The organism is Bartonella sp. AP20NXHL (assembly GCF_042196165.1).
GTDB lineage: Bacteria > Pseudomonadota > Alphaproteobacteria > Rhizobiales > Rhizobiaceae > Bartonella.
The window spans coordinates 230,686-288,356 of sequence record NZ_JBHIPV010000001.1; the positions used below are offsets into that span (position 1 = coordinate 230,686).

A 57,671-nucleotide genomic window follows, 5' to 3' on the forward strand; every position below is an offset into this window, starting at 1 on the left:
ATATGCATGTTTCTGATCCAGTTCAGAAAGCATGGCTTCAAGAACGCATTGAAGGGCGAGATAAAAAAAATTCTTTCACACAACAAGACAAGAAAGCTATTCTGAATAAGCTTATTCAGGCAGAGGGATTCGAACAGTTTTTAGACACTAAATATAAAGGTACAAAGCGTTTTGGACTCGATGGTGGTGAGGCGCTGATTCCCGCTCTTGAACAAATTATCAAATGTGGTAGTGCTTTGGGGGTGCAGGAAGTTATTTTAGGAATGGCACATCGTGGTCGTTTAAATGTTCTTTCACAAGTTCTTGCCAAACCGCATAGGGCTATCTTTCATGAATTCAAAGGGGGATCTTATAAGCCTGATGATGTGGAGGGATCCGGTGATGTCAAATATCATTTGGGAACTACCGCTGATCTGGACTTTGATGGTAAAAAAGTTCACTTATCGCTGTTGGCTAATCCATCTCATCTTGAGATTGTTGATCCGGTTGTTATGGGGAAAGCACGTGCTAAACAAGATCAACTTATGGGACCTGCGCATACTGATTTACTCCCATTAAGTGAGCGTTCAAAAGTGATGCCATTGCTTATTCATGGTGATGCTGCTTTTGCAGGACAAGGCGTTATCCAAGAAACTTTTGGTCTTTCAGGTCTTAAAGGTTATCGTGTTGCAGGCTCACTTCATGTTATTATCAATAACCAGATTGGTTTTACAACATCTCCACGTTTTTCACGTTCTTCGCCTTATCCATCAGATGTCGCAAAAATGATTGATGCACCAATTTTCCATGTGAATGGTGATGATCCTGAGGCGGTTGTTTTTGTTGCCAAAATAGCAACAGAGTTTCGCCAAATTTTCCATAAACCAGTGGTTATTGATATGTTTTGTTATCGCCGTTATGGGCATAATGAAGGTGATGAACCTTCCTTTACGCAGCCGCTTATGTATAAAGCAATTCGTAATCATAAAACAACACTTCAACTTTATAGTGACCAATTGGTAGCAGAAGGAATGATTTCTTCAGAAGAGATTGAGCAACAAAAAAAATTATGGCGCGATAAGCTTGAAGGTGAACTTGAAGCGAGTGCTTCTTATAAGCCTAATAAGGCTGATTGGCTTGATGGAAGCTGGACGGGACTCAAAGCTTTTAGTAGTTCTGATGAGCAGCATTCTAGAGCAACCGGTGTTGAATTAAAAACTTTAAAGGAAATTGGTCAGAAAATTGTTGAAATTCCGGCGAATTTTCACGTTCACAAAACCATTCAACGTTTTTTAAATAATCGTGCTAAAATTTTTGAAACCGGTGAGGGTGTTGACTGGGCAACCGCTGAAGCTTTAGCTTTTGGTTCACTTTGTTTGGAAGGTGCACCGGTTCGTCTTTCCGGTGAAGATGTTGAGCGGGGAACTTTTTCACAACGTCATTCCGTTCTTTATGACCAAGAAAATGAGACGCGTTATATTCCTTTGAATCATTTACAAAAGGGGCAAGCGCTTTATGACGTTGTTAATTCTATGCTTTCTGAAGAAGCTGTTCTTGGTTTTGAATATGGATATTCTCTTGCTGAACCACGAGGATTAACACTTTGGGAAGCACAATTTGGTGATTTCTCTAATGGTGCACAGGTCATTTTTGATCAATTTATTTCATCTGCAGAGCGTAAGTGGCTTCGTATGTCTGGTCTTGTGTGTTTATTGCCTCATGGTTTTGAAGGGCAAGGGCCGGAGCATTCTTCTGCACGTTTAGAACGATTTCTTCAACTTTGTGCGGAAGATAATATGCAGGTTGCTAATTGTACAACCCCTGCAAATTATTTTCATATTTTGCGTCGACAAATTAAGCGTGATTTCCGTAAGCCATTGATTTTGATGACACCGAAATCACTCTTACGTCATAAGCGAGCGGTTTCTCTTCTCAATGAAATGGGGCCAGAAACAAGTTTCTGTCGTGTGTTGCTTGATGATGCAGAATGTCTCAAAGATTCTGTCATTAAGTTGCAAAAAGATAATAAAATTCGCCGTGTCGTTCTTTGTACTGGTAAGGTTTATTACGACCTTTATGAAGAACGTGAAAAAAAGGGTATTGATGATGTTTATCTCCTTCGTATTGAACAGCTTTATCCTTTCCCTGCAAAAGTTTTGGTAAATGTGTTATCGCGCTTTTTGCAGGCGGAAGTTTTTTGGTGCCAAGAGGAACCAAAAAACATGGGGGCTTGGTCATTTATTGAGCCTTATTTGGAATGGGTTTTGACGCATATTAATGCGCAATATTCACGTGCTCGTTATGCAGGACGTCCTGCGAGTGCGTCACCGGCCTCTGGGTTAATGGTGAAACACCTTGAACAACTGGCTGCGTTTCTTAAAGACGCGTTAGGTTCTTAATTTATTACTACTCTGATGTATGGAAAAATATTATGACTACTGAAATTCGTGTTCCTACTTTGGGCGAATCGGTTACCGAAGCAACGGTTGGCAAATGGTTTAAAAAACTTGGCGAAGCTGTCGCTATGGATGAGCCTTTGGTTGAATTAGAAACTGATAAGGTAACCGTTGAAGTTCCTTCTCCTGTTGCTGGGAAATTATCTGAAATTATTGCAAAAGAAGGCGATACGGTTGAAGTAAATGCTCTTTTAGGAGTGGTGAAAGCTGGAGAAGCTGGTGTCTCCCAATCATTTTCACCTTCTGCTACGCTTGTTCCAGCGGCTTCATCTGAATCGGAGAAGTCTGCTTTGAGCAGTGCAATGCCTCCTTCTCCTTCAGCAGCAAAATTGATGGCTGAAAATAATGTTGCAAAAAGCGATATTTCAGGTTCTGGAAAACGTGGACAAATTCTTAAAGAAGATGTTCTTGGTGGATTAAAACAAAGTACAAATGCCCCTACACCCTCTTCTTCTGCGACGAGTTCTTCGGCAACTCCTGTCCAAGAAACACGTGAAGAGCGGGTTCGTATGACGAAATTGCGTCAAACAATTGCTCGCCGTCTTAAAGATGCACAAAATGTAGCAGCGATGTTAACCACATTTAATGAGGTTGATATGTCAGCTGTGATGGATTTGCGCAAGCGTTATAAGGATCTTTTTGAAAAGAAACATGGTGTTAAACTTGGTTTTATGGGGTTTTTTACCAAGGCTGTTTGTCATGCATTAAAAGAACTTCCTGCTGTTAATGCCGAGATTGATGGGACAGATATTGTTTACAAAAACTATGTCAATGTTGGAATTGCTGTTGGAACGGATAAAGGGCTTGTTGTTCCAGTAGTGCGAGATGCAGATCAAATGTCATTGGCAGAGATTGAAAAAGAGATTGGTCGTTTGGGACGTCTTGCGCGTGATGGAAAATTAGCCGTTTCTGATATGCAGGGCGGAACTTTTACCATTACCAATGGTGGTGTGTATGGATCGTTGATGTCAACACCGATTTTGAATGCACCACAATCTGGTATTTTGGGAATGCATGCGATTAAAGAGCGAGCAATGGTTGTTGAGGGACAAGTTGTGATTCGTCCCATGATGTATTTAGCGCTTTCTTATGATCACCGTATTGTGGATGGGCAAGAAGCTGTGACTTTCCTTGTGCGTGTTAAGGAAAGCTTAGAAGATCCGGAACGCCTTGTTCTTGATTTGTAAAATACAGTTTTCAGGATGAAAGGAGAAACGGATGTCTTATGATGTGGCTGTGATCGGAGCGGGTCCAGGTGGTTATGTAGCAGCAATAAAGGCGGCACAACTGGGACTTAAAGTAGCGATTATTGAAAAGCGTACAACATTAGGAGGAACATGTCTCAACGTTGGTTGTATTCCTTCTAAAGCGTTGTTGCATGCTTCAGAAGTGTTTTCTGAAACCCAGCATGGTTTTGAAACGCTTGGTATTTCTATTGGTAAATCTAAGCTTAACCTTGAACAAATGATGGTTCATAAGAAAGCTGTGGTAACAGCCAATACGAGTGGTGTTTCTTTTTTGATGAAAAAAAATAAAGTTGATACTTTTTTTGGGACAGCCAAAATTTTGAGTGCGGGTCATGTGGAAGTTGTTGCCAGAGATGGTAATAAACAAACAATTGAAACAAAAAATATTATTATTGCTACCGGTTCAGAGAGTTCAGGCATTCCAGGGGTGAATGTTGAAATTGATGAAAAGACTATTGTTTCTTCTACGGGAGCTCTCTCACTTGAAAAAGTACCAGCGCATATGATTGTAGTGGGTGCTGGTGTCATTGGTTCAGAACTTGGATCAGTTTGGAGCCGTTTAGGTGCTAAGGTGACCATTATTGAGTATCTTAATAAAGTTTTGGGCTCAATGGATGGTGAAGTTTCACGGCAATTTCAGAAATTAATGGAAAAACAGGGGATTGAATATAAAACGGGTGCAAAGGTGACAGCTGTTACACAATCTGGCTCAACTGCTCAGGTGAGCTTTGAATCTGTCAAAGGTGGTGAATCTGAAACTTTAGAGGCTGATGTTGTGCTTATTGCTACTGGACGTTCTCCCTATACAGAGGGGCTTGGCTTACAAGAGGCTGGTGTTCAGTTAGATGAACGCGGATTTATTGCAATTGATGCTCATTGGCAGACGAATGTTCCAGGAATTTATGCAATTGGTGATGTCGTAAAAGGACCAATGTTAGCACATAAAGCAGAGGAAGAAGGCGTTGCTGTGGCAGAAATTTTGGCAGGTCAAAAAGGACATGTTAATTTTGATGTTATTCCTAGTGTTGTTTATACACAGCCGGAAATTGCGAGTGTAGGAAGGACAGAAGAAGAGCTAAAAACTGCTGGTATTGAATATAATGTTGGCAAATTTCCTTTTATGGCTAATGGTCGTGCACGTGCAATGCAAAAGAGTGATGGGTTCGTTAAAATCCTTTCTGATAAAAAAACAGATCGGGTATTAGGGGGGCATATTCTTGGATTTGGTGCTGGTGAAATGATCCATGAAATTGCAGTTTTAATGGAATTTGGTGGTTCATCAGAAGATCTGGGACGTTGTTGCCATGCACATCCTACCTTATCAGAAGCCGTGCGTGAGGCAGCTTTGGCAACATTTGCTAAACCACTTCATATTTAAAAAGCTTTTAAAAAGTACATTTTAAAAGGCACATGAGGCGGAAAATATTAGTGAAGCATGCAACAACATTTTAAAACTTTAAAAAGGAATATAACCAATTGTATTAAAATGTTCCATTTGTTGTATGCTTTTCGATAATTACTGTTTTAGATATCTGTTGTGCAGTTTTGATTGATTATTCTGTTGTGCACTATCGTTTAGAGCGGTGGTGTTTAGTCTATGTAAAGTTTTATATATGGGGTAGTTTTTATACTGTTATAAAATATTTAAGATAGGATTCTGAGCCTATCTGCGTGCTTTGTGTTAAGAAAACATCTCTCAAAATGCCCAAATCTACTTCGCAATGGTGCTCGTGAATGGTATAGCTGTAAAGTTTCTCTTGAAATATATGAAATTCATTCAAACTGTTATAAGACCTATTGTGCACCATCATCTTTATGTTTAGTAAAAGTACACGCTGACATTGATAATACACTTTTTCAGTTCTCAATATTGCTAAAGCTCTTTATTATTTGAGAGTTTTCATAAGAGAATTTTTATTCTGTTCTTTTATCATTTTACCTCACACGCTCGCTTTGTTTGTGATGTGCAGACAAAAGATTTTAATTGCTTCAATGTGAGAGAGCTTGTGATAAGAAAATCTTACAGTATTCAGCGTTATAAATCAAGTTGAAAATGATATTTTATTGTTATAAATCAATGTGTTATATATGATGATGAATCATATGAAGAGAGAAGCCGAGAGGAATTCACCCAAAGAAATTGAATTGTTTAATGATTGGTGTGGGTTAAGGATCTTTGTCATTTAAGATGAAGAGGGGAGGGATTGGATATTCTACAAAATACCGCTCTTCTTTAAAAAAGCGGTATTTTTATATCTTTTGTTTATGACACTATCTTTTTGATGATAATGACAAGTCATACAGTGTGATTAAGTTAGTTTTTTCTTCTCTGCTTTTCTTGATCATTGCTTGCTATGTCTTAAAAAGATGATATGTCTCTTCTTTAAGGTTGTTAAGAAATCGTAATGTTGCCAAAATATAACGAATAGCTAAAATTTTTTTGAAAACCATAATTACACGAGAATATTAAGTTTGTTTTCATTGGGCAGTTTTGTGATAACTTAAAAAATCAAGCATATGCTTTCTATAGGTATTAAAATTGTAATTTTTTATCTTCTTGTTGTTCTCTTATAAAAGTGGGAAGCCCCATATGATCAAGATATTTAAGGAAAGGGTGGGGTGGTAATTCTTCTACATTGACCATAGTTTTAACATCCCATTCGCCTGTGGCAATAAGAAGAGCTGTTGCGGCTGCTGGTACGCCAGCTGTATAGGAAATGCCTTGTGCCCCAGTTTCATGAAAAGCTTGTTTGTGATCGGCTATATTATAGATAAAAATTTCTCTCGAGTTTCCATCTTTTTCGCCTTTAATAAGATCTCCGATACAGGTTTTTCCTGTGTAGTCTGGGGCGAGAGAGGAAGGGTCGGGTAAGACGGCCTTCACGACTTTCAAGGGCACGACTTCTTGACCTTCTGCCGTTTTAATTGGTTGTTCGGATAAGAGTCCGAGGTTTTTTAGAACCGTAAAAACAGTGATATAACGATCACTAAATCCCATCCAGAAACGGACATTTTCTACATCAAGATTTTTGGAAAGTGAATGAATTTCATCATGTCCTGTCATATAGGCTTTTTGTTTTCCCACAACGGGAAGATCCCATTCATGGCTGATTTCAAACATTTTATTGGAAGTCCATTTTTTATTTTGCCATGACCATACTTGTCCTGTAAATTCACGGAAGTTAATTTCTGGATCAAAATTTGTAGCAAACCAACGCCCATGATTTCCGGCATTAATATCAATAATATCAATATCTGTGATTTTATCAAAATAATCATCGCGCGCTAATGCAGCATAAGCGTTCACTACACCTGGGTCAAAACCTGCTCCTAAAATAGCGGTTATACCAGCTTTTTCACATTCTTGACGTCGAGGCCATTCATAATTGCCATACCAAGGAGGTGTTTCACAAATTTTCAATGGGTCTTCATGAATTGCGGTATCGATATAAGCGCATTTGGTTTCAATACAAGCTGAAAGAACAGACATATTAAGAAAGGCAGAACCAACATTAATGACAATTTCGCATTTGGTCTTTTGGATGAGCTTTATAGTTTCTTCTACATTCATGGCATTGAGCGAATGGCTTTTGAGAACACCCTGTTCTTTCATTGTGTTTTTTTCTTTAATAGAAGCAATGATGGCCTCACATTTTTTGAGTGTTCGTGAAGCAATATGAATTTCACCAAGAATATCGTTGTTTTGAGCGCATTTATGCGCAACAACTTGTGCAACACCTCCGGCACCAATAATGAGAACATTTTTTTTCATTGTAGGTCCATCTCCTTTTTAATACTGTTGTATGACGTTTTTTATGGTTTATCTTTATGAAAGGCTTTCCTGATAGTCGTTATAGCTGAATTGGCGTTGAAGTGTTAATGTACCATCGCACTCTTTGAGAACAATAGCAGGCATTGTAACGCCATTAAACCAGTTTTTTTTGACCATTGTATAACCTGCTGCATCCTGAAAAGACAGTCTATCGCCTATTTTAAGAGGTTTTTGAAATTGAAATGTTCCAAAAATATCGCCGGCAAGACAAGACTTTCCACAAATCATAATTTCGTGTGGACCTTGATTGGGTTCTAATTTGGCATTCTCACGATAAATTAAAAGATCAAGCATATGAGCTTCAATAGAGCTATCAACGATGGCAAGTTTTTTTTCATTATACAATGTGTCAAGAACGCTTACTTCCAGTGTGGTGCTTTTGGTAATAGCAGCTTCTCCTGGTTCTAGAAAAAGAGTGACACCATGAGTTTTAGAAAATTGTTTTAAGCGTTTTGCGAAAGCTTCTAGAGGATAATTTTCAGCCGTAAAATGGATTCCGCCGCCAAGGCTTATCCAGTCAACAGCAGAAAAAAGTTCTGCAAATTTTTCTTCCATATATCCAAGCATTTGGTTAAAAAGATTAAAGTCAGCATTTTCACAATTGTTATGGATCATCAATCCGTTGATAAGAGGCAGAACTTCTTTGATAGCGCTTTGGTTTGTTTCTCCTAAGCGGCTAAAAGGGCGAGAGGGGTTGGCAAGATCAAAATTTGATGCGCTCATTCCTGGGTTTAACCTTAAACCTCTTTGAATGGTTTTTGTTGCATCAGAAAAGCGTTGAAGCTGTTGGATGGAATTAAAGATGATTTTATCTGCATAACCACAGGCTTCATCAATTTCATCATCTGCCCAAGCCACTGAATAAGCATGGGTTTCTTTGCCAAATTTTTCTCTTCCTAAACGCAGTTCATAAAGGGATGATGATGTGGTTCCATCCATGAACTCAGACATTAAATCAAAAACACTCCATGTGGCAAAACATTTCAAAGCAAGTAAAATTTTAGCTCCGGACATTTCCCGTAAACGAGAAATTGTTTGCATGTTTTTGATGAGTTTCGATTTGTCTATAAGATAGTAGGGGGTTTTTATCATTATTTATTCATTCTTTTTTGTAGGATCTTATTGCCAAGATCAACGTTTAGTACAAAGAGTAACAGAATGTCTCAAGAAAAAAGAATCTTAAGAAAAGAATCTGTTTCTGTCCAGCAAGAGAAAGGCTTTCTGTAATTACTGTTGTTTATTATGTTGAGTTTTTTGTTATGAGTATGAAAAAAAAATTATATTATGCTTTAGCTTTTGTATTTGTTAGCAGTTTTTTCATTATAATAACCACTCTTGTTAATTGGGGGCAAAATAGGAGTGATGCTAAAGCCAAACTGGTTACTCAGACCTCTCTCCAAGATAGTTCGGTGCCTTTGATTTTTACGGGGCGTAGAGAACTTAATGGTTTTAAAGGTTATCGTCATTATCGGCGTGGTTATCGTAAATACAGTGATAATTGGTGGTACCCTGAAGTGGCATTTATTACATCACCGCACTTAAGCACAAAAGGCGCATCATTAAAAGTTGTACCAGATGCTAAAAAAGTGTTTTTAACTTCTTCTTCGGAAAAATTAGAAAAAAAAGAGCCATGGATGCTTAAACAACATATTGAATCTTGCCTTGCGCGTTATCGCTCTTATAATAAAAATGATAATAGTTTTCAGCCTTTTCATGGGGGGCGTAAGCAGTGTTTATCACGCTTTTTTAAAGGATAGAAATTATTAAATAAAATTTTAATTGCTTCTTGTCGTGGGCGTTATTGTTCTTAAAATAAAGAGAAGACTTGTGTGGTGCGCAGTATTTTCATGCCAGCATTGTTTTTTTTAAAATTTTAAATGCTTTTAAGTTTTATTAAATCTTATTATCATTAAGTGTGGAATGGGGGGTGAGAATATAAGTTTTTGTCGATGACAAAATATTAAGGCAAAATGGAGTTTAAAGAATGACAACACGGGAAGCAATGTTGGTATTGCTCGTTTTGCTTCCCTTTGGTGGAAGTGCTGTCATTGGCTTTTTTCGTTCGACAGCAAAAAATAATGAAGCCTGGTTTGCTGGGATTGTCGCGCTTTTCTGTCTTATTTTTACAATAATGCTTTATCCGGAAGTTCGCGGAAACCACATAGTGCGTTTAGATATTTCTTGGCTTCCAGAATGGGGAAGCGATTTGATTCTTCGTATAGATGGTTTATCGTGGCTTTTTTGCTTGCTCATTACAGGGATTGGGCTGCTTGTTGTCATTTATTCACGTTATTACATGGATCCAGCGGATTCTGTACCTCGTTTTTTTTCCTTTTTTTTGGCTTTTATGGGATCAATGATAGGAATAGTTTTATCAGGTAATCTCGTCTTTTTGGTTGTTTTCTGGGAACTCACCAGTATTTTTTCTTTTTTGTTGATCGGCTATTGGTACCATAATGCAAGTGCGCGTGAGGGTGCGCGTATGGCTCTAACGATCACAGGTTTTGGCGGCTTTGCCCTTTTTATTGGAGTTTTATTGATTGGGTATACTGTTGGCAGTTTTGATTTGGATAAGGTGCTACAGTCTGGAGATATGATCCGGTCAAGTTCTCTTTATAGTCCTATCCTTATTTGTATTTTATTGGGAGGGTTAACAAAAAGCGCGCAATTTCCCTTTCATTTTTGGCTACCCAACGCGATGGCTGCTCCAACCCCCGTATCGGCTTATTTGCATTCGGCAACAATGGTAAAAGCGGGATTGTTTTTGCTTGTTCGTTTATGGCCTGTGCTCTCTGGAACAGAATCTTGGTTTTGGCTGGTTGGCTTTTCAGGACTCTCGACATTGCTGCTAGGTGCCTATTTTTCCATGTTTCAGCAAGACTTAAAAGGACTGCTTGCTTACTCGACTATTAGTCATCTTGGATTAATTACAACGCTTTTAAGTCTTGGTAGTCCACTTGCATGTGTTGCGGCGATCTTTCATATGGCCAATCATGCTACTTTTAAGGCTTCTTTATTTATGGCTGCTGGCATTATTGATCATGAGACAGGAACACGTGATATGCGTAAACTGTCAGGGCTTTATCGTTCTATGCCTATTACAGCAACTCTTGCTTTAGTTGCGAGTGCAGCGATGGCTGGGGTTCCTTTGTTGAATGGTTTTTTATCGAAAGAGATGTTTTTTGCTGAAGCTGTTGAAACGCATATGGAATCATGGCTCGATTGGATTGCGCCTTATGTGGCAACGCTAGCTAGTCTGTTTAGTGTGACTTATTCTATACGCTTTATTCACGGTGTTTTTTTAGGACCAAAGCCTGACAATTTACCCAAGACTCCCCATGAACCACCGCATTTTATGCGTTTACCAATGGAGCTTTTGGTGTTTATTTGTTTAGCGGTTGGTATTTTCCCTAATTTAACAATAGGACCTATTTTAGATAATGCGGTCGTGTCTGTTTTAGGACCAATGACAATTCCTTATAGTTTGGCTGTTTGGCATGGGTTTAACACTCCATTAGTGATGAGTTTTGTTGCATTATTAGGGGGCGGATTGCTCTATGCTGTCGGGCATCGTTATTTTTTATCCTGTGATGATGGGGCTCCTTTTTTCCGTCACTTAAAAGGACCGCGTATTTTTGAACGCATTCTCGTAATTATTTCTTGGAAATGGGCCCGTGCGGTGGAATCTGCTTTGTCAACACGCCGTTTGCAGATCCAGTTGCATTGGATTTTTTGGGTCTGTTTTGCATTTGTTGGTCTTTTACTTTGGTGCGATGGTTTCATTCCAGTGGGGACATTACCGCTTTTTCCACTTGATATTCCTTTTCTCGCTCTTTGGCTGGTTGGCGGATTATGTGCGCTTTTAGTTGCTTGGCGAGCAAAGTTTCATCGTCTTGCTTCACTTATGCTTTTAGGGGGAGCTGGTTTGATGACTTGTGCAACCTTTTTATGGCTTTCTGCTCCTGATTTAGCAATAACACAATTGGTTGTTGAGGTTGTTACAGTCGTTTTATTATTGCTTGGTTTACGGTGGTTGCCTAAACGTTTGCATGATCCTGGGCCAGCTGCTGTTCATTTTTGGATTCGTTTGCGTCGTTTCCGTGATTTCATCATATCCCTTGTAGGAGGTGCTGGTGTAGCATGGCTTTCTTTTGCAGTGATGACACGTCCTCAAGGTACAACGATTTCTGATTTTTTTCTAACGCATGCTTACTCAGATGCTGGTGGTCGCAATGTTGTGAATGTGTTGTTGGTTGATTTCCGTGGTTTTGATACCATGGGAGAAATTGTGGTTTTGGGTGTTGTTTCCCTTACTGTTTTTGCCCTCTTACGACGTTTTCGTCCTGCGCCTGAGAGTATTGATGCGCCTTTTCAACAACGTATCCAGAAAGCCTTTGATATAGCACAGCCTAATCGAAATGTGGGAGATACAGTATTAAATTATTTAGCTGTTCCTGCTGTTATTATGGGTTGGCTCTTTCCGATTATTATTGCTTTTGCTATTTATTTATTCATGCGAGGGCATGATCTGCCAGGAGGTGGATTTGTCGGTGGTATTACTTTGGCGATAGGGTTTATTTTACAATATCTTGCACGCGATATTCGGTGGGTGGAAACGCATTTGAGAGTTTTACCTTTGCGTTGGATAGGCTTTGGCTTATTGTTGTCAGTTGTAACGGGGATGGGCTCTTGGTTTTTTGGATATCCTTTTTTAACATCCTTTTTTCGATATATTCATCTTCCGTTAATTGGGAAAGTTCCCATGACATCTGCTTTTTTGTTTGATTTTGGTGTACTTTCTCTTGTGTTGGGAGCAACTGTTCTCATTTTAATTGCACTTGCACACCAGTCAATTCGGAGTTACCGAATCGGTAAGAAACCTATTTTAAAAGAGAAGGAAAATTAATGGAAATTGTTCTTTCTTTGGGTATCGGTGTTTTTGTCGGATCAGGTATTTGGCTTGTTTTACGTCCACGTACTTTTCAAGTCATTCTTGGTTTGTCCTTGATCTCTTATGGTGTTAATCTTTTTATATTTTCAATGAGTAGACCGCGTAGTAATGCTGCTCCAATTGTTGATCCTACCACTGTTATTAATCCAGCTAATTATGTCGATCCTCTCCCACAAGCCTTGGTGTTAACTGCGATTGTGATTGGTTTTGCAACAACAGCTTTATTTTTAGTTATCTTGTTGGTTTCACGTGGTTTAACGGGTTCTGATCACGTTGATGGACGTGAGGTGCAATAATGGAAGTAGGGGTGCATCATCTCCTTATTTTGCCTATTCTTTTGCCGTTAATCACTGGAGCACTTCTTCTTTTTTATGATGAACGTCGTGCAAAACTTAAATCATTCATCAGTCTTTCTTCTGCGGGACTGTTGGTCGTTACTGCCATTTTATTGATTATACGTACTCTTGAAATAGCACCGGCTTGCGATGTTTATCGACTTGGTAATTGGCCGTCTTCTTTTGGAATTGTTTTAGTCCTTGATCGCTTAAGCGCTATGATGCTTTTACTTTCCAGCTTGTTGGTGACTAGCGTGTTGGTTTTTGCGCGGGCTCATTGGTACAAAGCTGGTTCTCATTTTCAGTCACTAATGCAATTTTTTATGGTGGGAATAAATGGTGCTTTTTTGACCGGCGATTTATTTAATTTATTTGTGTTTTTTGAAGTTATGTTAACGGCTTCCTATGGGCTTGCTTTGCATGGTTCTGGTCAGACACGCGTGCGCGCAGGGTTGCATTATGTCGTGGTTAATCTTGTTGCTTCATTATTTTTTTTAGTGGGTATAGCGCTCATTTATGGAGTCGTTGGTACTCTTAATATGGCCGATTTGGCTGTTAAAATAAAATATATATCTTCTACAGATATTGTTTTGTTCGAAATAGGTGTTGCACTTTTAGGTATTGCTTTTTTGCTTAAAGCGGGTATGTGGCCGCTTAATTTTTGGTTGGTGCCAACTTACAGTGCAGTAGCAGCACCCGTTGGAGCTTCTTTTGCACTTTTGAGCAAGGTGGGTATTTATATTATTTTACGTTTAACGTTGCTATGGTTTAGTCCTGAAAGTGAATATTTTAACCATTTTGGTCATACGGTTTTGTTTTATGGTGGGCTTGCCACTATGATTGTTGGTTTTATTGGGGTATTGGCGAGTCAAGTTTTGGTGCGTTTGGCAGCTTATAGTGTCCTTGTCTCTTCTGGTACATTGTTGGCCGCGATCGGCATCGGCAATGCAGCACTGACAGCAGGTGCACTTTTTTATATTGTTTCTTCAACTTTAGCACTGGGAGCTTTTTTTCTTTTGGTAGAGTTGGTTGAGCGCTGTCAAGATGTGGCTGCTAATGTTCTTGCTGTCACAATGGAGGTTTATGGCGACGATGAAGAGGAGGAAGAAGATGAAGTTGGCACATATTTCCCTGTAACCTTGGCAATTCTTGGGGCTTGTTTTGGTATCTGTGCCATTTTGATTATTGGATTGCCACCTTTTTCTGGTTTTGTTGCTAAACTTATGATGTTCATGGCAATTTTAAACCATAGTAGAGAGGATTTTTTTGCCTCTCTTCCGGTTTACCAAGATTGGCTTTTTGTAGTTTTTGTCACCCTCTCTGGCTTTGCAGCTTTGATTGCACTGACACGAACGGGTATCCGAACTTTTTGGATTTCTCTTGAAGGTCGCGTTCCCCGTGTGCAGGTGATAGAATTTGCACCTATTGCCGTTCTTCTTGCCTTGTGTTTTCTTATAACAATTGTAGCCAGTCCTGTTAGTCATTATATGTCTGAAACCGCTAAGACTTTGTATGAACCTCAAAACTATATTGGGAGCGTTTTAACGGATTTTTCTCTCGAAAATAGGGAGATGAGTAAATGAATCGTTTTTATACTTCCCCTTTTTTCAGTGGTGGCATTGTCCTTATGTGGCTTATTTTAAATGGTTTTAGTTTAGGGCAATTGCTTTTAGGGATTTTAACCGCTTTGTTTTGTGGTTGGATGATACGGCTTCTGGAGCCAGAGAAGGCTGTTATTAAAAGCTGGAGTGCGGTTTTTCGTCTCGTTTTTCGAGTATTTATAGATTCTATATTCTCAAATGTTTCGGTGGCTTGGTTTGTTTTAACAAAAAGGTCTCGAGAGCAGAAATCTGGTTTTATTGTAGTACCTCTTCTGCTTCATAATCGCACTGCTTTGGCTATTTTAGCGTGCATCCTTTCGGCAACCCCTGGAACTGCTTGGGTTGCCTATAATAGTAAAAAGGGTGAACTTTTGCTTCATGTCTTAAATTTAAAAAATGGATATGATTACAAACAGTTGATCAAACAACGGTATGAGCAATTGCTTTTGGAGATTTTTTTATGAGTATGGTGATTCTTTATTGGGGGCTTTTCTTTTCACAGTTTTTTTTAAGTTTAGCGGTGATTTTCGCGCTGTTTCGGTTGATTCGTGGTCCACGGGCACAGGATAGAATTGTTGGTTTGGATGCCCTTTATATAACCACTATTCTTTTGTTTCTTACATTCGATATTCGTTCTGGAACAACCATTTATTTTGTCGCAGCTCTCATTATTGGGTTGTTGGGTCCTGTCTCGAGTATTGCTTTGGCGAAATTTCTCATGCGAGGGGAGATTATTGAATGAAAGATGATGTATCGCTTGTGGTTGCTATTGCTATCACGATTTTCTTAATATTAGGGTCGGGACTGACATTGATCGCAACAATAGGTTTGGTGCGTTTTTCCAATTTTTATAAGCGTTTGCATATGCTTTCAGTATGTACGAGTTGGGGCGTTGGTAGTATTCTTATTTCTTCATTTCTTTATTCAATATTTGTGGACCATTATTTTGTTTTTCATGAAGCGTTGCTGATGTTTTTTTTGTTTTTAACAGCGCCGATAGCTTCTATGTTGCTTTCACATACAGCAGCTTATCGACATCATTCAGAAGAACAGTCAGAAAAACCGCTGGCTCTTTTATTACACCAGACGGAGGAAAAGTTACCCACATCAGAAGGAACATCAAGAGATGAGAGCCAGCGCGGTTCTTGAAATGTAAGAACCTTCCTTATTCTGTGCTTTTTTCTTCTACACAGTGGATGGGCTTTTCTTCTTTTGGATCATTAATAAGATCGTAAAATATGGCTTCATTTTTGGTTATCCACCAAATGTATTGACCACCCACATATTTTCCTCCAGAAGCGGCAATTACATTAGAACCAACGATGCGCTTACCGTTCCATTTTAAATCAACAAGCGCAATATTGCCAGCATTATGATAAGTTGCTTCAACATGCTCTTTGCTTGTTCCCATATCGCATTGATAGGAGACGGTCTCTGTTGTTGGTTCTGGATCATCTGGTACTTTAATGACTAAAGAACTTGCTAATGCATTAATTGAACCGAGGAGGAACACACTTAAAGTAATGAAAAATTGTTTAGTAAAAGAAATTTTTTTCATAATATTTCCCGTGTTATTTAAAATAATAATGTTGACTCATCTTTACAGAGGATAGGTTTTTTTTCTTCTGGATCCTGAGCAAGGTCATAAAGCGTGACTTCTTTGTTCTTCTCCCACCAGATATACTGAGCTCCTGCAAATTTTGCTCCTGTCGCAGCGATGACATTAGCGGCAATGACACGATCACCGTTCCATTTGAAATCAACCAACGAAATATTATCAGCATTAAGATAGACTGCCTCAACGCGCTCTTTACCTGTTTCAGTATCACACTGATAGGTAATGATCTCTGTTTTGGGCTCTGGATTGTCTGGTACTTCAATGATTAAAGAACCAGCTAAGCTATTGTTTGAGCTGAAGAGTGATAAACTTAAAGCGGTGAAAAATCCTAAAATGTGCAAAGTTTTTTTCATGATGCTTCCCTATATTCCTAATATTGTGCACAAAGAATAATTTGACTGATACGATGGTGTCTACGGCAGGATTCGAACCTGCGACCCCAGGATTCATACCACTTCGATTTTCACCGCCAGCCTTATCGGCTGTTTGTGGTCTGGACTGTCTCTTCACCTTGAAGCTTTTGCTCTTTAGGTGCTGCCCGTTCAGTCTCTACACCTTTCTCTCATTTTAAGAGAGACTTGGCTCGGGATTGGCATATAGTCGCCCATGAAGCTTTCCCCGAATTTGAGCAGATTCACTTTGAGGATTTCTCCTCAAAGTGCCCAATTTCTTTAGGAATCCTGTGCTCTATCCTACTGAGCTACGCAGACATCATCATATTTAATCTTTAATAGAAGTATAAAAACGAATCAATTATATTCAATATGAATTAACGAATTTCTGTTAATTTTTGTTCCAAAAAAGATAAAACTGCATCTGGTGAAACATTTTTTGCAATAAATGATTGGCCAAGTCCGCGCGTTAAGATGAAGGTCAAATTATTTTGTAAAACTTTTTTATCTTGGGCAATGAGAGTCATTAAAGTTTCAGCATCTGGTAGACACCCTGGGATATCCTTTAATTGTGTAGGTAATCCTATTGCTTTAAGGTGTGCTTCAACGCGTTGTGTAAGCGTGGGGCTTATTAAATTTAATTGAGCAGAAAATTGATGCGCTAGAATCATTCCAATTGCTACAGCTTCACCGTGAATTAAACGCTTTGAGTCATAAGCGGTTGCTGTTTCAAGCATGTGTCCAAATGTATGGCCGAGATTTAAGAGTGCGCGCTCTCCTGTTTCGTGTTCGTCACGTGCTACAATGGCAGCTTTAAATTGGCATGAGCGGACAATGGCTTCTGTTCGCATAGGGCCATTAGAAAAGACTTCTTGTCCATTTTTTTCAAGCCATTCAAAAAAATCAGGCTGGTTAATGAGTCCATATTTGACCATTTCCGCGTAACCAGCACGAAATTCACGCAGTGATAGGGTATCAAGGACACAGGTGTCAGCAATAACGCATTGCGGTTGAAAAAAAGCACCAATAAGATTTTTGCCATATCGGCTGTTGATGCCCGTTTTTCCACCAACAGAGGAATCAATTTGTGCAAGAAGCGTTGTGGGCATTTGAATGAAGTTCATACCACGGCGGATTATACTTGCCGCAAATCCTGCTAGATCGCCAATGACACCACCGCCAAAAGCAATAACACAGTCGCCTCTTTCTAAACGCGCAGCAAGAATTTGATCGATGACAACTTGCAGGGTTGAAAATGATTTTGATTGTTCTCCCGCTTCTACAATAATAGGGACAGTATGAATTTTATTTTTTGTTAATTCTGCTTGCAATATCTCCAAATGAAGGGAAGCAACATTTGTATCTGTAACAAGTGCAAAGCGCGTTGGATAAGGATCTTTTTTGTTAAGAGCATGTTTAATCTGTGAAGCAGCTTGTGTAATCAGACCCGGACCAATGATGATATCGTAACAGTGTTTGTCCAGTTTAACAGTGACGGTTTTGGTTTGCATGCTGGTTATCCCTATTGTTAATTTCTGTGTATAGGTAGTGCTGTACGGATCGTATAACATTTTGTGCTACGGTATGACGGCTTTCTTTATGACTGTTAATTGTTAAGTTTGCCTTTTCATAGATAGGATAACGCTGTTCCATGAGTTTTTGCATGGTTTCTTTAGGATTGGCTGTTTTAAGCAGGGGACGTGTCGGGTGCTTTGAGACACGTTGCATGAGGATATCAAGATCGACTTTTAGCCATATAGATATACCATTTTTTTGAATGGCTTTTCGGATATTTTCATTTATGTAGGCACCACCACCTGTTGCTAAAATAAGGGGACTTTTTTTCATGAGGTTTAGAATAACACGCTGTTCAAGAGCACGAAATTCGGATTCACCATAAATTTCAAAGAGTTCCGTGATTGTCATTTGTGCAGCTTTTTCAATTTCTTGGTCAGAATCATAAAAGGGTAAACGAAGCATGGTGGCGACGCGTTTTCCGATCACTGATTTGCCTGCCCCCATAAGGCCAACAAGGACAAGTGCTCTTTTATCAAGGGACGATAAGAGCTGATTCTTTATTTGTGTTATGGGGATTCGTTTTGGTCGATTGCTTTTCATAACTTTATTTCGGCATTTATCCATCTTAAAGTCAATTCCTGTTAATCTTTGTGAGGCATTATACGAGATAGAATATTTTTGGGTAGGTTATTGTCTTATGCCAACATTGACTAGATTTTTGATGATTCTTTTCATTTTGTTTTCTGTTTTTTTCATTATAATGGGTGCTCTTGTGGTTTGGGTTGAACCAGTAACTGTGGATATGTACATTGATGTTCCCTTGGATTCATGGAATCTTTCTACGGAAGTGAATCAATGAAATGAAAAGTGGTGCTGTGATAGATCATTTTCTTGAGATGATGAGCGCGGAGAGAGGGGCTTCACCTCATACACTTGCGGCTTATCAGCATGATTTGCAGTGGGCACAAGACGAATTGTCTTCACACTCTGTTTCGCTTTTTTCAGCACAAAAAGAAGATTTAATTACCCTTTTGTCGCTTATGCATACTTTTGGTTTTGCGGCATCATCGCAAGCGCGCCGTTTATCGACTTTGCGTCAGTTTTATCAATTTCTTTATGCTGAAGGGTTGAGAGCAGATGATCCCTCTCATGATATTGATGCACCTCGTCAGGGGCGTCCTTTGCCCAAAATCATGAGTGAAGATGCAGTGATAAAATTGCTTGATTTGGCACAGTTAGAAGTCAATCAAGCAGATTATGGGTCCAAAGAGTATTTCCGTGCACTGCGTCTTCAGCTATTGATTGAAATGCTGTATGCAACGGGATTACGCATCAGTGAGTTGGTGAGTCTGCCGGTTCAGTCTGTTCGAAGGAAGGAGTACAGCGTTTTGGTTCGTGGTAAGGGCAAAAAAGAACGAATGGTGCTGTTATCAAAAAAAGCATGCCAAGTTCTTTCACAGTGGTTAAACTTGCGTGATCAGGGAAAGGGTGCTACGAGTTCTTATCTTTTTCCCGCGCATTCCGAGACAGGATATATTGCTCGTCAAGTCGTTGCGCGGGAGTTGAAAAATCTCGCTAGAAGAGCAGGAATAGAAAGTGATAGCTTTTCTCCCCATGTGTTGCGTCATGCTTTTGCTAGTCATCTTTTGCAAAATGGTGCTGATTTGCGTGCCGTTCAACATTTGTTAGGTCACTCTGATATTGCTACTACTCAGATTTATACCCATGTGTTGGAAGAGGGACTTTATCGTTTAGTCAATGAGCATCATCCACTTGCCGATGAGCAAAAGGCTCGTTAAAGAAAAGGTGATGTTTTTGAAAAAGACTTTATAAAGCAAATTATAAGTGTATAAGTGACACTGAATGAGTTGACACAAATGTATAATTATCTTGATTTTGAAAAACCAGTTGCTGATCTTGATGGGAAAATTCTTGAATTAAAAAAAATTTCTCAGGAAAAAGGCAGTCTTGATATGAGCGATGAGATTGCTCGCCTTGAAACGCGTTCCCAAACAGCCTTGCGCGATATTTATAAAAAATTATCGCCGTGGCAAAAAACGCAAGTCGCTCGTCATCCTAATCGTCCCCATTTTATGGACTATTCTAAACGCCTATTGAGTGACGTTACGCCTTTGGCCGGAGATCGCAAGTTTGCTGAAGATGAGGCTATTCAAGCGGGGTTTGCACGCTTTAAAGGTGAGGCCGTTGCTTATATCGGTCAAGAGAAAGGTTATGACACGCAAACACGTTTGCGCTATAATTTTGGTTCTGCACGTCCAGAAGGCTATCGTAAAGCTGTACGTATTATGGAAATGGCTGATCGTTTTGGTTTGCCACTTCTCACTTTTGTTGATACGGCAGGCGCTTATCCTGGTGTGAGTGCTGAAGAACGGGGGCAGGCAGAAGCAATTGCCCAATCAACAGCTACAACTTTGCGTTTGAAAGTTCCTGTAGTTTCCGTTGTTATTGGAGAAGGCGGTTCTGGAGGGGCGATAGCAATCGCGGCTGCCAATAAAGTTTATATGTTGGAGCACGCAATTTATTCTGTTATTTCACCAGAAGGAGCAGCTTCTATTTTATGGCGTGATCCAGCTCGTGCGAAAGATGCTGCAATGAATATGCGTATTACCGCTCAAGATTTGTATCGCTTAAAGATTATTGATGGCATTATTTCGGAACCTTTAGGGGGAGCACATCGTGGCAAAGAGATTGCCATTGATGCAACGGGTGATGTTATTTCAGAGGCTTTAAAAGCTATGGCTGGAAAAGATGGTGAAGTTCTTAAACAAGAGCGAAGAGAAAAATACCTTCAAATTGGTCGATCTCTAACATAGGTCATTTTTTGTGAGGGGATTGATTGGAGTTTTATTCGATGACATTTAGCAGATTCCTCGCTGTGTGCATGTTGTTTGTAATGGGAATATTGACAGCATGTGAAGGAAGATTACCAGCTTCTATTCGTGCTAAGGTTGAGCAGCCGTTGCCGCAAGAAATCCAGAATAGAATGGCTTTGTACGATATTGATCCTTATGCACCAATTGTAATGCGATTTTTCAAGGAAGAAAATCTTGCTGAAGTTTGGAAACAATCTCGTTCAGGACCTTTTATCTTGGTTGCTCGCTATGGTATTTGCAAATGGTCTGGTAAGCTTGGACCTAAATATAAAGAAGGGGATCTTCAGACACCAGAGGGTTTTTATACTATTAGCGCAAACCAAATGAATCCTTATTCAAAATATTATCTTTCTTTTAATATAGGATTTCCTAACCTTTATGATCAAGAAAATGGTCGCACAGGAAGCAATCTTATGGTGCATGGTTCTTGCTTTTCCGCAGGTTGTTATTCTATGAGTGATAAGAACATGGCTCAGATTTATGCGTTTGCACGGGATGCTTTTAAAGGAGGACAAAGAGAGTTTCAGTTACAGGCTTTTCCTTTCCGCATGACCGAGGATAATATGTCACGTCATAGCAAGGATCCTCATTATCAATTCTGGGTTATGCTTAAGAAAGGTTATGATTTTTTTGAAAAAAATCGTCAACCTCCAACTGTTGAGGTTTATGGAAAACGTTACGTTTTTAATCGCGATATTGATAAAACTTCAGTTTCTCGAATGCCGTGAGTGTTATTGTATTCTATTGCACTGTAACACTATCACTTAATAATGGCGATACAAGATATGCAAAAACTTTGCACATAAGGTGTTTAAGTGAGTAGTCAATATTTTAAAGCGCAGAGTTTTTTCATAGAGCCTTATGTAAGTAAATCAGATGAAGTGGGAAGCCAAGAGGAATTTTCTCAAAGAAGTTGGATTGTTTGCACATCGGCACTGGTGTCAATCTTCGTTTTTAGTGAAGAGTAAGTTAACATGGAATGTGCCTCTCTTTTTATTTCTTTCAAAGAGTTTTATTCTTTTATGCTGTAAAATATTGTCTTGTCGTGCTGTTATATAAGATACATTCACATATTTTAAAATGCGATATTGCCTCTGTCTGATTTTGGTTTTTTCTTAACAGGGATTTTGATTTCAATTAGCTTGAATAAATATAGAGTTGAGCAGAATATTTTAGAACCAAGAATTTGGCCAATCTGTCTGTGAAATGAATCACATGAAGTGGTTTGCAGATGAAGCGCATTTAGAGAGAAAACAATCTGTTTACAGATTGATGGATATTGAAAATTTTTATCATAACAATTTGATTTATAATGATAGTTTATAATTTTTCAGTTTGAATTAGGGACTAAATATCATAAGATCCTTTTATCTTAAAATTTGTTTATGGTGAATCAATCGAAACCATTTTTTGCACGCCATAAAATTGGATTGGCATGTGAATAAAATTTTTAAAGAAAGGAGTACAGATAGTTCTCATGAGTACTCTAAAGTGCCAAGTTTTTTCAAAACATTTTTAACTGGCAAAAGTATGAGGCGATCAGTTTACATATTTATAGAGTAAAGATGGAGAATGGGCCTTATACATTTCATGGAGAATTTTGTATTATATTATTTATGGGTAGCGTCTTGAAATAGGAATAATGCGTATTGAGAGACGATGTTTTTAAACGAGTGCGTGAATTCGTGATACAATGGTATTCTATTTTGTGTGAGGGCGACGATTTTACAGATAAGGGTAATATGTTAGCGCTGGAGTGTTTTAATAGATAGTCATTTTCCGGCATGTGATTTTGTAAGAGAGCTAAAAAGTTTCAATTGTGGTAGTCTATGGGGATTTTGCCGCTCAGTGAAAAGGTACGAATAATTTTATGAGAGGCATTATTGTGCAGAAAGCATTGTTAAAAATGTGTATTTTCTTATTTTTTATTCCATTATGTTAATAAACTTGAATAGAAATATTTATGAAAGTTTTTTATAAATTTATAACATTTTGATTATAAAGATAATTTAGTGTTATTCAAGTTAAATTAGAACCCTGAATACCGTAAGATTCCACATTTCAAAGCTGTTGCATGTTGAATAAATTAAAACCATTTGCTTGCACATTACAAGCGAGGATTGCTGCGTGGGTGAAATTGTACAAGAAAGACTAAAATGCTTTTTACAAACTGTTTCAAGTGCCAAAAGCTTTTTGTTTTAACATTGGGAATTAGCAAAGTGTGTAATGATGTGCCGGTTTGCTCCTTTAAAAACATAAAGATGGTGGTGTCAATGAATTTAATGCTATATCATTGAAGAGGAGAAAAAATTAAAATTTTATTCCTGGAATGACCAGAGGATTTTCTAAGAGAGCTGTTTTGTCTGCAGTATCTATTGCTGGTTTATTAAAAAAAGCATTGAGGAGTTTTTGTATAGCTTCTTTTTCAACACCATCGGCAATGATGACGAAACGTGTTTGTTTTATTCCTTTTGGCCATGCTGGCAATCTTATGGGAGGGTGAAAAAATGTTTGTACGCCATGTAATACGAGTGGGCGATAAGGGTCATCACGCAATGCGATAATTGCTTTAATACGTAATAATTTTGTACCATAACGCTCTTGTAGGAGATCTAAAAAGGCTTCAATTGTGCCGTAATCAACAGGACCCTCACAGTTTAGTGAAAAGGTACGAATGGTTTTATGGGGGGTATGATCATGCGGGGTAGTCGTAAGATTTTGTTTAAGTTTTGTATTTTCTACTTTTTCAGCCCATAATGTGTTATTTATTAATAGATTTGAACAGAAATCTTCAGAATGGGCGTCAATGATTTGTGCTGTAGGATTCATTGTTTTAAGTGTGCTAAGGAGTGTATCTGAAAGCGTTTGTGGGTCTCTAAGATCTGTTTTGGTGAGAATGATTTTATCAGCAAATATTAATTGTTTATATATTTCAGGATAGCGCTCACATATGGAAAGCGGGCTTAATGTATCAAATGTTGCAAGAACAGCATTTATGGACAATGTTTGAATAAACAACGGGTGGCTTAAAAGTATTTGTAAAATAGGGGCGGGATCAGCCATCCCTGTGGTTTCAATGATAATATGATGGAGTTGTTTGATCTGTCCTGTCTGAACGCGATTTATTAAATCAATTAATGTGTCGATGAGATCACTGCGTAAATTGCAGCATAAGCAGCCATTGGCAAGCTCAATAATTCCTTCTGTCGTTTTTTCAACCAGAAGGTGGTCAATACTGATTTCGCCGAATTCATTGATGATAACAGCACATTCTGTTAAAAGAGGGTCTTGTAGCATACGGTTGAGCAAAGTTGTTTTGCCAGAGCCTAAAAAACCTGTAATAAGCGTGAGGGGGATGCGCTTTATTTTCATGTTAATCATCAATCATAGTTTTGTTTTTAAAAAATATATCTCAGTATGTCTAACCAATTTATAATGGTGTCCGTGAGGGATATAATGGTTAATCCCCCATGAAATCCATTGTACCACTATCTTTACGCTTATAAAGGTAGGTGCACGTGGGTATATCATACACTTTTTAGCGTCAATGTTACGATAATTCTTAGTTCTTGAAAGGACTTATAGGAAGAATTTTTATTCTTTGTTTTAATTATTTTATCTACATGTTCATCCACCTTGTGGTGGCAAGAAACTGGTTTTTATTGCTTCAACAAATACAGATTTGAAATGAGAGAATCTTACAATACTTGTGGTTCTGACATAAGGTACAAAATAATTAATTATCATTATAAATCAAAGTATTATAATTAATTTTAGATTATGATTTATGACTTTTTATAGAATGGTTTGCGTGCCTTTTATACGGAATATAGGGTTTTCTTAGTGGTTTTACTGTCATTTTAGGTGTTTGTGGCGTACGAATGAGATGTACTGATAAAGGATGAGAAAAAGAAGGTGGAGCAGTGATAAAAGGTGAGGTGAGAATAATATTTCCTTGATCATCATATGAATTTGCATGCATTTTTATGGCTTCAGGTGTGCATGTTTGTTGTCTCATATTGTTGGCTTGTGTTATGTTGCTCCCATAAGGTTTTAATGTTGCTAGTGTTAATTGGGGGTTTCCTTGGTGCAAAAATCCTGTTTCAAGAAGTTGTGCAGCTTTTTCTTCTCTTTCACTTATGTTGTTAGCACCTAGAATGACAGCAATAATTGTACGTTTATTGCGGGTGGCTGAGGCAACAAGATTAAAACCAGAGGCACAAATAAAGCCTGTTTTCATACCGTCTATCCCATAAAAACGGCCAATGAGGTTGTTTGAGTTATGTTGGATTTTTCGATTATTACCAAAATCAATGGCTGGAATAGAAAAATAATGAGCATATTGTGGAAATTCTCGACGTATTTGAACGGCTAAAAGAGCAATATCGCGTGCCGTGGAGTAGTTTTGAGGATCTGGTAAACCACTTGCGTTCGCAAAATGGGTGCCAAACATGCCTAAACGTTTAGCTTCGCTATTCATTTTACGTACAAAATCTTTCTGTGAACCCGCAATAGCTTCACTCATGGCAATGGCTAAATCATTGGTAGATTTAACCATGGTAATACTTAAGGCTGTATCAAGTGTGAGTACAGAACCAGCTTTATAGCCTGAACGATATGAGGGAGCTTTTGCGGCGTATTCGCTGATGGTGATATGTTTGTTTGGTGAAACTTCCCCTCGGCTCATGGCACGAAAAATAACATAAGCGGTCATTAATTTTGTCAAGGAAGCAGGATACCAACGCTCAAAAGCTTGATTATGTTTTAAGATACGCCTCGTTGTAACATCAACAGAAATAAAAGGCTGCGCTAGAGCAACAGCGCTGGATAAACTCAAAATCACAGAAAAAAATAAATTATAGAAGAGACGTTGCATTAATTTAAATCTAGTTCCCTCTTATTCGTTATTTAGAATTGTTTTAATGTAGCACACAAAGCTTTTAAGTCTAGGATAGGGAGGAAAGATGGTTAATTGCTGTATCCGTTGTGTATGTGGGATAAAAAACAACACTCATTTTTATTTTCCCCTTGAATTTGGTTTGATGACTTAAGTATCTCAAGAAATACTTTTTAAATAATGAAGATTGTACAAGATTTCAGATTCTTGGGGGATTGATGTTTCTTAGGAAGGAACGAATCTGCATAATCATACATTTTTCTTGCTTTCCTATTAGGACAGCCCTTGGTATTTGAGACGGTTCGTAAAAAGTATTTTAATCTTTTCTTGTATCGTTTTATTCACACGAGATATCCCCGTTTGTAATGTGCAAGAAAATAATTCTAATTGATTCAACCTAGAGTATATTTGAAATGAGAAAATCTTACGGTATTCAGGGTTCTCATTCAAGTTGAATAACGCTAAAATATCCTTATAAATCAATGATGTGTATGTTATTTAAATGATTTTAAAGAGAGGAAGAATTCTTTTTCAAAAAAATTTACACATTGATTATTTCTTATCATGTACATGTGTTTTATAATTTTGAATTAGAAAGTTTGAAGTATCTTTCTTATATTTTTGTTTCCTATACTCCGCTCAATATACAAAGTGATGCATTATTCTTATCAATCAGTGCATTGTTTCATGATGATTTAGTTTTTGAAGTTTCTGAACAGCGTATGGTGGCATAGGAGGAGGGGTAGGATCTTGAGCTGCTAAGAGAAGCAGTTCATCACACGCTTTTTCAGTTTTTTGGACAAGTTGATCTAGAAAATCACGTTTGCTTAAACCAGCCTCTATCGGGGGAAGAATACGGACACGAATTGTTCCAGGATAGCGGCGAAAATTATTGCGTGGCCAATATAAACCCGCATTATGTGCAATAGGAACAACTTGAAGTCCTAATTCATTATAGAGCGCGACAATTCCTGACTTATAATCTGGTTCTTGACCGGGTTGTCGGCGTGTTCCTTCGGGAAAAATCAAGATTTGGCGCCCTTGTTTTACTTTCTCTTTTGCTTTTTGTATAATCATTTTTAAGGCTTTGATGGGTGTTGTGCGGTTAATGGGGATAATTTGCGTTTTTGCCATATACCAGCCAAACAATGGAATCCACATCAATTCACGTTTTAAAATGAGAGTGGGATCATCAAAATAGGGAACAAGACTGAAAGTTTCCCAAGCCGATTGATGCTTTGGAGCAATGATGTAGGGTCCTTTGGGAAGATTTTCTAAACCTTCAATCTCATAACTTGTGCCTGCGATGTATTTTTGCAAAAAGAGAGTAACGCGCGCCCATGTTTTAGGGACAATCCATGCCTTTTTGCGGGGCATTAAAAAATAAACGGGAGCGTAAAGAATCATTTGTATGAAAGTTGTTGTATAAAAAGCGAACGTAAAAAGAATAGAACGAAGGATAAGCACTACATTTTCCATTTTATATCTATAAGAAGACTTCGTATATAATATAATTCACATGAGAAAACATCTTCTTTATATTTTTTCAAGCATCTATTTTTCGGTAACTCATTTTCCGATATTTAAAAACAGAAGGAAAGAGGTTGATGGAATTACAAAAAGATAAACTTTTTATTCCACGGATTTTATCTATTGCGGGAACAGATCCTTCTGGTGGCGCTGGAATGCAGGCGGATTTGAAGGTTTTTTCAGCTATGAAAACTTATGGTATGAGTGTGGTTACAGCTGTTGTTGCACAAAATACTCAGGGTGTGCGTTCTTTTCAGGCATTAGATGCTTCTTTTGTTGCAGATCAAATTGATTCTGTTTTTGAGGATATCCATGTTGATGCCGTTAAAATTGGTATGGTTGCAAATGCTCAGATTGCACAGGTTATTGCAGAACGTCTTGCTTATCATAAAGCGCGTTTCATTGTTTTTGATCCGGTTATGGTTGCAAAAAGTGGTGATGTTCTTTTAAAGTCTGATGCAATTGAAATTATGCGTGATGTTCTTGTGCCGATGTCAACTTTGATCACGCCAAATTTGCCTGAAGCTGCATTGTTATTGGGATGTGAAGTGCAATGGTCTTTAGAGACTATGTATCAATATGCTCCACGACTCTTGGCGCTAGGGTGTCGTGCAGTTTTGTTAAAAGGGGGACATTTGAATACGCTTACCAGAAATAGTACAGAAAATTACGATTGTTCTAGTCCAGATCTTTATTGTGATTGTGAAAACCTTGTTATACTTGAAGCCTCTCGTCTTTCAACCACTCATGATCATGGGACAGGGTGTACCATTTCTGCTGCCATTGCAGCTCTGTTACCTACCCAACCTTTGGATTGCGCTGTTAAACAAGCAAAAGATTATTTGCATGGCGCTTTAACTGCCTCAGATGCTTTAAAAGTAGGGAAAGGGCGAGGGCCGCTTCATCACTTTTATGCATTATGGAAAGATTAATACAACGATTGATAGTGAAAAATCTTCACTTTATGAATTTGTTTCGTCATTATATGCTGTTTTGGACTTATGACTGATAAGTGTTAGCGCATTGTAGCTTAACAGTTATTTTGTATTAAGAAGGATGAGAAAAAAATGTTATAATTTGTTTCTTTTATATATTTTTTACGATTAATCTATCCTGTTTCAGAGGCAATTTTGAGTATAAAAAAAGAGAGAGAAAGGAATTGTAAAATCAGGATTTGATAGAAAAAAGGATAGAGGGAAAGACCAATATTAAAGCTGGCTGATCCCACTATATTTGCTGTTTCTTATATTGGTGGCAAAACAGGATGAGCCAAAATCGTTATCAAAATTATTGAAGATATCTAACATTTACAGAGTTTTTTGTCGGCATGGATAGGGTTTTCTAAATAGAAATTGATACTTTCTGATGGAATTATCAATGATCTTTCAGGTGATGTGGTAAATTTTTTTCGGATATTACAACGTCATTATCCTTTTTATGGAACTGCTTTATGGAATTATTGGCGTTTCAGATGAGTAGCCATGAGGAGTTTCAATATTTAATACAGCAAGATCTAGAAACTTTCACGCATTTAGAGCGGGTTTTAAGGTTTTTATATTTATAGTGATTAAATTTTAGCGAGAAGATAGTCGATCGTACAATCGGAGTTTCAATAGACCTGTAGCGTATGGTTTAATCTTTTCAAAATTGAATTTTTATTATGTTGTTTAGCAGATGTTACCATTAAACATTTAAAATGGTCTGATTTTATTGTGCGCTATGACGGTTTCAACACCTTATGTTACCTTATCTTGATTAAAGTTATGTTCCTCATGTAAAATAGAATGCACTTATATTGTTAATTCACATGTTTATTTTAAAGAGATTTCTCTCAAGGTGTGTAACATCCATTTTATAATAATGTTCGTGAATGGTCTAAAGCCTCTATGAAGTGTATAAAACTATTATGCTTCCCATTTTTACGTTTTCAAGGTGAAAGGGGTCCTCCCCCTATACTATTTTAGCTCCCAATGTTGCGATAATCTTTGGTATTTCAGAGCGTTCAGAAGAAGAGTTTTTATTCCTTTCTTCAAGTGAATTTTATCGATACGTCAATTTTGCCTGTTATGCGTGAGCAGATGATTGTGAGTGATTTTAATGTATAGAGATTTGAAATGAGATAGTCCTATGATATTTGAGACGCTTGCTCAATATGAATAATGATAAATTATCTTTATAAATCAAGTTATTAATTTATTTTTGTGTTGAAGATTATTCTGGATAAGAATTTGTTCAAGCAAGAGGATTACCAAATGATGTCCACGCTGTTTGCACAAGTACAAGGGAAAATTTCTTTTGTCTTTCAAATGATGTGCCAGAAATCCCAAAAACTTAATTCACTCTACATAATAGGTGAAAATAGTTTATTTCGTGTAAAAATAATACAATTAGCGTGAGAGATTTCTCATCATCAACTGTGATATAAAAAAGAAACAATACACATAAAGGACCTTTAAATGATCTTTGAAAGTTTTTTTAAGCTCCTTTGGTTATTTTATAAAGCGAAAATTTTTTCTATTAATTAACTAACAGACTAACCATCTAACAAACTATGATGCAACTGTCGTTCTAAATATTTGCTTTCGAGTTCTTCATAATTATCAGTAACAAACAGTAGATTATTGATCATATAAAAAATTTACACTTATTCAACTTAGATTTGTGATAGATATCTTTATTTAAGACAAAGTAAGAAAATAAGAAAATTTGAGTGAGTCATTTAAAACAATTATATTTGTAATGATTTTAGCTTTTCACTATCAGTAGTAAAGGGAATTGGCCAAGCTTCCTTGGTTGTATCGATTGCTTGATCATATTTGAGCTCTGCTGAAAATAATAAATTCTTTTAGTTGATGAGCAAAAAAGAATTCATCACTCAATGATCATGTGTTTATTGGAATAAATTTTAAATTCACCAAAGTTTGTAAAGCCCAATTTTTTATAAATGCCAATTCCCTCGTGAGAGGCTTGCATACCAATAACATGACATTTCTTTCTTTTTAAATGCTCAATAGCAATTTTTGTCATGAATGACCCAACACCTCTTTTCTGAAAATCTGGATTGGTGACAATATCATACACTCCACCAACTCCATCTGCTTTAATACAAAAACATATTGCTACAGGATTATTATTTATATAACCAACGAACATCTCTACATCAGAGTCTTTATTTATAACAACGGCCTATTGTTTCATAAAATATAACTGCTTCTTCATCAAAAGGCTCGAAGACTGATGCCATAACATTTCCATAATCTCTAAAATCTTGAAGTGATTCAACTTCCTTGATTTTGAAGTTATCCGGCATAGAAGTAACATGTGAGTCTATATTTTGCGCTAAAGCTGCCATGCCTACCTCTATTTTAACATGCTCTAAGCCAATAGATAAGAGAACTTCATTCACTTTATAATGAGACGAATGAGGTCCACCCCACCAAGCTAAAGGTAGTTTCTGCGCATTAAAGGAAGCGATTATAGATTTTGCCTGCTCTACAGGTATAGTTTCTTGTAAATTTTTAGCAGAGATAATATTGAATGTATCTGAAGCAAATGTTGAATTAATAGAAGATACGCCATTTGAAAAATCAACAACCTTCATTTTAGGGCACAATTTTGGTAAAAAATGTACTTTTGAACAAAAATTATTCTCTAATGATAAGTCAATTTTTGATTTGTTTAACATTTGTTTTTCTTGTTATTGTTCATCATTTCTAATTAATCTTTTATACGGGGGCTGTAAAAAAATCCGTCTAAGTTAAAAATTATTATCTTAGATCTAAGCCCCAATCCAATAGATGCTTCACAAGAAATTACGAATCTTAGAAAAACTTTGAAAAAAGTAAATTGATACAAAACCGAGTGGAAAAATATACAAAACCTGCTGGCAAGATACATACAGCTACAACAACCGATGACAAGCTATAACTCCACACAAGAACGAATAAATACAAAATTCAATGGAGCGGGCGATGGGATTCGAACCCACGACCCCAACCTTGGCAAGGTTGTGCTCTACCCCTGAGCTACACCCGCTTACCGATTCGATATATGTCTTGTCTGTATGGCGTAGGCTTCTACGAATTGCAACAAAAAAATATCATTTTAGTTTGATTTATTTTGTCCATGTTTAAATAAAATGAAATAAAGATTGATTTTAGAAAATTCTTCAGTAATAAATTATTCCTTTTTTAATTTTTGCATGGAGAGGGGTGGAATATAATGTTGAAGAGAATAAATATATTAGGGATTATCATTGCAACTGTTTTTATGATGAACAGTGTTGCAAAGGCCGATGACCAAGTTAAACACGTTAAAGTTGCAATAACGCAAATTATGGTTCATCCTGCTGCGGATGCTGTTCGTAAAGGTGTAGAAGATGTGCTTGCAGCAAATGGTTATAAGCAAGGTGAAAATTTTCAACTTACCTTTTTATCAGCGCAGGGTAATATTTCAACAGCAACGCAAATTGCACGTAAATTTGTTGGTGATAAACCAGATGTTATTGTAGCAATTACCACGCCTTCAGCACAAACGATGCTTGCGGCAACAAAAACAATTCCTATCGTCTTTGCAGCGATTTCTGATCCTATCGGAGCTAAAATCGTTTCTTCACTTACCAAACCTGGCGGTAATATGACGGGGAGTTCTGATCGTATAGATGTTGCAGAAAGTGTTAGACTTTTACAAGAAGTAAAACCAGATTTGAAAAAAATTGGTTATCTTTATAATGCTTCTGAGGCAAATTCTGTTTCGACACTTAAAACGTTAAAGGATGTAGCAAAAAAAGCTGGAATTGAAATTATTCCCTCATCGGCACCAAAGCCTTCAGATGTGCAGGCAGCAACACGCGCTTTAATCGGTAAGGTCGATATTATTTTTGTTCCTGCTGATAATACGATTTTATCTGTTTTAGAAGGTGCAATAAAGGTCTCAGAGGAAGCCAATATGCCTGTATTTACTGTTGATGCTAATACTATCGGGCGCGGGCCTTTTATGACGCAAGGTGTGAATTTCTATGATGTAGGGGTTGATGCTGGAAAATTGGTCGTGCGTATTCTAAAGGGTGAAAAACCTGGTGATATTGATGTTGTACAGGCAGCTAATAATAACATTCGAATTGATTTGAAAGCAGCCCAAAAAGCAGGGATTGTTATTCCGCAGGCAGTTATTGACCGTGCAACAAAAGTGATTCAATAACTTTTATTGATCAAAGTGTTGATCCTATAAAAATACGTTAAGTTTTCATGGAGATTGTTTTTACATGAATATATTTGCGTTTTCTGGTGCTGTGGAATTAGGCCTTATTTATGCGTTTGTTGCTATAGGGGTTTATCTTTCATTTCGGGTTTTAGATTTTCCTGATTTAACAGTTGATGGATCGTTTCTTCTTGGTTCCTGTGTCTGTGGTGTTTTGATTCTCTTGGGTTTCAATGCATGGACAGCTATGGCATGTGCTTTTTGTGCAGGTATGGTGGCTGGTTTATTAACGGCTATGTTGAATTTGCGTTTTGGCATTTTGAATCTTTTAGCTTCTATTTTAACAATGTCGGCACTTTATACGGTTAATCTTCGTATTATGGGAATTATGGGAGGGTCTAATGTTAATTTAGCTCTTGCTGATACTGCGTTAACGCCCTTTTATAATCTGTTTGGTTTGTCTGATATTTTTGTGCGTCCTCTTTTCGTTGGTATTGTGTTGCTCGTTATGGCGTTTTTGATTTGGCGCTTTTTGGAAAGTGAAATTGGTCTTGCTATGCGTGCAATGGGAGCTAATCCACGCATGGCGACGGCGCAAGGTGTTCATACATCAGCATTGATATATTTTGGAATGGGGCTTTCCAATGCGTGTGTGGCACTTGGTGGTTCTCTTTATATTCAAACTGCGATTGCAACAGATATTACCGGTGGAATTGGAACAATTGTTTTTGGATTGGCAGCCGTGATTATCGGTGAAACTCTCTTTCGTACGCGCAATATTTTTTGGATTATAATCAGCTGTATTGTAGGGTCTGTGCTTTATCGTGTGGCGGTGCAATTTGCATTTGAAGCAAATGGAATTGGTATTGATACGTCGACAGATCTTCAGTTGATTACTTCACTGTTGGTTATTTTAACCCTTATTGTGCCACGCTATTGGAGGAGGCGTAAACGTGATTGAATTTTTTCATGTTGGGGTCACATTTAAACCGCAAACACCTTTGGAAAAACAGGCTTTAATTGATATTAACCTGAAAATTGATCAGGGTAGTTTTGTTACGGTTATTGGTTCAAATGGTGCTGGTAAATCAACTTTGCTCAGTGTTTTAGCGGGTGCAACGCTTCCTTCAACAGGGAAAGTGGTTATCAATGGACAAAATGTTTCTAGGCAATCAGTCAGTGAACGCGCTGGAAAAATTGCTTGTGTTTTTCAAGATTCGTTAGAGGGAAGTTGTGGTTCTTTAACAATTGAAGAAAATTTGGCTCTTGCTGCTCTTCGAGGAAGTCGTCGTGGTTTGCGTGCGGCTTTAAATTATGAGAAACGGCAATTTTTTCGAGAGAAAATTGCTCAATTAGGCATTGGTCTTGAAGCATATATTCATAATCCTATGGATAGTTTATCAGGTGGGCAACGCCAAGCAGTTTGTCTTGTGATGGCAACGTTAGCACATGCGGATGTTTTATTGCTTGATGAACATACCTCAGCACTTGATCCTGGAATGGCTGATTTTGTGATGCGGTTGACTGAAAAAATCGTTGAAGAGAAAAAATTAACGACTATCATGGTGACTCATTCTATGCGTCAGGCTCTTGATTATGGCGATCGCACCTTGATGTTGCATAGTGGAAAAGTGATTTTGGATGTCTGTCATGAAGAGCGTAAGGGCTTGAATGTCAATGATTTAATTGGCATGTTTCAGAAAGTTCGCGGGGAAGTTCTTGATGATGATGAACTGTTAATGGATTAATAATGTGGCTCAGAAAAAAGCACATGAAGTTGATCAGTTTTTAACGCGTTTTTCACGTGCTTTTCCTATTGTTCTCATTTATGGGCCAGATCGTGGTCTTGTTTGTGAGCGTGCACAATGTTTTGCAAAACTTACACAGGTAGCAATAGAAGATCCATTTTCGACAATTCGTTTGGATGCTGCTGAAATTGATAAAGATCCTGCGCGTTTGGAAAATGAAGCGCGTACGTTATCGCTTTTTGGGGGAGATCGTTTGATATGGATCTCTAATGCGGCTAATCAAAAAGGTTTTCTTGCTGCCTTAAAACTTTTAATTGAGAAGCCACCAGAAGCTTGTTTTATACTCATTGAATCAGGGGATTTAAAAAAAGGAACAGGGTTGCGCAATGCTGTTGAAACGGCATCAAAAGCGATGGCTTTGCCCTGTTTTGCCGATGATATGCGTTCTCTTGACGGTTTGATTGATGAGGTTTTAAGGCAGTTTAAGAAGACTCTTTCTTTAGATGCACGTAGATGGTTGCATGAATGTTTAGGGGCGGATCGCCTTGTATCACGAGGTGAATTAGAAAAGCTTTGTCTTTACGCTGCAAATGCTCACGTTACTCTTGAAGATGTGAAAGCTGTTGTAAGCGATGTCAGTGCTCTTTCTCAAGATGAAGTCATTGATGCTCTTTTATTGGGCGATATATCAGGCTTTGAAGCGCATTTTAACCGACATGCAGCAGTGCATGGGGCACTTTTTTTAATTTTGAGTACAGCTCAAAGGCATTTTCAGCAATTACAGCTATTGCGTTATCAGGTAGAGGTTGAAGGAAAATCGCCTTTTACGGTGGTTTCTGAAGCTCGTCCTCCCATTTTTTTTCAACGGAAAAAGATCGTTGAACAAGCTTTAAAATATTGGAAGTTAGAACAAATTTCTTATGCAATGGAAAGAATTCAGAGTGCTGTTTTAGACAGTCGTAAAAATCCACTTTTGGGCGAAGCTATCATTCGTCAAGTTTTGTTAGGGCTTACAATTATTGCACGACGCCAGATGGCAGCTTAACAGCCTAGAAATATAATGATTTTTTATTTTTGGTATACCACAGAGGCATTTTCAGCAATTAAAACTGTTATGCTATCAAGTAGAGGTTGGTGGAACTTGTATTTTTGAGGATGCATTTTAGGAGCTTGAAAGCTTGATAGAAATTTTTCTTCAAAAGAAATAGTTTATTTTCAAAAGGCCATTTTGAAACAGTTTTATTATTTTGTTGTATCGTAAAGTACTGTTTTTTAGAGTAGTGATACGAGGCTCATATCAAATTTTATGTATTCGATGTTTTTTTGTGTGGGTATTTGGTGAATATTAGGTTGGTTCATAGAGTCTTAATGGAGTAACACCCCCATGTAAAACAGAGTATCTCAAACAACAGAAGACACTTGTATGGTAGATTCATACGCTTTCTTAGAAATATTTTTTAATGCGCGTCATATCTATTTCGAGGCGGTGTTTATGAATGGTGTAGAAGTAAAGTTCCTTGTGAAGAATATAAAACCCATAGAGCAACTCTATCTTTACGCTTAATAAAAGTGCAAGTCGACACTCATTATATACTTTGCTAGCCTCTAATGTTGCTACAGTTTTTAGCATTAGAAAGCGTTTTTCATCATTTTTTCTCACATGTCTTCTTGTGACGTGTAGAAAAGAGATTTTAATTGATAAGAGGGTTTGTGATGGAAGAATTTTACAGTATTCGAAGTTATGATTCAAATTGAAAAAAATTATTATTTTTATAAATCAATATACTATAGATTAATTGAATCACATAAAATAGTGAGCCAGAGGAATCTTTTAGACAAGAAAATGAACGGTGTGCAGATCTGTATGAATTAAGAATCTTCGTGGGATGAGGAGAAGGTCAAAATAGATTATGATGAAAACGACAGCACCTATGGGGAAACTTTTATGTTTGATACAGAGATGATTATCTTAGCAATGAATGTGTCTCATAAACAAAGCTAGCCATTGTTTATTATTAATAATTTATTATTTTTTATATTGAATCAATCAGAACAATGTCTTTTACACGTCATAAGTGGGGGCGTGTGGATAAAAACTGTGCAAGAAAGCACTAAAAATGCCTCTTATGAATGCTCTCAAATTCCAAGGTTTTTTGCAACATTGGGGGTAGGAAAATATAATAATAGTGTTTTATTAAGTGTAAAGAGGGTCGTGCTTAATGGATTTATAGTTATAACATTTACGAACATTGTCGTGAGATAGGCTGGGGAGCGAGATGCCTTTTTAAAACAAACGCATGAATTTGTAATCCAAATCTATTCTATTTAGGGCGTTCTATTTTACGCGAGGGGTGTGATTCCATTAAAGGGATGTTCAGTGTTTTTGTTATCCAAACTTTTTCTTTATTGAGAGGGCGTGTTTTTCTCATATTTATTTGATTTATGGTATCCGGAATCGGGAGAGGAAAATGTTTTTAATGGTATCTTTTGGTATGCGTTGTTTTACGGTGTTTTCAATATTCGCGAAACTTATGTTGATGTTGTAGGTGGAGTCGTAATACGTTTTTATATAGGTCTAATGTACAAATTAATGAACGTATCGGGATAATTGGAGAAGAGTTAGTGTCTGCTTACGCTTTTGATGTGTTTTTTTGTGAGTAAATTAGTAAGATAAAGTAAACTGATGGGATTTATGTAGAGTCGTTGTTATCCTAATTGAGAGTGCATTTTATTTTGTTTCGGTGATGCGCTTTGATCAGTAATTAAGAGGGAGTTTTAGAGCGTGATGTTAGATTTCTCGTCATTTATTTTTTATGTGTTTTCTAGGTAAATTGATCTGTTGTCAGCTTGCGCAGGTGATAATTGGTAAGCTGCGTTATTCTTTATTCCCTAGTTGTCATTTTTTAATGTTTTACGCATAACTCTTGAACAAACAAACAAGAAAATTATGATTTTACAATTGTCTTTATTGCCATTTGCAAAGAATCTTTGAAGGTGAAAGATGCTCCATATTCAGTTTGAAAAAATAGCACTCATTGGGATCGGTCTGATTGGGTCTTCTTTAGCAAGAGTGATTAAAAAGAAAAATCTTGCGGCTCAGATTTCTATTGCAACACGTCGTCCAGAAACCCTGAAAAGAGCGCGTGAATTGGAGCTTGGGGATTTTTATACGACAGATAATGCAAAAGCAGTTGAAGGAGCAGATTTGGTTATACTTTCTGTTCCTGTTGGGGCTAGTGCAGAAGTGGCAAAAACTATTCGTGATCATTTAAAACTTGGAGCGATTGTGAGTGATGTTGGTTCTACGAAAGCGTTGGTTATTGCGGAAATGGCACCTTTATTGCCAAAAACGGTTCATTTTATTCCAGGGCATCCAATTGCTGGAACGGAATATTCAGGACCGGATGCTGGTTTTGCTGATTTATTTATGAATCGTTGGTGTATTTTAACGCCTTTTGCGGATAGCGATGCTGCTGCTGTCGCACAATTAACAGCGTTTTGGGAAGCTTGTGGTGCGCGTGTCGAAAAGATGGAACCTAAGCATCATGATCTTGTTTTGGCTATTGTTTCACATTTACCCCATTTGATTGCGTATAATACTGTTGGGACAGCGAGTGATTTAGAAAAAGTAACAAATTCGGAAGTGATTGCTTATTCCGCTTCCGGTTTTCGTGATTTTACGCGTTTAGCATCTTCTGATCCCGTTATGTGGCGAGATATTTGTTTGCATAATAAGGATGCTATTTTAGAAATGTTGAGCCGTTTTAGTGAGGGGCTTGCTTTTTTAGAACGGGCAATTCATTTAGGAGATGGTGAGACACTGTTTAACTTTTTTACACGTACGCGTGCTGTACGTCGCAATATTATTGATGCTGGACAGGAAATTGATGCTCCTGATTTTGGACGTCAGAGTGTTTCTAAAAAAGGGTGAATAAAAGCAAGGGGGTTTTGTTGAATTTCGTTGGTTTTTTCTAGAAATCGATAAGAAGTTTTTTCTTTATTCAGTCATAGATTGCAATAAAAAGGAGGGGCGATTGCTCCGATACAGATAATCATGACTTCAAAAGGTTTTATGTGTGCACGATCATCTTGCTTAGCTCTCTATAGGGCATATGATGTACAGAAGAGGTTACTGATCTGTAGAAGTAACAAAAAAATGAGGTCGTTGTAGAACTTCATAGAGTGGGTTATTGTTTTTGTTTTGGTATAAAGTCGGGCTTGACCGTATTGATTATTGACCTTTATATTGCAGCATTGCAAAATGTTTATTTGCAGAGTTTTGATGATTTTTATAAAACTTGAAATAGACTGAGGAAGAGTTTTACCAGAAAGTATTGAGTTTTGTTAAAAAATATCTTTTGGTATAGCTATCGTATTTTGGGTGACGCAGTAAGTCATTATTGGCGTGATAATGGGAGTGCTTTTGCAAGCCATGTTGCGCTATCGGGGCTTTTAGCATTTTTCCCTTTTTTTATTTTTGGAACATCGTTTGCTCGTTTTCTAGGGGCTTTTACCTATACACCGCAAAAAATTAAAGCACTGGTGCAGTTATTGCCTGATGTTATTGCAGAGCCTTTATCTCAGGAAATTGTCAATGTTTTAACCATTCATCGAGGAGGTGTGTTGACGCTTTCTGTCATTGGAGCGGCTTATTTTGCTTCTAATGGGATAGAGGCTTTGCGTACGGCTTTAAATAAAGCTTACCGTGTTACTGATCGACGGAGTTTGTTATTTTGTCGTTTTCAAAGCCTGTTTTTTGTAATCCTTGGAGCTGTTGGTCTTGTTGTGATTAGTTTTTTATTGATTCTGGCGCCTTTGTTGATCAAAATTATGCAAAATCATTCTTTTTTTATGACTGAATATATTGCTGTTATTCGTGTATGGCGTTATACAGTTGCAATCGTTATTTTGTTTATCAGTCTTTTGATTGTTCATAAATGGCTTCCAGCAGGGCGGCGGAAAATTATAGATATTTTACCAGGAATAGTGGTGACAATGTTTATATGGTTTATGGCTTCTATCGCTTTTGCGCAATATTTAACGATGTTTGATTATATTTCTACCTATGCAGGGTTGGCATCTATTATGGTTGCTATTATTTTTCTCTACATATTGAGTGCAATTTTTATTTTGGGAGGAGAAATAAACGCGGCGATAATGTTTTATCGCAAGGATTTGCAACATTCAGATGAATGAAAGAGCTTATTATTGCTTGAAAGCCAAGGTATGAATATCCCAATAAAGCCTGCTATCACTTTGTTGATTGATGCGGATGCTTGTCCTGTAAAAGATGAAGTTTATCGTGTGATGAATCGTTATCAGCTTAAGACATTTGTTGTGGCAAATCGTTCTTTGTCCCTTCCAGATGAAGTACTCATTGAAAGAGTGGTCGTTTCTGGTGAATTCAATGGTGCTGATGATTGGATTGTAGAACATGTGCATGAGGCAAGTATCGTTATTACCAGTGATATTCCTTTAGCAGCACGGGTTGTGCAAGCTGGGGGTTTTTGTCTTTCGCCAACGGGGCGTATTTTTGATGTAAATTCAATTGGTCAGGCTTTGGCGATGCGCAATTTGATGGAAGATTTGCGTGGACAGGGCAGTATAATAGGTGGTCCCCGTCCTTTTTCTCGTAAAGACCGTTCTGCTTTTTTGTCAGCACTGGATCTTGTTATACAACGTTTAAAAAGACGCGGTTATTAAAGTTATAGGGCTTCTTTAATGACTGCTTTTATAAGTGCTTTGGCATCGTCATTGGCCCATGGAGCTGCACCATTGAAAGAAGCAATGAGATATCCCTCTTTATCAATGAGCAATGTAATGGGGAGTCCTAAAGCGAGCCCCTGTTTTCTAACATTGTTGAAAATATCCATTGTTTCATCGCGATAGTAAAGCAAATTATCTGAATGAATATTCTGTAAAAATTGCTGAATTTTTTCAGGAGAAGCAGTTTTATCGATATTAATAGCTATGACATCAAAGTTTTCTCCACCTAATTCACGTTTTAATTGCGCAAGTTCAGGCATTTCTGTGCGGCAAGGTGCACACCAAATAGCCCATAGATTGACCAGCATTGGTTTTCCAGTAAATTCGCTGAGTGTGTGCTCTTTTCCTAGAATATCCTTGAAAGAGAGTTTATTCATATCTGAGGGCGTATCAGCAAATCGTATGTGGCTAAAAAAGCCTTTTGCTGCTTTTCGTATCGCCATCATTTTTTCTGCTCGTGCTTTATTAATGTTTATTTCTTGTGCTTGTGCTGCTGAAATGAAATTGAAAAGAAAAAACTCTCTTTTGGTATCGTAGTTTATGGTTGCGTATAAACTCAATGCAATGATAAAGAATGCAAGGGAAAGTTGCCTTTTTTTATTGTTTTTTTTGCTGATGAAAATTTGAAAAATCATAATTTTGTCCTTTGGATGGGTGTTTTCAGAATATGACAGATGAGAAGTTAAAGAACCAAATGTGGGGTGGTCGGTTTGCGGCAGGCCCTGCTGCAATTATGGAAGAAATTAATGCTTCTATTGATTTTGATCAAAAACTTTATCGACAAGATATTGAAGGTTCTCTTTCTCATGCAGCTATGTTAGCGCAAACGAAAATCATTTCACAATCAGATTATGAAAAAATTGTTCATGGTTTGAAACTTATTCGCCAAGAAATTGAAGACGGTAAATTTGTTTTTTCACGAAAGCTTGAAGATATTCATATGAATATTGAAGCGCGGCTGAGCGAATTGATAGGTCCTGTAGCTGGGCGTTTGCATACGGCGCGTTCACGCAATGATCAAGTTGCTGTTGATTTTCGCTTGTGGGTACGTGAAGCAACGCAAAAGATAGCACAAGCTTTAAAAGGATTGATAGAGCAATTACTTATTCGCGCAGAACAACATGTTGATACCTTTATGCCAGGCTTTACGCATTTACAATTGGCTCAACCCGTAACATTGGGTCATTATATGATGGCTTATGTTGAAATGTTTGGTCGAGATTTATCGCGGATGCGTGATGCTCTTGAGCGAATGAATGAATCGCCTTTAGGAGCGGCTGCTTTAGCGGGGACAGGCTTTCCAATTGACCGTTTTATGACAGCAAAAGCGCTAGGCTTTCGCGAACCTACACGCAATTCAATTGATAGTGTTTCAGATCGTGACTTTGCATTGGAATTTTTAAGCGCTGGCGCTCTTTGTGCAACACATCTTTCACGTTTAGCAGAAGAAATAATTCTTTGGTCAAGTGAACAGTTTTGTTTTATTCATTTATCAGATGCTTTTTCAACGGGTTCGTCTATTATGCCACAAAAGAGAAATCCTGATGCGGCAGAGTTAGTACGAGCGAAAGCAGGTCGATTGAATGGTGCGCTTATGGGATTGTTAACGGTGATGAAAGGATTACCGCTTGCTTATTCAAAGGATATGCAAGAAGATAAAGAATATGTGTTTGATGGGGCTTTGAGTTTGGAATTATCACTAGCAGCAATGACAGGGATGATTGCTGATTTGAAAGTGAATAAAAAAGCCATGAAACAAGCAGCGGATTTAGGGTATGCAACAGCTACAGATTTTGCTGATTGGCTTGTACGCGAATCAGAGATTCCTTTTCGCGAAGCACATCACATCACAGGGTGTGCTGTGGCATTGGCAGAAAAAAAACAGTGTCGCCTCCATGATTTATCATTAGATGAACTTCAAGCAATTTGTCCTGATATCAATGCGACACTTTTTGATGTTTTGACCGTTGAAAAATCTGTTGAAAGTCGCAAAAGCTTTGGGGGAACAGCGCCTTCAGAGGTTTTTCGGCAAATTGCGTATTGGAAAAAGCGTCTCGTGAGCGCTTGAGTGATTGTATTTTAAAGGTAAAAAAGAGATCGAGATGAGGAAAGAGGACAGATGAAAATTATATTAAAGGGGGTGATGATTGTCCTTTTTGGGGGCTTGGGTATCGTTGGGTGTGGGCGTAAAGGGTCATTAGAGTTACCTCCTTCAACAGGAGTGAATTCTTCACAAGGAACTTTTGTTCCTCAAGGCAAAACAGATAAACCTTTTATTCTTGATAGGTTGATACAATAGGGATTTTTATGCGTTTTTTTTCTTATCATCAGGGTGTGCTCCACGCTGAAGGTCTTTCGCTTTTGGAACTTGCGCGGAAAGTTGAAACACCTTTTTATTGTTATTCAGCTAGCGCAATCGTTGCACATTTTAAAGATTATCAGAATGCATTTCATAATATGCCGAGTTTAATTGCTTATGCGGTTAAAGCGAATTCCAATCAAGCGGTTTTACAACTTTTAGCTAACAATGGAGCGGGAGCTGATGTGGTCTCAGAAGGGGAATTACGGCGTGCACTTGCTGTTGGTATTCCTGCGCAGAATATTGTTTATTCTGGTGTTGGTAAAACAGTGAAAGAAATAGATTTTGCTCTTGCACAAGATATTTATTGTTTTAACGTTGAATCAGAGCCAGAACTTGAACAATTATCGGCGCGGGCTGCTGCGCTTTCAAAAACGGCTCGTATTTCTTTACGTATTAATCCTGATGTGGATGCTAAGACTCACAAGAAAATTACAACAGGTAAGTCTGAGAATAAATTTGGTATTCCACTGTCTTTGGCGGGTGATGCATATAAAAAAGCAGCCCAATTGCCCGGTCTTCATGTGTGTGGTGTTGATCTCCATATTGGCAGTCAAATTTGTGATTTAAAACCGTTTGAAGATGCATTTGTTATTGTTGCAGATTTTGTGCGTCAATTACGGAATAATGGTTATGCGATAACCCATATCGATATTGGGGGCGGGCTTGGTATTTCTTATGGTTATGAGCAGCATCCAGTACCTTCTCCTTTTGAGTATGCAGCACTGGTAAAGAAACATATTGCGCCTTTAGGGATCAATATTATCTTAGAACCTGGGCGTAGTATTGTTGGTGAGGCTGGTGTGTTGGTGACATCGGTTGTGTATTTAAAAAAGGGGGAAGGACGAAATTTTGTTATTGTTGATGCGGCGATGAATGATTTCATGCGTCCAACGCTTTATGATGCGTGGCAAAATGTAATGCCAGTGAAAAAAACACCAGTAGATGCCCCTCTGATTAATGCTGATATTGTTGGTCCTATTTGTGAAACTGGTGATTATTTAGGCTTGGAACGTTCTTTACCAGTGTTGAAAGCGGGTGATGTTTTGATGTTAACAGGAGCAGGGGCTTATGGCGCAGTGATGGCAAGCACTTATAATAGTCGACTTTTGGTGCCGGAAGTTTTGGTTCAGGATACACGTTATGCAGTCATTCGTCCACGCCTTGATTATGCACAATTGATAGGATGTGATCATATTCCAGATTGGATTGAGCCCAAATTAGATTGAGCATTATTAAATATTTTGGGTCTTATTTTTACTAAACTTTGATGAAACAATTTATTTTCTAGAAATTGTTTTGTATGGGGTTTATGATCTTAATGCACCACGATAAAAGGGGATAAATGCTTGTTTATGAAAAATAAAAACATCAAAGGTTTTGCAATGAAGCTTTTGTGTGTGCGCATTTTGATGTGGGGGATCCTTTCATTTGAACGGATGTGGGTACGGTTGTTGCCATTTTTCCTCGTTCTTAGTCTCTTTTGTTCGTTTAGCTGGTTGGGACTTTTTGGCATTTTGGGCTATTGGTCACATTTGCTCTTACTTGGGGTTATACTTGTTTGTGCTGGGGCAAGTTTGTTTTTTCTTATTCGTTTTCGGTTTCCCACAATGCGGGAAGTAAATTGCCGCCTTGAACGCGTCAATGATCTTAGACACCAGCCTTTGAATATTCAGACAGATCGTTTATGTTCTGAAAATGATGAAGATTTTAGTGCTGTTATTTGGCGTGAACATCAACGCCGAATGGCAAAGCAATTATACCATTTAAAAACTGGATTTATCTCTCTTAATAGTGCGGATTATGATCCTTTGGCTTTGAGGGCTTTGTGTGCTCTTCTTTTTGTGTGCGCTTTTAGTTTTTCTTTTGGTTCACAAGGGGGGCGTTTGGCTGATGCCTTTGATTTTCGTCCTGTCGTTGATGAAAAACTCATGCGGATTGATGCTTGGGTAACACCCCCAGCTTATACCGGTGTGGCACCGATTTATTTGACAAAAGATGAGAAAACACAACTAGAAATCCCTGAAGGGAGTAATGTTGTTGTGCGTGTTGTCAATGGAGCTGGTATTACAGTAAAAGCAAAGTCTGTAGAAGATGGGAGGGAAGTTTCGTTTTCAGAGAAAACGGAACAAACAGCTTTGAATGATCCAATCGTTCATTTTGAAACACATTTAAAGCATTCAATAAATTTATTTGTATCATCACGTCGTAAAAAACAGCAGTGGCATTTGCAGATAATTAAGGACAAGCTTCCGACAATTCATTGGCTGGAAAAACCAGGGAGGATTTTAACGGGATCGTTGGAGTTACGATATGTGGTGGATGATGATTATGGTGTGACAAAGGCTTTTGTTGAAATAGAGCCTTTTCTTCCTCAGAATAAAAGTGCTTCTTCTCTTTATAATGCTCCGGAAATAGAGCTTCTTCTTCCGCGTGGTGGAAAGGGGAAAATGCGAATGGTGCAGGATATATCAGCGCATCCATGGGCAGGTTCGCAAGTCAAAATTACTTTGGTGGCAGAAGATGGTGCGGAGCAGAAAGGGCGTAGCAAAACTTTTGTTATGATATTACCACAGCGTGTTTTTTCGAATCCTGTTGCACGCGCAGTGGTTGAATTGCGTCGTCTATTAGCTCTTGATGCTTCTGTGAAAGAGCGTGTATTGGATATGCTTTCTGCTTTGCTTGTGCATCCAGAAAAGGGGTTGCAAAATGCATCGCATTTTATTGTTCTACAAAGTGCGTGGACAAGACTTTCTTTAGCACAAACAGACGAGGATTTGCGCGATGTGGTGGATTATTTATGGCAAATTGCTTTGGGTATTGAAGATAATCAGCTTGAATCCGTGCAAAAAAAGTTAAAACAAGCACAAGCTGCTTTACGTGATGCACTGCGTTACGGTGCTTCAGCGGCAGAAATTGAACGGCTTATGGCAGATTTACGTCAAGCTATGGATGAGTATATTCGTGCTTTGGCTGAAAAAGCACCGGATAGTCAAGTTTCTAAAAATTCTAAAAGCTCAAAAAGTCCTAATCTTTCTGAATCTACATTACAAGAAAAACTAAATTTAATTGAGGAAATGGCTAAAACGGGCTCTTCTTTAGCAGCTGAACAACTCTTGGCGGAAGTTGAACAGACGCTTGATCATTTGCATGTGCAAAAAGGCAATCAAAATGAGGGAGAAAAAAGCCAATCTGCACAAATGAAAGAAAAGATGGACCAGCTTGGAGATTTAATGCGTCGTCAGCAAGAAATTCTCAATGAAACACATCAGTTAGAGATGGAACAAAAACGCGGAGAAGATGTGCCAGAAACACAAAAAAAATCTTTAAAAAAACGTCAAGCTGAATTGCAGTCTGAATTATCAACATTAGAAAAAGAATTATTAGAACAAGGATTTGAAACAGGGGGCGCGTTGAAAAGGGCAGAAGAAAAAATGAATTCTGCGGAAAATGCTCTTGATAATGGAAATCATCAGGTATCTATACAAAATCAGTCTGATGCTTTGGAATCTTTGAGGCAAGGTGCACAAAATGTTTTGAAAAAAATGCGCGAAACACTCAAAGAAACGGGAGATGATCAAAATGCTGATTCTGGTCCTAAAGATCCGTTAGGACGTCCACTTTCTTCAAAAACAGATGAAGAACAAGAAGGCGAGGCACGACCACAAGAAAGTGATCAAATGCGTACACGGCAGATTTTGGATGAAATTCGCAAACGTCTTGGTAAAGAGCATCTTTCAGAAGAAGAAAAAAACTATCTTGAAAGATTGCTTCATTTTAATTAACCAATGTTGGCTTTTTTCTTAATTGATGTCAAAAACAGTGTATGAAGAACCTCTATGGAGTTCATCTCCCAAAAAATGATTAAAGTGCTTGTAAGGCAATAATTATCCTGCTGTACTGATTTTTTGATCATTTAAGTTTAAAATATGAAATATTAAAATGTTCGCTATTGCGGAAAAAGAGCAGAAGTCCATATAAGTTTGGTATATGAAAATCTGTAATGTTTGAAATTTGTTTCTACATGGTATGTTGAGTTGGATATCGTTACGCTGAAAGATTTTTATGCTTCTGCACTTGGGCTGCGTGTGCAAAAGACGCTGTGTGACCAATTGAATTTATGGTGGCCTGATCTTACGGATAAACGGATTATGGGGTTGGGTTATGCGCTTCCTTATCTTTCTACATTGCGTGAACGTGCCCAACAATGTTTTGCTTTTATGCCAGCTTCTCAGGGTGCTTCGCCTTGGCCTTGTGCTGAGCAAGTTGCTACAGCGCTTGTTTTTGAAGAAGATTTGCCACTTCCTGATGCGTCAGTTGACTGTATTTTATTGGTACATGCATTAGAATATACAGAAAATTCGTTTGAAACGTTGAATGAAATATGGCGTGTTTTAGCACCCAATGGCCACTTGATCGTTATTGTACCTAATCGCTCTGGCTTTTGGGCGCGCAATATTACTACGCCCTTTGGTTATGGCGAACCCTATAGTCGGCAACAAATTACTCGTTTGTTTGAAAAAACAAATTTTGTTTCTGGGCCAATACAAGAAATTGTACATTATATGCCCTCTACGGGTTATGTTTCGCGGTTGTTCTCATTTTTTTATGAGCCATTTGCACGCTATCTTTTGCCTTATTTTGGTGGACTCTTAATGTGTCAGGCACAAAAACGTGTTTATCAGGGTTTGCTCGTACAGCGTCGTCAGTCGCGACGTATTTTTATTCCTGCGTTATCACCACAAGTGCGAAATATTTTAATTTATAAAGATAATTAATCATTTTGCCATTGGCATAAGAACCGCAAATATAGAAGGATTCTCTTATTTCAATTTTTTGCATTTACAATTAAAAAATATTCTTTTGTACATTATATGTGGAATTGGCATGTGAATAAAAAATCTCAAGTATCTATATACCGAACCATATTTCATGAATAGTGGAAACATTTTAAGAGAAAAAATGCTGGTATCTTCGTAAGCATAAAAATAGCAGAGTCCAAGGGATCTTGCATAATATGGTTCATGGTGGTTAAAAACTGTACAAGGAAGGATTAAAATGCTTCTTATGAACCATCTCTCAAGTGTCAAGGGCTCCTCTGCAACATTGAAATCTAACAAAGTGTGTGATGGTGCCGGCTTGTTCTTTTATAAGGGTAAAGATGGTGGTGCTCAGTGGCTTTATCGTTAGGATAAACATTTAGCGTTATATCATTAATTATACAACCTCTTAAGAGGAGATAAAATCATAAAGAATGGAGGAAAACTATAAAGATAAAAAACATCTCTCAATTTAGGCTAGTGAATATGAGATAAAGCATTGCGTGGAGCGGTTTTTCTGAAAAAAATAATCATAAATAGCACTCATCTAAAGATGATAGTTATGATCAAGAATGTTGCTAAAAGATATCACGATTATTTATATGCGGAACATATTAAAAATTTTAGAAAGAACAAAAGCATGTGAAACAGAAGTTACAAAGTATATCGTGAGGTTTGAAAGCATTTTTGTTTCTGGTTATCATGTTGAATATTTCGTTTTTTATTCATAATGTTATATATTTTGTTATAAGAGTACAGATAAGAGTAAGTTTTATGTAATAGCATTTGAATTATACGCGAAGTTTTTTTCATCTCTTTCTGTTTTCATTTAGGATATTAAAATTATTTTTGAAACAGTAAATCTCGAATTAAAGATTTAAACGGTAACCATTTTGATCTGTCATGAGAATTTGTGCATTGGAGGGATCGTTTTCGATTTTTTGTCGCAAACGATAGATATGGGTTTCTAGAGTATGGGTGACAATATTTTCATTATATCCCCAAACTTGTTCTAACAATGTTTCACGGCTGACAATTTTATCATTGGCATAATAGAGACATTTAAGGATCGCTGCTTCTTTTTCTGTGAGACAGATTTTATTGTTGCATTGATCAAGAAGAAGTTTTTGTCTTAGTTTAAAAGTATAGGGACCAATATGAAAGGTTGCGTCTTCATTTTGTTCATATTGGCGCAACTGTGCTCGAATTCTCGCTAATAACACCGCAAAGCGAAAGGGTTTTGTCACATAATCATTGGCGCCTGTTTCAAGATCTAAAATATTATCGCAGTCTGTATCATAATTCGTTATCATGATAATGGGGGCACGAAATCCTTGGGAGCGTAATTGTTTAACTGCTTTGCAACCATCAAGATCAGGAAGTTGAAGTCCCAAAATAGTGAGATCAATATTTTCTTCTTGGATTATTTTCATTCCCGCTTCTGCTGTTTTTGCTTGGAAAATTTTAAACTCTTGATGCATTTGCAATTGTTCTACTAAAATGGGGCGTAGATCATCATCTTCAACGATTAAAAGAGTATAGTGGTTCATGTTGTTCCTTATAGGCATGTTGATGCACTGATTGGTATAGTTTCATGAAAAATGAGATTTCATGCAAGAAAAATTAAAAGAGAAAAATTAAAAAAGAGCGTTTCTAAAAAATAAACTTTTATAATTTCTAATGGTTGCTTGCTGAAAAGAAGGTATTCCGTCTGCAGAGTATTTTACGTATTGGTTGGAAGCGTTTTTTATGTTCTAGAACGTGTTTTAGCTATTGAGTGTCATCATCTTTACGCTTTATGGAGAAACAAGCTAGCACTATCATTCACTTTGCCAGCTCGTGGGTGTTGCGGATAGTCCTTGGCACTTGAGACGATTCATAGGAGGAATTTTTAGTCCTTTCTTTCACGGTTTTTATCCATATGGGACTTTCTCCGCTTGTAATGTGCAAGCAAATAGCTTTTGATTGATTCAATATAAACAGGTTGGGAATGAGAGAATCCTGCGGCATGAGGCGCACTCGTCCAACATGCAAAACAATGAACACGCAATATGATGCGTTTTTTAAGCGTGAAGAGAATTGTGCAACACCTAGCACATATGCACTGTTTAGGAGAACTTCACGATCGTTTTTATTGTTTTTATCCACGTTCAGTTTTGTTTTTTTGTTGCATTTGTGTGTGAAGGGGGCTGTGTGTTATGTTCGTGGTGGTGCTTATTATAATCGTTGAGCAAGCTTTGCCTTTAGCAATGCCGAAAAGATGCATCATAAAGAGGCTTTTTGTGTAATTTGGAAGGAGACTGTATTGAGAAAGAGTGCAGGATAAAAAATATCATATTTATGCATTTAGCATAAGAATACCTCAACAGAAGGATGTGTTGAGCTTATTCTTCTGCGCTATGAAGCATCTTTTTATATGAGTTAATGAATAAAAAATTATTGTTTTAAGATAAAAGCATTTCCTCCTTAAGGTTGCCCATCAAACAGACTTCTTTCCATTCATCTTCTGTTACGGGTTGCACTGATAAGCGACTGGCTTTGACCAGCACCATATTTGCTAGTTTGGGATTGGCTTTAATTTGTTTTAATGAAACAGGTGTTGGCATGTCACAAAGTGCACGGATGTCCACACATTCCCAGCGTGGATCAGAGCTTGTAGAATCAGGGTGCGCTTCAGCACATATTTCTACAATTCCTACAATTTCTAAACCTTTATTTGAATGATAAAAAAAACCTTTATCGCCATATTTCATAGCGCGCATATTATTACGGGCTTGATAATTGCGTACACCATCCCATTGTTCGCCATTAACTCCTTTTTTCTTTTGCATCTCCCATGACCATTTATGGGGTTCAGATTTAAAAAGCCAATAAGCCATGAGTTCTCCTTTTTCATAGACTGTTATGTATTTTTATAAGTATCTTTGTAATACCATCAACGATGATTTTTAAAATGGGGTAAAGAACGGCTATTATCTGTGTTTTCTTGTTTCAAAATAGAGAGACGCGCTCCATTGATATTTCATGTTGTATAAAGGTATTTTGCTCTTTTCTTATCTTTTCAGCTATGGTTTGAAATGCGGTCACTATAAGAGTTTTTGGGAAAAAATGAAGAAAATTGGTTCTAAAAAGCTTTAAGATTACAATGATAATGAAACGAATGAATGGTCAAAGATGAAGAGGTCAACGAATGGCATTCATATCTATGCTTCGTGGGAGAGAGTAGAGCTTATTATGCTGTAAAATACCGTCATTTGAAATGTAATGATATAAGGCAGTTTTTTGAAACATGAAGGTTTTCAGAATATGTGGTGAATATTTAGGTTTACGTGTCGAGCTTTGGGTTAAGTGAATTGTGTGAATGGGAAGCAGGTTGGAATCTGCTCGATAGAGAATTCGGGCTATCTATAAACCGGATTGAGTAGAAATCTTCGTTCTTTAAGGTGTGTGTGGGACGTCAATTTTATTATGCTTTTGTTCCACGGCGTCCCATCCCGATCAAGGGCGCGGCTTTTTCATCTAATGGCCAGCGTGAGCGGGGTGCAATGTCAAGAGAGCTTGTTTCTCCTCGTGCGAGTTTTTGTGCACCGGCAAAAGCAATCATTGCAGCATTATCGGTACACAAGGAAAGAGGAGGGGCTATAAATTCAAAACCATGTTGATGGGCAAGTTCTTGCAACGTAGAGCGAATGGCTTGGTTTGCGGCAACACCGCCTGCGACAACCAAAGCAGGAGAACGCTTTTCTTGATCATGAGAGAGAGGATATTGGTGGGTAAAGTGTTGTAGGGCTAGGTGAATACGATCATGTACTGTATCGGTCACAGCGGCTTGAAAACTTGCGGCAATGTCAGCAATATCATTTTCTGTAAGGGGAGCTATGGCTGTTGCGGCTTGTCGAACAGCAGTTTTGAGTCCTGAAAAAGAAAAGTCTAACCGTTTTTCACCTTTTAAAGGTCGTGGAAGAGGGATGCGATTTTTATCACCAAATAAAGCTGCTTTTTCAAGTGCTGGTCCACCAGGATAAGGAAGACCTAAAAGTTTTGCTGTTTTATCAAATGCTTCTCCTAATGCATCATCAATAGTGGTTCCTAAACGTTGGTAGTTACCTACTCCATGAACAATGATTGTTTGTGTATGACCCCCTGAAACTAAAAGTAATAAATAAGGAAAGCTGACGTTGTGCGTTAACACAGCTGTTAAAGCATGTCCCTCTAAGTGATTTACCGCAATAAATGGCTTGCCAGTGGCAAGAGAGAGTGCTTTTGCGCTCATAACGCCTACTAACAATCCTCCTATCAAACCAGGACCACTGGTGGCTGCAATGCCATCAATATCTTTTAATTTTGTGTTTGCTTCTGTTAGTGCTTGCAGAATTAAATGATCAAGAACTTCAACATGGGCTCGAGCAGCAATTTCAGGAACAACACCGCCGTAAGGTGCATGGTGATCAATTTGACTCCAAACAACATTGGAAAGAATTCGGCTGTTTGATTCATTGTTATATTCAATGACAGCCGCTGCCGTTTCATCACAACTTGTTTCTATTCCCAGCAGACGCATTTTAAACAAAACCTTATATTGAAGCTTCTTTCTTGCGTGCGTACCATGAACAGAAAAAGATGGAAAGTATTTCTCTTAGAATTGTTTTTTCTATTTCTTTGAATTTTATGATATCGTTGATTAAAAAATAAAGCTGTATTTTCGAGTATAAAATGCAAATGTTTTTTTAAAAACTTGTCTATTAAAGGCGATACTTGTAAATATTATTGAGAAAAGCTGCGTTTTTAAAACTTTTTTCATTTTATTATTTTATCATTAAAAAAAGTGTGCACGAAAAGTGACAGAGATGGTCGATTCTTCAAAACCAAAAGTTAAACCACATTATGCTGGTACGCGCCGTAAGAAACCAGTTATTGAACATGAAGCTGTTCCCCATGATTCAGAGGGAAAAATCCACAATTCTGTAGAAGCTCATGCGCGAGAAAAACAGAATATGCAAGGTCAGGATAAAAGTACCTCTAGTACAACTTGGCTTTTCTTGTCCCTTTCTGGGATTTTGGGAGGATTCATTGCTTTGGGAATTTTTATGGGGCTTCAATGGGCTGGTTTTTTTCCTTCTCCTTTTGTGGAAAATTCTGCTGGAGGAGAAAAAGCTTTGCAGATTGCTGAAGCCGCAAAAAGTCAAGGTGAAGACACAAAGGAACAATTGAGGCGGGTCTTTCAAGAAATCGATGCGTTAAAAACAGAGTTGTCTTCTTTTTCATCACAACAGTTTAAAACAACGAAAAATGATGAACTATCGAAAGAAGAAAGCAAAAAAGCTTTTGCGATTTTAGAGGAAAAAGTAAAAGCTCTTGAAGAAATTGTACAAACTTTTGTTAGAAAGTCGAAAGATATAGAGACGGCTTTGTCTGTTGGGCAGAGCAATGCAAATGATCTTGCTGCGTTAAAACAACAGTTAGAAGCACTACAGGAAGAAACTGCTGTTAAAAATAGTAAGAAAAAAGAAATAGATACCGCGCTCTTTACTGCAATTAGTTCATTAAAAAATGCTGTAGAGCGTGGTGGATCTTATAATAATGAACTAAAGCTGTTACAGCAATTATCGCCTTCGATTAATGGACTTGATGTGTTGCAAAAAACAGCTACTGTGGGTCTTCCAAGTTCAGCACAACTTTCAGTTGATTTTGCTCATGTTGCCGATGCAATTGTTGGTACGCAAAATCTTGTTGCGTCAGATGCTGGTTTTTTTGACCGAATTTTAGCGTGGATAAAAGGGCTCATTGTTTCGCGACCGATTGGAAATGTTGAAGGGACAACGCTGGAGGCTATTGCGGCACGCATGGAAGTTGCCATTCAAGCTGGTGATTACGAAAAGGCTTTGAGCGAATGGCAATCATTGCCTCAAAGTGCAAAAGATGTTTCAATGGATTTTGTTAAGCAGCTTGAAAGACATATTGCTATTCAACAGTTGTTGCAGCAATTGTTATTGTCTGTGCAACAAGGATCTTTTAAAGCAACAAAGATGTAAATAGGCCCAAGATGATACGTGTTTTTATTTATATTTTTGTTGTTTGTATCCTCGGTTTAGCTTTCACGTGGGTTGCTAATCACAATGGTATTTTTGTTCTCACATTTTTGCATTTCAGATTTTCTGCTTCATTTCTTACAGTGTTAAGTGTGCTTATTTTGTTTTTTATAACGCTGGTGCTTTTATGGTGGTTATTATCTTTCTTTTTTTCCATACCGAGTGCTCTTTCCAATTATTTTTATAAACGCCACCAAAAGCGTGGTTACGAAGCTCTTTCAAAGGGGATTCTTGCAACTTTTGCTGGTGATAGTATGGTTGCGCAAAAAATGGAAGCACGGGTTGCTAAATATCTTGCAGGAAAACAAGAGCCATTGGTAAAACTCTTACAGGCGCAAACCTTGTCTTTACAAAATGACTCTGTTCGCGCCATCGGTCTTTATGAGGAGATGAGAAAGGAAGATCCGACAAAACTGGTTGGACTTTATGGTTTGTTTCGTGAAGCAATGAAGAGTAAAGCTTATGAGGCAGCGCAACAATATGCCGAAGAGGCACTGACCTTATCGCCAGCACTTTTATGGGCGCATAAGGCGGTGCTTGATCGGTTAAGTGCTGAAGGTAAATGGGATAAGGCACTTACTGTTTTTGAAAGAACGCAAAAAGCTCTCCCGCGTTCTGTTCGCGCGACTCCAGAGCGGCAGCATATACAGGTTTTACTACTAAGTGGGCAGGCACTTTCTTTGTTTGATACACATCCTGTACAAGCACGTGAAGCTATTTTGAAAGCCCATAAATTGGCGCCTGATTTTGTTCCAATAATAGTTATTGCTGCTGATATTCTTTATAAGTTAAATGAAACGCGTAAAGCGGATAAAATGATTATAGCGGCTTGGCAAAAGAATCCTCATCCTGATTTGGGGACGCTTTATCTTGAAAGAGAAGAAGGAGCCATTGGGCGATTGAAAAGGGCTAAGACACTTGCTTCTTATAATAAAGATGCATTTGAGTCGGCTTTCCTTATTGCTAAAGCAGCTTTGGATGCTGGTGAAACAGCATTAGCAAGAGAGAAGGCACAAAAAGCATTACAATGTCATCCACGGGAAAGTGTTTATTTATTGTTGGCAGATATTGAAGAGGCACAGGGAAACAATCAAGGTGCTGTGCGTCAATGGCTTTCTTTAGCACTTCGTGCTGAACGTGATCCAGTATGGATGTGTGATGGGTCCATTTTTTCTTCTTGGTCAGCGGTTTCTCCAATCAGTGGACGTTTGGGCTGTTTTGAATGGAAGGCGCCTCCCTGTATGCCTTCTCTCACATTAGAGGCGGACAATATTGTGCCGAAAAAGCAAGACAAAGAGTATGTTATGGGAAAAAGTGATGATGTTGAAGATAAGAAGCTGGAAAAATTAACACCTATAGATAATTCTCTTTTGCATAATGTGCAGGTGGAGAAACAAGATATAAAAGAACAAGATGTAAAAATGTTCAGTCAAATTCATTTAAATGTTGATGATCCAGGGGTTAAAACAGAAGAAGAAACATCTTTATCGAGGAAAAAGTTTCGTTTATTTTAAATTGCACCAATGTGATAATACGAATGTTTTCTCAGAAGAAACAATTGACCTAGAAGAAAAAATATCGTTAGTCTTTTCCAATAAAATTATTCTCTTATGCTTTAAAAATAAAGTTTTGCTTGGTAGCAGAGGTGATTGGTTAGAAAATGTTTTTAAATCAGAGATGTCTTGATAAAAAACAAAAAAATAACAAACCAAGGATTGCTGTCGTTATTCATCGGCGCTCTACCTATACTGGTCGTTTGGGAAAATTTTTACAACAAAAAGGTTTTGTTCTTGATATTTATCGTCCTATTTTTGGACAAAAACTCCCTGATACATTAGAGCATTATGCCGGTGTTGTTATTTTAGGGGGGCCGATGAGTGTGAATGACAGCGAAGCTTATATTGGTGAGGAAATTGATTGGATTTCGTTATCACTAAAGGAAAATAAGCCTTTTTTGGGTATTTGTCTTGGAGCACAAATGTTAGCGCGAAATCTAGGGGGGCGCGTTGGTACAAGAAGTGATGGGACTGTTGAAGTCGGCTGGTATCCACTAGAAGCAACCCCACAAGGGAAGGAATTGATGAATTGGCCAGAAATGGTCTACCATTTCCATGATGAAGGTATTTATGATTTACCGAAAGAGGCAATGCTTTTGGCAACAGGGAATACATATCCTACACAAGCTTTTCGTTATGGAAACAATGCATGGGGCTTGCAGTTTCATGCTGAGTTTACACGCGCTATGATGCGGCGTTTGGTCGTGCGTTCGGCACATAAATTGACTGAAAAAGGTGCTCAACCTGCTTGTGCACATTTGAAAGGTCGTTTAATCTATGATCGAGCTTTGAGCCAATGGTTTGAAAGCGCATTACACCAGATTTTTTGTACACCGCCCGTACTTGTGTGATTATTGACAACGCATTGATTTATATAGATAATTTACTGTTTTGCATATTGAATGAGAACCCCGAATATCGTAAGGTTTTCTCATTCCAAACCTGTGTATGTTGACTCAATAAAAACCTCTTGCTTGCTGTCACAAGTAGGGCTGGCGTGTGGGCAAAAACTGTATAAGAAAAGACTAAAAATGCTTCTTATGAACTGTCTTAAGTGCCAAGGGCTGTCGCAAAATTGTGGGGGTAGCCAAATATAATGATGGTGCTGGCTTTGCTCCTCAATAAGCGTAAAGATGGGGGTGCTCAATGGTTTTATCGTTAAGAAACACTATTCATTATCATTTTTTTTGTGCTGTAAAACAGTATGGTTTAAGGTAGAGGTAGAAAATCTATGTAAAACTTTACACATGAGGTGTTTTTTGTTAAAGGGTGTAATGGGTTTTTTAAGAAAATCTTGTTTGTTGAGCTTATGAGATACTGTACTTTAGAACGATGTATAGGGACTTCTTGAAGTGACCAGTAGATAAAATCCGGTCGATTAAGAAGTTGGATTGTGTATAAACTGACCGTGGTTGGGAATCTTTATCCTTTTTAGGGTGGGGAGGAAGTTAAGAGATAAAGAAAGTTTGAATATTGTCTAAATCCTTTCAAATACCATCATCACAAAAAAGTTTTTCTTTGAGTTATTTAATTTGTGGGCTCTTTTGTCTTGCTTTGGTATTTATTTATAGCGCGCTCTGGTTTTTTTTTCACGTAAAATAGAAGACTATGTTTCTGATATATTCACAAAAATATCTTCCCATAATATGGCGGCGGTATGTGAGAATGTGCACAAGGATGGTTATCCTTTACGTGTCGGTGTTGTTTGTGACAAGTTTCAATTTTCTTGGCCTTTACATGGGGTTTCTTTATCGACGGGGCGTTTGACAGCTGGTGCACCAATTTATGCACCTCATTTGGTCGAGTTTAATGTTCATTCCCCTGCATTAATTGTTTTTTCTGGAAAAATTTCCATAGTATCCAGTTGGCGCAATTTGATGATTGAAACAGAACCTTATTGGAAAACGGGTAAGACATTGAAGTTTATAGCTGAAGGGCTTGAGATTTCACCTTTTTCTTCTTCCTTTGAAGGTCAAAAGCTTCAAGAAGCGTTAGGAGCACAAACGACAGATAAAAAAACGACACAAGAAAATATTGAAGATCAGGCATCTTTGCAAAATACGCATAACGTGATTATTCAGCCGTTAGAGCCAAAAGAAGCTTTCCCAAAAATAACGGCAGAATTTTTTCGACTTGATCTTAAACATGAAAAGAATGATTTATCGGGACATATAACTTTTGACGGTTTTGATGCTTCTCCCTTTTTAAAATCTTCTTTTGTTGATATTCCTAAAATTGATGGCAATTTGAAATGGATTTTAAATGATGCCTCTCTTCTGTTTGAAAATGAAGGAAAAAATTGGCAACAGCGATTGTATGGAAAAAGTGGACTTTTAAAGCAAGGTGAATTGACTTTTCATACAGGTGGTGCAGTGCGTATTAGTGGACCTTTTTCTTTTGATGATGAAGGATATTTGACAGCAAAATTTGAACTTGTCCTTATTCAGTCTATGAAGCTTCTTGACACTCTGCAGCGCTTATTTCCCACGCAAACCAATAATCTTCAAGCGTTATTTTTTATTTTAGGTGCTTTGCCTAAAAATGCGGACGGCGCTCCCGTTCTTTCCTTGCTCATTAACAATGGGTGGGTAAAATTAGGCTTTTTAAAACTTGGTCGTCTTGCTCCGCTTTAGGTGTTGTACCAAAGCCTTTTTTAATTTTTACCACAAAATTTCGATTTTTTCTGATTTTCATACTTTTTTGCAATTTTAGAGTGTCAAAATCTATTTTAACAAAATGCGTATTTAATGGTAAAAAAAATAGCTATAAAAATAAAAAATTACCACCTACTCCTAATTCGTCCAACCTCTTTTCACTTAGTACAAAATCTTATATCAAACTACATATAGTAACAGTGTTTGTATGGAAAAAGTGGCATTTTAAA

The 57,671-nt window shown here is 37.7% G+C and carries 46 protein-coding genes and 1 tRNA gene (1 of these 47 running past the window's edge); 31 read left to right on the forward strand and 16 right to left on the reverse strand.

The annotated features are described in order from the left end of the window. The 3 genes in view from ACFILL_RS00825 to lpdA are tightly spaced (at most 32 nt apart) and all read left to right on the forward strand, a layout consistent with a single transcriptional unit that may run on beyond the window. Nucleotides 1-2,378: the 3' portion of a 2-oxoglutarate dehydrogenase E1 component gene (locus tag ACFILL_RS00825; RefSeq protein WP_375643035.1), read on the forward strand. Its footprint begins 622 nt before the window's first position; 2,378 of the gene's 3,000 nt are visible here — the last part of the coding sequence; the start codon falls outside the window, past its left edge; its stop codon occupies nt 2,376-2,378. 32 nt (nt 2,379-2,410) lie between these two features. Further along, complete coding sequence (odhB, locus tag ACFILL_RS00830; RefSeq protein ID WP_375643037.1) at nt 2,411-3,622, forward strand: 2-oxoglutarate dehydrogenase complex dihydrolipoyllysine-residue succinyltransferase; 1,212 nt, start codon at nt 2,411-2,413, stop codon at nt 3,620-3,622. Nucleotides 3,623-3,653: 31 nt separating this feature from the next. After that, nucleotides 3,654-5,060, forward strand: a complete 1,407-nt coding sequence (gene lpdA / locus ACFILL_RS00835) for a dihydrolipoyl dehydrogenase (RefSeq protein ID WP_375630654.1) — start codon at nt 3,654-3,656, stop codon at nt 5,058-5,060. Between the two features lie 1,155 nt (nt 5,061-6,215). On the opposite strand, the gene ACFILL_RS00840 is transcribed toward lpdA, so the two are convergent. Beyond that, nucleotides 6,216-7,454 carry a saccharopine dehydrogenase family protein gene (locus ACFILL_RS00840; protein ID WP_273790154.1) on the reverse strand — a complete coding sequence of 413 codons (1,239 nt, stop codon included), beginning with the start codon at nt 7,452-7,454 and terminating at the stop codon, nt 6,216-6,218. 54 nt (nt 7,455-7,508) lie between these two features. Continuing rightward, the gene (locus tag ACFILL_RS00845; protein WP_273790153.1) at nt 7,509-8,606 is read right to left on the reverse strand and encodes a carboxynorspermidine decarboxylase; all 1,098 of its coding nucleotides are present in this window, start codon (nt 8,604-8,606) and stop codon (nt 7,509-7,511) included. Nucleotides 8,607-8,773: 167 nt separating this feature from the next. Here ACFILL_RS00845 and ACFILL_RS00850 point away from each other — a divergent pair, with 167 nt between their 5' ends. The 7 genes from ACFILL_RS00850 (at nt 8,774) to mnhG (ending at nt 15,550) form a co-directional block, all read left to right on the forward strand. Next, on the forward strand, nt 8,774-9,271 hold the full coding sequence (locus tag ACFILL_RS00850; RefSeq protein WP_273790152.1) for a BA14K family protein: 498 nt from the start codon (nt 8,774-8,776) through the stop codon (nt 9,269-9,271). A 227-nt stretch (nt 9,272-9,498) separates the two neighbouring features. Further along, a complete protein-coding gene (locus ACFILL_RS00855) occupies nt 9,499-12,420 on the forward strand; it encodes a monovalent cation/H+ antiporter subunit A (protein WP_273790151.1) in 2,922 nt (973 codons plus the stop codon). Further along, a complete protein-coding gene (locus tag ACFILL_RS00860) occupies nt 12,420-12,761 on the forward strand; it encodes a Na+/H+ antiporter subunit C (protein ID WP_273790150.1) in 342 nt (113 codons plus the stop codon). The genes ACFILL_RS00855 and ACFILL_RS00860 overlap by 1 nt, the downstream gene beginning before the upstream one ends. After that, entirely contained in the window at nt 12,761-14,383 is a 1,623-nt protein-coding gene (locus ACFILL_RS00865) for a monovalent cation/H+ antiporter subunit D (protein ID WP_273790149.1), read from the forward strand. The genes ACFILL_RS00860 and ACFILL_RS00865 overlap by 1 nt, the downstream gene beginning before the upstream one ends. Next, entirely contained in the window at nt 14,380-14,865 is a 486-nt protein-coding gene (locus tag ACFILL_RS00870; protein WP_273790148.1) for a Na+/H+ antiporter subunit E, read from the forward strand. The genes ACFILL_RS00865 and ACFILL_RS00870 overlap by 4 nt, the downstream gene beginning before the upstream one ends. Next, nucleotides 14,862-15,143 carry a K+/H+ antiporter subunit F gene (locus ACFILL_RS00875; RefSeq protein WP_273790147.1) on the forward strand — a complete coding sequence of 94 codons (282 nt, stop codon included), beginning with the start codon at nt 14,862-14,864 and terminating at the stop codon, nt 15,141-15,143. Before ACFILL_RS00870 ends, ACFILL_RS00875 begins: the two co-directional genes overlap by 4 nt. Beyond that, nucleotides 15,140-15,550 carry a monovalent cation/H(+) antiporter subunit G gene (gene mnhG / locus ACFILL_RS00880; RefSeq protein WP_273790146.1) on the forward strand — a complete coding sequence of 137 codons (411 nt, stop codon included), beginning with the start codon at nt 15,140-15,142 and terminating at the stop codon, nt 15,548-15,550. The genes ACFILL_RS00875 and mnhG overlap by 4 nt, the downstream gene beginning before the upstream one ends. A gap of 16 nt (nt 15,551-15,566) precedes the next feature. On the opposite strand, the gene ACFILL_RS00885 is transcribed toward mnhG, so the two are convergent. From ACFILL_RS00885 to ACFILL_RS00900, 4 genes are all read right to left on the reverse strand, one after another. Beyond that, complete coding sequence (locus ACFILL_RS00885; protein WP_273790145.1) at nt 15,567-15,959, reverse strand: MliC family protein; 393 nt, start codon at nt 15,957-15,959, stop codon at nt 15,567-15,569. Nucleotides 15,960-15,976: 17 nt separating this feature from the next. Beyond that, nucleotides 15,977-16,372 carry an MliC family protein gene (locus ACFILL_RS00890; RefSeq protein WP_273790144.1) on the reverse strand — a complete coding sequence of 132 codons (396 nt, stop codon included), beginning with the start codon at nt 16,370-16,372 and terminating at the stop codon, nt 15,977-15,979. A 416-nt stretch (nt 16,373-16,788) separates the two neighbouring features. Beyond that, complete coding sequence (gene aroB / locus ACFILL_RS00895; protein WP_273790143.1) at nt 16,789-17,922, reverse strand: 3-dehydroquinate synthase; 1,134 nt, start codon at nt 17,920-17,922, stop codon at nt 16,789-16,791. Continuing rightward, nucleotides 17,897-18,529 (reverse strand): shikimate kinase, encoded by a 633-nt coding sequence (locus ACFILL_RS00900; RefSeq protein ID WP_375630735.1) that lies wholly within the window; start codon nt 18,527-18,529, stop codon nt 17,897-17,899. The genes aroB and ACFILL_RS00900 overlap by 26 nt, the downstream gene beginning before the upstream one ends. A 260-nt stretch (nt 18,530-18,789) precedes the next feature. On the opposite strand from ACFILL_RS00900, the gene ACFILL_RS00905 reads away from it, so the two are divergent. From ACFILL_RS00905 to ACFILL_RS00915, 3 genes are all read left to right on the forward strand, one after another. Further along, nucleotides 18,790-19,728, forward strand: a complete 939-nt coding sequence (locus tag ACFILL_RS00905) for a site-specific tyrosine recombinase XerD (RefSeq protein WP_273790142.1) — start codon at nt 18,790-18,792, stop codon at nt 19,726-19,728. A 78-nt stretch (nt 19,729-19,806) separates the two neighbouring features. Beyond that, on the forward strand, nt 19,807-20,763 hold the full coding sequence (locus tag ACFILL_RS00910) for an acetyl-CoA carboxylase carboxyltransferase subunit alpha (RefSeq protein ID WP_375630737.1): 957 nt from the start codon (nt 19,807-19,809) through the stop codon (nt 20,761-20,763). 38 nt (nt 20,764-20,801) lie between these two features. Continuing rightward, entirely contained in the window at nt 20,802-21,551 is a 750-nt protein-coding gene (locus ACFILL_RS00915) for a murein L,D-transpeptidase family protein (protein WP_273790140.1), read from the forward strand. A 1,582-nt stretch (nt 21,552-23,133) separates the two neighbouring features. On the opposite strand, the gene ACFILL_RS00920 is transcribed toward ACFILL_RS00915, so the two are convergent. From ACFILL_RS00920 to ACFILL_RS00930, 3 genes are all read right to left on the reverse strand, one after another. Beyond that, nucleotides 23,134-24,195 (reverse strand): CobW family GTP-binding protein, encoded by a 1,062-nt coding sequence (locus ACFILL_RS00920; protein ID WP_375643038.1) that lies wholly within the window; start codon nt 24,193-24,195, stop codon nt 23,134-23,136. A 406-nt stretch (nt 24,196-24,601) separates the two neighbouring features. After that, nucleotides 24,602-25,699: a D-alanyl-D-alanine carboxypeptidase family protein gene (locus ACFILL_RS00925; RefSeq protein WP_375630665.1), complete on the reverse strand. Its 1,098-nt coding sequence runs from the start codon at nt 25,697-25,699 to the stop codon at nt 24,602-24,604. 693 nt (nt 25,700-26,392) lie between these two features. Continuing rightward, nucleotides 26,393-27,199 (reverse strand): 1-acyl-sn-glycerol-3-phosphate acyltransferase, encoded by an 807-nt coding sequence (locus tag ACFILL_RS00930; RefSeq protein ID WP_273790137.1) that lies wholly within the window; start codon nt 27,197-27,199, stop codon nt 26,393-26,395. Nucleotides 27,200-27,327: 128 nt separating this feature from the next. Between ACFILL_RS00930 and thiD the strand changes: the two genes are divergently transcribed. Next, nucleotides 27,328-28,182, forward strand: a complete 855-nt coding sequence (gene thiD / locus ACFILL_RS00935; protein ID WP_375637303.1) for a bifunctional hydroxymethylpyrimidine kinase/phosphomethylpyrimidine kinase — start codon at nt 27,328-27,330, stop codon at nt 28,180-28,182. 1,939 nt (nt 28,183-30,121) lie between these two features. On the opposite strand, the gene ACFILL_RS00940 is transcribed toward thiD, so the two are convergent. The 3 genes from ACFILL_RS00940 to ACFILL_RS00950 all read right to left on the reverse strand — a co-directional run bounded on the left by ACFILL_RS00940 (nt 30,122) and on the right by ACFILL_RS00950 (nt 31,285). After that, entirely contained in the window at nt 30,122-30,403 is a 282-nt protein-coding gene (locus tag ACFILL_RS00940) for a GNAT family N-acetyltransferase (RefSeq protein ID WP_375630669.1), read from the reverse strand. 16 nt (nt 30,404-30,419) lie between these two features. After that, entirely contained in the window at nt 30,420-30,935 is a 516-nt protein-coding gene (locus ACFILL_RS00945; protein ID WP_375643040.1) for a hypothetical protein, read from the reverse strand. 275 nt (nt 30,936-31,210) lie between these two features. Next, a tRNA-Gly gene (locus ACFILL_RS00950) sits at nt 31,211-31,285 on the reverse strand. A gap of 186 nt (nt 31,286-31,471) precedes the next feature. Between ACFILL_RS00950 and ACFILL_RS00955 the strand changes: the two genes are divergently transcribed. The 7 genes from ACFILL_RS00955 (at nt 31,472) to ACFILL_RS00985 (ending at nt 39,900) form a co-directional block, all read left to right on the forward strand. Then, complete coding sequence (locus tag ACFILL_RS00955; protein ID WP_375643041.1) at nt 31,472-32,449, forward strand: ABC transporter substrate-binding protein; 978 nt, start codon at nt 31,472-31,474, stop codon at nt 32,447-32,449. A gap of 64 nt (nt 32,450-32,513) precedes the next feature. Continuing rightward, a complete protein-coding gene (locus ACFILL_RS00960; protein WP_273790095.1) occupies nt 32,514-33,410 on the forward strand; it encodes an ABC transporter permease in 897 nt (298 codons plus the stop codon). Beyond that, nucleotides 33,403-34,197, forward strand: coding sequence for an ABC transporter ATP-binding protein (locus ACFILL_RS00965; RefSeq protein WP_375637313.1), 795 nt, complete (start codon nt 33,403-33,405; stop codon nt 34,195-34,197). The genes ACFILL_RS00960 and ACFILL_RS00965 overlap by 8 nt, the downstream gene beginning before the upstream one ends. 4 nt (nt 34,198-34,201) lie before the next feature. Continuing rightward, entirely contained in the window at nt 34,202-35,242 is a 1,041-nt protein-coding gene (holA, locus tag ACFILL_RS00970; protein ID WP_375643043.1) for a DNA polymerase III subunit delta, read from the forward strand. Between the two features lie 1,956 nt (nt 35,243-37,198). Beyond that, the gene (locus tag ACFILL_RS00975; protein ID WP_375618338.1) at nt 37,199-38,128 is read left to right on the forward strand and encodes a prephenate/arogenate dehydrogenase family protein; all 930 of its coding nucleotides are present in this window, start codon (nt 37,199-37,201) and stop codon (nt 38,126-38,128) included. 410 nt (nt 38,129-38,538) lie between these two features. Beyond that, nucleotides 38,539-39,393, forward strand: a complete 855-nt coding sequence (locus ACFILL_RS00980; protein ID WP_273790091.1) for a YihY/virulence factor BrkB family protein — start codon at nt 38,539-38,541, stop codon at nt 39,391-39,393. 30 nt (nt 39,394-39,423) lie between these two features. After that, complete coding sequence (locus ACFILL_RS00985) at nt 39,424-39,900, forward strand: YaiI/YqxD family protein (protein ID WP_375643064.1); 477 nt, start codon at nt 39,424-39,426, stop codon at nt 39,898-39,900. A gap of 2 nt (nt 39,901-39,902) precedes the next feature. Here ACFILL_RS00985 and ACFILL_RS00990 read toward each other — a convergent pair whose 3' ends face one another. Then, the gene (locus tag ACFILL_RS00990; RefSeq protein ID WP_273790090.1) at nt 39,903-40,598 is read right to left on the reverse strand and encodes a TlpA disulfide reductase family protein; all 696 of its coding nucleotides are present in this window, start codon (nt 40,596-40,598) and stop codon (nt 39,903-39,905) included. 32 nt (nt 40,599-40,630) lie between these two features. Here ACFILL_RS00990 and argH point away from each other — a divergent pair, with 32 nt between their 5' ends. The 6 genes from argH (at nt 40,631) to ACFILL_RS01020 (ending at nt 47,512) form a co-directional block, all read left to right on the forward strand. Then, on the forward strand, nt 40,631-42,031 hold the full coding sequence (gene argH / locus ACFILL_RS00995) for an argininosuccinate lyase (RefSeq protein WP_273790089.1): 1,401 nt from the start codon (nt 40,631-40,633) through the stop codon (nt 42,029-42,031). Between the two features lie 51 nt (nt 42,032-42,082). Next, the gene (locus ACFILL_RS01000) at nt 42,083-42,262 is read left to right on the forward strand and encodes an LPS translocon maturation chaperone LptM (RefSeq protein ID WP_375637319.1); all 180 of its coding nucleotides are present in this window, start codon (nt 42,083-42,085) and stop codon (nt 42,260-42,262) included. 8 nt (nt 42,263-42,270) lie between these two features. Then, a complete protein-coding gene (gene lysA, locus ACFILL_RS01005) occupies nt 42,271-43,551 on the forward strand; it encodes a diaminopimelate decarboxylase (protein WP_375643044.1) in 1,281 nt (426 codons plus the stop codon). 126 nt (nt 43,552-43,677) lie between these two features. After that, nucleotides 43,678-46,107, forward strand: coding sequence for a TIGR02302 family protein (locus ACFILL_RS01010; protein WP_375643045.1), 2,430 nt, complete (start codon nt 43,678-43,680; stop codon nt 46,105-46,107). 222 nt (nt 46,108-46,329) lie between these two features. Then, nucleotides 46,330-47,100, forward strand: a complete 771-nt coding sequence (locus ACFILL_RS01015) for a class I SAM-dependent methyltransferase (RefSeq protein ID WP_273790085.1) — start codon at nt 46,330-46,332, stop codon at nt 47,098-47,100. Nucleotides 47,101-47,380: 280 nt separating this feature from the next. Then, nucleotides 47,381-47,512 (forward strand): DUF4102 domain-containing protein, encoded by a 132-nt coding sequence (locus ACFILL_RS01020; RefSeq protein WP_375630682.1) that lies wholly within the window; start codon nt 47,381-47,383, stop codon nt 47,510-47,512. A 499-nt stretch (nt 47,513-48,011) separates the two neighbouring features. On the opposite strand, the gene ACFILL_RS01025 is transcribed toward ACFILL_RS01020, so the two are convergent. The 3 genes from ACFILL_RS01025 to tsaD all read right to left on the reverse strand — a co-directional run bounded on the left by ACFILL_RS01025 (nt 48,012) and on the right by tsaD (nt 51,703). Beyond that, on the reverse strand, nt 48,012-48,692 hold the full coding sequence (locus tag ACFILL_RS01025) for a response regulator transcription factor (protein ID WP_375630684.1): 681 nt from the start codon (nt 48,690-48,692) through the stop codon (nt 48,012-48,014). Nucleotides 48,693-49,586: 894 nt separating this feature from the next. After that, nucleotides 49,587-50,021, reverse strand: a complete 435-nt coding sequence (locus ACFILL_RS01030; protein WP_273790082.1) for an EVE domain-containing protein — start codon at nt 50,019-50,021, stop codon at nt 49,587-49,589. 587 nt (nt 50,022-50,608) lie between these two features. Beyond that, entirely contained in the window at nt 50,609-51,703 is a 1,095-nt protein-coding gene (gene tsaD / locus ACFILL_RS01035) for a tRNA (adenosine(37)-N6)-threonylcarbamoyltransferase complex transferase subunit TsaD (protein ID WP_375637323.1), read from the reverse strand. Between the two features lie 286 nt (nt 51,704-51,989). On the opposite strand from tsaD, the gene ACFILL_RS01040 reads away from it, so the two are divergent. The 4 genes from ACFILL_RS01040 to ACFILL_RS01055 all read left to right on the forward strand — a co-directional run bounded on the left by ACFILL_RS01040 (nt 51,990) and on the right by ACFILL_RS01055 (nt 57,420). Next, nucleotides 51,990-53,174, forward strand: a complete 1,185-nt coding sequence (locus tag ACFILL_RS01040) for a COG4223 family protein (RefSeq protein ID WP_375637325.1) — start codon at nt 51,990-51,992, stop codon at nt 53,172-53,174. Between the two features lie 11 nt (nt 53,175-53,185). Further along, nucleotides 53,186-54,745 carry a heme biosynthesis protein HemY gene (locus ACFILL_RS01045; protein WP_375643047.1) on the forward strand — a complete coding sequence of 520 codons (1,560 nt, stop codon included), beginning with the start codon at nt 53,186-53,188 and terminating at the stop codon, nt 54,743-54,745. A gap of 146 nt (nt 54,746-54,891) precedes the next feature. Beyond that, complete coding sequence (locus ACFILL_RS01050) at nt 54,892-55,638, forward strand: glutamine amidotransferase (protein ID WP_273790078.1); 747 nt, start codon at nt 54,892-54,894, stop codon at nt 55,636-55,638. Nucleotides 55,639-56,433: 795 nt separating this feature from the next. Beyond that, the gene (locus ACFILL_RS01055; protein WP_375643048.1) at nt 56,434-57,420 is read left to right on the forward strand and encodes a DUF2125 domain-containing protein; all 987 of its coding nucleotides are present in this window, start codon (nt 56,434-56,436) and stop codon (nt 57,418-57,420) included. Nucleotides 57,421-57,671: the final 251 nt, after the last annotated feature.

Excerpts from the sequence above, each read along its gene's own strand:
- odhB (WP_375643037.1), top strand. The coding sequence starts at position 2,411 with ATGACTACTGAAATTCGTGTTCCTACTTTGGGCGAATCGGTTACCGAA.
- lpdA (WP_375630654.1), top strand. The coding sequence starts at position 3,654 with ATGTCTTATGATGTGGCTGTGATCGGAGCGGGTCCAGGTGGTTATGTA.
- ACFILL_RS00840 (WP_273790154.1), bottom strand. The coding sequence starts at position 7,454 with ATGAAAAAAAATGTTCTCATTATTGGTGCCGGAGGTGTTGCACAAGTT.
- ACFILL_RS00845 (WP_273790153.1), bottom strand. The coding sequence starts at position 8,606 with ATGATAAAAACCCCCTACTATCTTATAGACAAATCGAAACTCATCAAA.
- ACFILL_RS00850 (WP_273790152.1), top strand. The coding sequence starts at position 8,774 with ATGAGTATGAAAAAAAAATTATATTATGCTTTAGCTTTTGTATTTGTT.
- ACFILL_RS00855 (WP_273790151.1), top strand. The coding sequence starts at position 9,499 with ATGACAACACGGGAAGCAATGTTGGTATTGCTCGTTTTGCTTCCCTTT.
- ACFILL_RS00860 (WP_273790150.1), top strand. The coding sequence starts at position 12,420 with ATGGAAATTGTTCTTTCTTTGGGTATCGGTGTTTTTGTCGGATCAGGT.
- ACFILL_RS00865 (WP_273790149.1), top strand. The coding sequence starts at position 12,761 with ATGGAAGTAGGGGTGCATCATCTCCTTATTTTGCCTATTCTTTTGCCG.
- ACFILL_RS00870 (WP_273790148.1), top strand. The coding sequence starts at position 14,380 with ATGAATCGTTTTTATACTTCCCCTTTTTTCAGTGGTGGCATTGTCCTT.
- ACFILL_RS00875 (WP_273790147.1), top strand. The coding sequence starts at position 14,862 with ATGAGTATGGTGATTCTTTATTGGGGGCTTTTCTTTTCACAGTTTTTT.
- mnhG (WP_273790146.1), top strand. The coding sequence starts at position 15,140 with ATGAAAGATGATGTATCGCTTGTGGTTGCTATTGCTATCACGATTTTC.
- ACFILL_RS00885 (WP_273790145.1), bottom strand. The coding sequence starts at position 15,959 with ATGAAAAAAATTTCTTTTACTAAACAATTTTTCATTACTTTAAGTGTG.
- ACFILL_RS00890 (WP_273790144.1), bottom strand. The coding sequence starts at position 16,372 with ATGAAAAAAACTTTGCACATTTTAGGATTTTTCACCGCTTTAAGTTTA.
- aroB (WP_273790143.1), bottom strand. The coding sequence starts at position 17,922 with ATGCAAACCAAAACCGTCACTGTTAAACTGGACAAACACTGTTACGAT.
- ACFILL_RS00900 (WP_375630735.1), bottom strand. The coding sequence starts at position 18,529 with ATGAAAAGCAATCGACCAAAACGAATCCCCATAACACAAATAAAGAAT.
- ACFILL_RS00905 (WP_273790142.1), top strand. The coding sequence starts at position 18,790 with ATGAAAAGTGGTGCTGTGATAGATCATTTTCTTGAGATGATGAGCGCG.
- ACFILL_RS00910 (WP_375630737.1), top strand. The coding sequence starts at position 19,807 with ATGTATAATTATCTTGATTTTGAAAAACCAGTTGCTGATCTTGATGGG.
- ACFILL_RS00915 (WP_273790140.1), top strand. The coding sequence starts at position 20,802 with ATGACATTTAGCAGATTCCTCGCTGTGTGCATGTTGTTTGTAATGGGA.
- ACFILL_RS00920 (WP_375643038.1), bottom strand. The coding sequence starts at position 24,195 with ATGAAAATAAAGCGCATCCCCCTCACGCTTATTACAGGTTTTTTAGGC.
- ACFILL_RS00925 (WP_375630665.1), bottom strand. The coding sequence starts at position 25,699 with ATGCAACGTCTCTTCTATAATTTATTTTTTTCTGTGATTTTGAGTTTA.
- ACFILL_RS00930 (WP_273790137.1), bottom strand. The coding sequence starts at position 27,199 with ATGGAAAATGTAGTGCTTATCCTTCGTTCTATTCTTTTTACGTTCGCT.
- thiD (WP_375637303.1), top strand. The coding sequence starts at position 27,328 with ATGGAATTACAAAAAGATAAACTTTTTATTCCACGGATTTTATCTATT.
- ACFILL_RS00940 (WP_375630669.1), bottom strand. The coding sequence starts at position 30,403 with ATGTTCGTTGGTTATATAAATAATAATCCTGTAGCAATATGTTTTTGT.
- ACFILL_RS00945 (WP_375643040.1), bottom strand. The coding sequence starts at position 30,935 with ATGTTAAACAAATCAAAAATTGACTTATCATTAGAGAATAATTTTTGT.
- ACFILL_RS00955 (WP_375643041.1), top strand. The coding sequence starts at position 31,472 with ATGTTGAAGAGAATAAATATATTAGGGATTATCATTGCAACTGTTTTT.
- ACFILL_RS00960 (WP_273790095.1), top strand. The coding sequence starts at position 32,514 with ATGAATATATTTGCGTTTTCTGGTGCTGTGGAATTAGGCCTTATTTAT.
- ACFILL_RS00975 (WP_375618338.1), top strand. The coding sequence starts at position 37,199 with ATGCTCCATATTCAGTTTGAAAAAATAGCACTCATTGGGATCGGTCTG.
- ACFILL_RS00985 (WP_375643064.1), top strand. The coding sequence starts at position 39,424 with ATGAATATCCCAATAAAGCCTGCTATCACTTTGTTGATTGATGCGGAT.
- ACFILL_RS00990 (WP_273790090.1), bottom strand. The coding sequence starts at position 40,598 with ATGATTTTTCAAATTTTCATCAGCAAAAAAAACAATAAAAAAAGGCAA.
- argH (WP_273790089.1), top strand. The coding sequence starts at position 40,631 with ATGACAGATGAGAAGTTAAAGAACCAAATGTGGGGTGGTCGGTTTGCG.
- ACFILL_RS01000 (WP_375637319.1), top strand. The coding sequence starts at position 42,083 with ATGAAAATTATATTAAAGGGGGTGATGATTGTCCTTTTTGGGGGCTTG.
- lysA (WP_375643044.1), top strand. The coding sequence starts at position 42,271 with ATGCGTTTTTTTTCTTATCATCAGGGTGTGCTCCACGCTGAAGGTCTT.
- ACFILL_RS01010 (WP_375643045.1), top strand. The coding sequence starts at position 43,678 with ATGAAAAATAAAAACATCAAAGGTTTTGCAATGAAGCTTTTGTGTGTG.
- ACFILL_RS01020 (WP_375630682.1), top strand. The coding sequence starts at position 47,381 with ATGCTTCTTATGAACCATCTCTCAAGTGTCAAGGGCTCCTCTGCAACA.
- ACFILL_RS01025 (WP_375630684.1), bottom strand. The coding sequence starts at position 48,692 with ATGAACCACTATACTCTTTTAATCGTTGAAGATGATGATCTACGCCCC.
- ACFILL_RS01030 (WP_273790082.1), bottom strand. The coding sequence starts at position 50,021 with ATGGCTTATTGGCTTTTTAAATCTGAACCCCATAAATGGTCATGGGAG.
- tsaD (WP_375637323.1), bottom strand. The coding sequence starts at position 51,703 with ATGCGTCTGCTGGGAATAGAAACAAGTTGTGATGAAACGGCAGCGGCT.
- ACFILL_RS01040 (WP_375637325.1), top strand. The coding sequence starts at position 51,990 with ATGGTCGATTCTTCAAAACCAAAAGTTAAACCACATTATGCTGGTACG.
- ACFILL_RS01045 (WP_375643047.1), top strand. The coding sequence starts at position 53,186 with ATGATACGTGTTTTTATTTATATTTTTGTTGTTTGTATCCTCGGTTTA.
- ACFILL_RS01050 (WP_273790078.1), top strand. The coding sequence starts at position 54,892 with ATGTTTTTAAATCAGAGATGTCTTGATAAAAAACAAAAAAATAACAAA.
- ACFILL_RS01055 (WP_375643048.1), top strand. The coding sequence starts at position 56,434 with ATGGCGGCGGTATGTGAGAATGTGCACAAGGATGGTTATCCTTTACGT.